General features: G+C 68.2%; 55 protein-coding genes (2 of these 55 only partly in view). 27 read left to right on the top strand and 28 right to left on the bottom strand.

Annotated features, from left to right (window positions below):
• A protein-coding gene (locus A9310_RS02035) for an alpha/beta fold hydrolase (RefSeq protein WP_065629300.1) crosses the window boundary here: on the bottom strand, positions 1–186 show its beginning. Its footprint begins 645 nt before the window's first position; 186 of the gene's 831 nt are visible here — the first part of the coding sequence; the start codon lies at positions 184–186; the stop codon falls past the left edge of the window.
• 111 nt (positions 187–297) lie between these two features.
• Here A9310_RS02035 and A9310_RS02030 point away from each other — a divergent pair, with 111 nt between their 5' ends.
• The 3 genes from A9310_RS02030 (at position 298) to A9310_RS02020 (ending at position 2,925) form a co-directional block, all read left to right on the top strand.
• Positions 298–606 (top strand): antibiotic biosynthesis monooxygenase, encoded by a 309-nt coding sequence (locus A9310_RS02030; RefSeq protein ID WP_035717146.1) that lies wholly within the window; start codon positions 298–300, stop codon positions 604–606.
• A 54-nt stretch (positions 607–660) separates the two neighbouring features.
• On the top strand, positions 661–1,296 hold the full coding sequence (locus A9310_RS02025) for an LON peptidase substrate-binding domain-containing protein (protein WP_065629167.1): 636 nt from the start codon (positions 661–663) through the stop codon (positions 1,294–1,296).
• A gap of 129 nt (positions 1,297–1,425) precedes the next feature.
• A complete protein-coding gene (locus A9310_RS02020) occupies positions 1,426–2,925 on the top strand; it encodes an aldehyde dehydrogenase (RefSeq protein ID WP_065629166.1) in 1,500 nt (499 codons plus the stop codon).
• Positions 2,926–3,119: 194 nt separating this feature from the next.
• Here A9310_RS02020 and cydC read toward each other — a convergent pair whose 3' ends face one another.
• The 5 genes from cydC to A9310_RS01995 form a co-directional block, all read right to left on the bottom strand.
• Positions 3,120–4,832 carry a thiol reductant ABC exporter subunit CydC gene (gene cydC, locus A9310_RS02015; protein ID WP_065629165.1) on the bottom strand — a complete coding sequence of 571 codons (1,713 nt, stop codon included), beginning with the start codon at positions 4,830–4,832 and terminating at the stop codon, positions 3,120–3,122.
• Positions 4,822–6,543 (bottom strand): thiol reductant ABC exporter subunit CydD, encoded by a 1,722-nt coding sequence (gene cydD / locus A9310_RS02010; RefSeq protein WP_065629164.1) that lies wholly within the window; start codon positions 6,541–6,543, stop codon positions 4,822–4,824. Before cydD ends, cydC begins: the two co-directional genes overlap by 11 nt.
• A complete protein-coding gene (gene cydB, locus A9310_RS02005) occupies positions 6,540–7,622 on the bottom strand; it encodes a cytochrome d ubiquinol oxidase subunit II (RefSeq protein WP_065629163.1) in 1,083 nt (360 codons plus the stop codon). The genes cydD and cydB overlap by 4 nt, the downstream gene beginning before the upstream one ends.
• 12 nt (positions 7,623–7,634) lie before the next feature.
• On the bottom strand, positions 7,635–9,218 hold the full coding sequence (locus A9310_RS02000; protein ID WP_065629162.1) for a cytochrome ubiquinol oxidase subunit I: 1,584 nt from the start codon (positions 9,216–9,218) through the stop codon (positions 7,635–7,637).
• A 226-nt stretch (positions 9,219–9,444) separates the two neighbouring features.
• On the bottom strand, positions 9,445–10,314 hold the full coding sequence (locus tag A9310_RS01995) for an aminodeoxychorismate lyase (protein ID WP_065629161.1): 870 nt from the start codon (positions 10,312–10,314) through the stop codon (positions 9,445–9,447).
• Between the two features lie 58 nt (positions 10,315–10,372).
• On the opposite strand from A9310_RS01995, the gene A9310_RS01990 reads away from it, so the two are divergent.
• From A9310_RS01990 to A9310_RS24940, 3 genes are all read left to right on the top strand, one after another.
• Positions 10,373–11,557 (top strand): folate-binding protein YgfZ, encoded by a 1,185-nt coding sequence (locus A9310_RS01990; protein ID WP_065629160.1) that lies wholly within the window; start codon positions 10,373–10,375, stop codon positions 11,555–11,557.
• On the top strand, positions 11,554–12,231 hold the full coding sequence (locus tag A9310_RS01985) for an MOSC domain-containing protein (RefSeq protein ID WP_254661149.1): 678 nt from the start codon (positions 11,554–11,556) through the stop codon (positions 12,229–12,231). Before A9310_RS01990 ends, A9310_RS01985 begins: the two co-directional genes overlap by 4 nt.
• Positions 12,232–12,325: 94 nt before the next feature.
• Positions 12,326–12,505 (top strand): DUF3073 domain-containing protein, encoded by a 180-nt coding sequence (locus A9310_RS24940; RefSeq protein WP_010842099.1) that lies wholly within the window; start codon positions 12,326–12,328, stop codon positions 12,503–12,505.
• A 275-nt stretch (positions 12,506–12,780) separates the two neighbouring features.
• Here A9310_RS24940 and purM read toward each other — a convergent pair whose 3' ends face one another.
• The 3 genes from purM to A9310_RS01970 all read right to left on the bottom strand — a co-directional run bounded on the left by purM (position 12,781) and on the right by A9310_RS01970 (position 16,155).
• Positions 12,781–13,887, bottom strand: a complete 1,107-nt coding sequence (purM, locus tag A9310_RS01980) for a phosphoribosylformylglycinamidine cyclo-ligase (protein WP_065629158.1) — start codon at positions 13,885–13,887, stop codon at positions 12,781–12,783.
• Between the two features lie 97 nt (positions 13,888–13,984).
• Positions 13,985–15,595 (bottom strand): amidophosphoribosyltransferase, encoded by a 1,611-nt coding sequence (gene purF, locus A9310_RS01975; protein ID WP_065629157.1) that lies wholly within the window; start codon positions 15,593–15,595, stop codon positions 13,985–13,987.
• A gap of 152 nt (positions 15,596–15,747) precedes the next feature.
• Entirely contained in the window at positions 15,748–16,155 is a 408-nt protein-coding gene (locus tag A9310_RS01970; RefSeq protein WP_065629156.1) for a sterol carrier family protein, read from the bottom strand.
• A gap of 55 nt (positions 16,156–16,210) precedes the next feature.
• Between A9310_RS01970 and A9310_RS01965 the strand changes: the two genes are divergently transcribed.
• The 4 genes from A9310_RS01965 (at position 16,211) to A9310_RS01955 (ending at position 20,285) form a co-directional block, all read left to right on the top strand.
• Entirely contained in the window at positions 16,211–17,719 is a 1,509-nt protein-coding gene (locus A9310_RS01965) for a glutamate--cysteine ligase (RefSeq protein WP_065629155.1), read from the top strand.
• 65 nt (positions 17,720–17,784) lie between these two features.
• Positions 17,785–17,907, top strand: coding sequence for a type B 50S ribosomal protein L36 (ykgO, locus tag A9310_RS24935; RefSeq protein WP_033205406.1), 123 nt, complete (start codon positions 17,785–17,787; stop codon positions 17,905–17,907).
• Positions 17,908–17,959: 52 nt separating this feature from the next.
• Positions 17,960–18,391 carry a nitroreductase family protein gene (locus A9310_RS01960; protein WP_083207223.1) on the top strand — a complete coding sequence of 144 codons (432 nt, stop codon included), beginning with the start codon at positions 17,960–17,962 and terminating at the stop codon, positions 18,389–18,391.
• 190 nt (positions 18,392–18,581) lie between these two features.
• Complete coding sequence (locus A9310_RS01955) at positions 18,582–20,285, top strand: HNH endonuclease signature motif containing protein (RefSeq protein WP_065629299.1); 1,704 nt, start codon at positions 18,582–18,584, stop codon at positions 20,283–20,285.
• Positions 20,286–20,368: 83 nt separating this feature from the next.
• Here the strand turns inward: A9310_RS01955 and A9310_RS01950 are convergent, their stop codons facing one another.
• A complete protein-coding gene (locus tag A9310_RS01950; RefSeq protein WP_065629154.1) occupies positions 20,369–21,448 on the bottom strand; it encodes a diacylglycerol kinase in 1,080 nt (359 codons plus the stop codon).
• 140 nt (positions 21,449–21,588) lie between these two features.
• Between A9310_RS01950 and A9310_RS01945 the strand changes: the two genes are divergently transcribed.
• Positions 21,589–22,455 (top strand): glycerophosphodiester phosphodiesterase family protein, encoded by an 867-nt coding sequence (locus A9310_RS01945; RefSeq protein WP_065629298.1) that lies wholly within the window; start codon positions 21,589–21,591, stop codon positions 22,453–22,455.
• Here A9310_RS01945 and A9310_RS01940 read toward each other — a convergent pair.
• The 3 genes from A9310_RS01940 to purL all read right to left on the bottom strand — a co-directional run bounded on the left by A9310_RS01940 (position 22,441) and on the right by purL (position 25,698).
• Positions 22,441–22,797 (bottom strand): DUF2752 domain-containing protein, encoded by a 357-nt coding sequence (locus tag A9310_RS01940; RefSeq protein ID WP_065629297.1) that lies wholly within the window; start codon positions 22,795–22,797, stop codon positions 22,441–22,443. The two genes, A9310_RS01945 and A9310_RS01940, sit on opposite strands and share 15 nt — an antisense overlap.
• A gap of 88 nt (positions 22,798–22,885) precedes the next feature.
• Entirely contained in the window at positions 22,886–23,257 is a 372-nt protein-coding gene (locus tag A9310_RS01935) for a CD225/dispanin family protein (RefSeq protein WP_065629153.1), read from the bottom strand.
• 146 nt (positions 23,258–23,403) lie between these two features.
• A complete protein-coding gene (purL, locus tag A9310_RS01930) occupies positions 23,404–25,698 on the bottom strand; it encodes a phosphoribosylformylglycinamidine synthase subunit PurL (protein ID WP_175401056.1) in 2,295 nt (764 codons plus the stop codon).
• Between the two features lie 200 nt (positions 25,699–25,898).
• Between purL and eccA the strand changes: the two genes are divergently transcribed.
• The 3 genes from eccA to A9310_RS01915 all read left to right on the top strand — a co-directional run bounded on the left by eccA (position 25,899) and on the right by A9310_RS01915 (position 28,718).
• Positions 25,899–27,680: a type VII secretion AAA-ATPase EccA gene (gene eccA, locus A9310_RS01925; protein ID WP_065629151.1), complete on the top strand. Its 1,782-nt coding sequence runs from the start codon at positions 25,899–25,901 to the stop codon at positions 27,678–27,680.
• Between the two features lie 64 nt (positions 27,681–27,744).
• Positions 27,745–28,164: a hypothetical protein gene (locus A9310_RS01920; RefSeq protein WP_065629150.1), complete on the top strand. Its 420-nt coding sequence runs from the start codon at positions 27,745–27,747 to the stop codon at positions 28,162–28,164.
• Positions 28,165–28,178: 14 nt separating this feature from the next.
• The gene (locus A9310_RS01915) at positions 28,179–28,718 is read left to right on the top strand and encodes a hypothetical protein (protein ID WP_065629149.1); all 540 of its coding nucleotides are present in this window, start codon (positions 28,179–28,181) and stop codon (positions 28,716–28,718) included.
• Positions 28,719–28,730: 12 nt separating this feature from the next.
• On the opposite strand, the gene A9310_RS01910 is transcribed toward A9310_RS01915, so the two are convergent.
• From A9310_RS01910 to cysD, 3 genes are all read right to left on the bottom strand, one after another.
• Complete coding sequence (locus A9310_RS01910; RefSeq protein WP_065629296.1) at positions 28,731–29,510, bottom strand: 3'(2'),5'-bisphosphate nucleotidase CysQ; 780 nt, start codon at positions 29,508–29,510, stop codon at positions 28,731–28,733.
• A gap of 70 nt (positions 29,511–29,580) precedes the next feature.
• The gene (gene cysC, locus A9310_RS01905; RefSeq protein ID WP_065629148.1) at positions 29,581–31,443 is read right to left on the bottom strand and encodes an adenylyl-sulfate kinase; all 1,863 of its coding nucleotides are present in this window, start codon (positions 31,441–31,443) and stop codon (positions 29,581–29,583) included.
• Entirely contained in the window at positions 31,443–32,405 is a 963-nt protein-coding gene (gene cysD / locus A9310_RS01900) for a sulfate adenylyltransferase subunit CysD (RefSeq protein WP_171011707.1), read from the bottom strand. Before cysD ends, cysC begins: the two co-directional genes overlap by 1 nt.
• A 62-nt stretch (positions 32,406–32,467) precedes the next feature.
• Here cysD and A9310_RS01895 point away from each other — a divergent pair, with 62 nt between their 5' ends.
• The 6 genes from A9310_RS01895 to A9310_RS01870 all read left to right on the top strand — a co-directional run bounded on the left by A9310_RS01895 (position 32,468) and on the right by A9310_RS01870 (position 38,791).
• On the top strand, positions 32,468–33,397 hold the full coding sequence (locus A9310_RS01895; RefSeq protein ID WP_065629147.1) for an IclR family transcriptional regulator: 930 nt from the start codon (positions 32,468–32,470) through the stop codon (positions 33,395–33,397).
• 121 nt (positions 33,398–33,518) lie between these two features.
• Positions 33,519–33,992, top strand: coding sequence for a hypothetical protein (locus A9310_RS01890; RefSeq protein WP_058252577.1), 474 nt, complete (start codon positions 33,519–33,521; stop codon positions 33,990–33,992).
• Positions 33,993–34,622: 630 nt separating this feature from the next.
• A complete protein-coding gene (locus A9310_RS01885) occupies positions 34,623–35,546 on the top strand; it encodes an enoyl-CoA hydratase (RefSeq protein WP_065629146.1) in 924 nt (307 codons plus the stop codon).
• A 1-nt stretch (position 35,547) separates the two neighbouring features.
• The gene (locus A9310_RS01880) at positions 35,548–36,714 is read left to right on the top strand and encodes an acyl-CoA dehydrogenase family protein (RefSeq protein ID WP_065629145.1); all 1,167 of its coding nucleotides are present in this window, start codon (positions 35,548–35,550) and stop codon (positions 36,712–36,714) included.
• 5 nt (positions 36,715–36,719) lie between these two features.
• Complete coding sequence (locus A9310_RS01875) at positions 36,720–37,688, top strand: acyl-CoA dehydrogenase family protein (RefSeq protein ID WP_065629295.1); 969 nt, start codon at positions 36,720–36,722, stop codon at positions 37,686–37,688.
• Entirely contained in the window at positions 37,685–38,791 is a 1,107-nt protein-coding gene (locus tag A9310_RS01870; RefSeq protein WP_065629144.1) for an acyl-CoA dehydrogenase family protein, read from the top strand. Before A9310_RS01875 ends, A9310_RS01870 begins: the two co-directional genes overlap by 4 nt.
• 6 nt (positions 38,792–38,797) lie before the next feature.
• On the opposite strand, the gene A9310_RS01865 is transcribed toward A9310_RS01870, so the two are convergent.
• The 7 genes from A9310_RS01865 to hsaA all read right to left on the bottom strand — a co-directional run bounded on the left by A9310_RS01865 (position 38,798) and on the right by hsaA (position 45,586).
• Positions 38,798–39,427, bottom strand: coding sequence for a TMEM175 family protein (locus A9310_RS01865; protein ID WP_065629143.1), 630 nt, complete (start codon positions 39,425–39,427; stop codon positions 38,798–38,800).
• A 38-nt stretch (positions 39,428–39,465) separates the two neighbouring features.
• Positions 39,466–40,608: a sulfotransferase gene (locus A9310_RS01860; RefSeq protein WP_058251164.1), complete on the bottom strand. Its 1,143-nt coding sequence runs from the start codon at positions 40,606–40,608 to the stop codon at positions 39,466–39,468.
• Entirely contained in the window at positions 40,601–41,392 is a 792-nt protein-coding gene (locus A9310_RS01855) for an SDR family oxidoreductase (RefSeq protein WP_065629142.1), read from the bottom strand. The genes A9310_RS01860 and A9310_RS01855 overlap by 8 nt, the downstream gene beginning before the upstream one ends.
• Positions 41,389–42,633, bottom strand: coding sequence for a hypothetical protein (locus tag A9310_RS01850; RefSeq protein ID WP_065629141.1), 1,245 nt, complete (start codon positions 42,631–42,633; stop codon positions 41,389–41,391). Before A9310_RS01850 ends, A9310_RS01855 begins: the two co-directional genes overlap by 4 nt.
• A complete protein-coding gene (gene hsaB / locus A9310_RS01845; RefSeq protein ID WP_065629294.1) occupies positions 42,630–43,229 on the bottom strand; it encodes a 3-hydroxy-9,10-secoandrosta-1,3,5(10)-triene-9,17-dione monooxygenase reductase subunit in 600 nt (199 codons plus the stop codon). The genes A9310_RS01850 and hsaB overlap by 4 nt, the downstream gene beginning before the upstream one ends.
• A 16-nt stretch (positions 43,230–43,245) precedes the next feature.
• On the bottom strand, positions 43,246–44,157 hold the full coding sequence (hsaC, locus tag A9310_RS01840; protein ID WP_058251167.1) for an iron-dependent extradiol dioxygenase HsaC: 912 nt from the start codon (positions 44,155–44,157) through the stop codon (positions 43,246–43,248).
• 244 nt (positions 44,158–44,401) lie between these two features.
• Entirely contained in the window at positions 44,402–45,586 is a 1,185-nt protein-coding gene (gene hsaA / locus A9310_RS01835) for a 3-hydroxy-9,10-secoandrosta-1,3,5(10)-triene-9,17-dione monooxygenase oxygenase subunit (RefSeq protein ID WP_065629140.1), read from the bottom strand.
• 225 nt (positions 45,587–45,811) lie between these two features.
• Here hsaA and A9310_RS01830 point away from each other — a divergent pair, with 225 nt between their 5' ends.
• The 3 genes from A9310_RS01830 (at position 45,812) to A9310_RS01820 (ending at position 48,125) form a co-directional block, all read left to right on the top strand.
• The gene (locus tag A9310_RS01830; protein WP_065629139.1) at positions 45,812–47,050 is read left to right on the top strand and encodes a Rieske 2Fe-2S domain-containing protein; all 1,239 of its coding nucleotides are present in this window, start codon (positions 45,812–45,814) and stop codon (positions 47,048–47,050) included.
• 25 nt (positions 47,051–47,075) lie between these two features.
• The gene (locus A9310_RS01825; RefSeq protein ID WP_065629138.1) at positions 47,076–47,474 is read left to right on the top strand and encodes a hypothetical protein; all 399 of its coding nucleotides are present in this window, start codon (positions 47,076–47,078) and stop codon (positions 47,472–47,474) included.
• Between the two features lie 123 nt (positions 47,475–47,597).
• Positions 47,598–48,125, top strand: a complete 528-nt coding sequence (locus A9310_RS01820) for a C40 family peptidase (RefSeq protein WP_058251171.1) — start codon at positions 47,598–47,600, stop codon at positions 48,123–48,125.
• On the opposite strand, the gene A9310_RS01815 is transcribed toward A9310_RS01820, so the two are convergent.
• On the bottom strand, positions 48,100–48,669 hold the full coding sequence (locus A9310_RS01815; RefSeq protein WP_065629137.1) for a hypothetical protein: 570 nt from the start codon (positions 48,667–48,669) through the stop codon (positions 48,100–48,102). The two genes, A9310_RS01820 and A9310_RS01815, sit on opposite strands and share 26 nt — an antisense overlap.
• Positions 48,670–48,822: 153 nt before the next feature.
• Here A9310_RS01815 and A9310_RS01810 point away from each other — a divergent pair, with 153 nt between their 5' ends.
• Positions 48,823–49,617, top strand: coding sequence for a VOC family protein (locus tag A9310_RS01810; protein WP_004023121.1), 795 nt, complete (start codon positions 48,823–48,825; stop codon positions 49,615–49,617).
• Between the two features lie 400 nt (positions 49,618–50,017).
• On the opposite strand, the gene A9310_RS01805 is transcribed toward A9310_RS01810, so the two are convergent.
• Positions 50,018–51,166 (bottom strand): TDT family transporter, encoded by a 1,149-nt coding sequence (locus tag A9310_RS01805; protein WP_083207222.1) that lies wholly within the window; start codon positions 51,164–51,166, stop codon positions 50,018–50,020.
• A gap of 102 nt (positions 51,167–51,268) precedes the next feature.
• Between A9310_RS01805 and A9310_RS01800 the strand changes: the two genes are divergently transcribed.
• Positions 51,269–52,186 (top strand): LysR family transcriptional regulator, encoded by a 918-nt coding sequence (locus A9310_RS01800; protein ID WP_083207221.1) that lies wholly within the window; start codon positions 51,269–51,271, stop codon positions 52,184–52,186.
• A gap of 35 nt (positions 52,187–52,221) precedes the next feature.
• Here A9310_RS01800 and dmpG read toward each other — a convergent pair whose 3' ends face one another.
• From dmpG to A9310_RS01785, 3 genes are all read right to left on the bottom strand, one after another.
• Positions 52,222–53,316 (bottom strand): 4-hydroxy-2-oxovalerate aldolase, encoded by a 1,095-nt coding sequence (gene dmpG / locus A9310_RS01795; protein WP_058251174.1) that lies wholly within the window; start codon positions 53,314–53,316, stop codon positions 52,222–52,224.
• A complete protein-coding gene (locus A9310_RS01790) occupies positions 53,313–54,218 on the bottom strand; it encodes an acetaldehyde dehydrogenase (acetylating) (RefSeq protein ID WP_065629136.1) in 906 nt (301 codons plus the stop codon). Before A9310_RS01790 ends, dmpG begins: the two co-directional genes overlap by 4 nt.
• A gap of 62 nt (positions 54,219–54,280) precedes the next feature.
• Positions 54,281–55,069 carry a 2-keto-4-pentenoate hydratase gene (locus A9310_RS01785; protein WP_058251404.1) on the bottom strand — a complete coding sequence of 263 codons (789 nt, stop codon included), beginning with the start codon at positions 55,067–55,069 and terminating at the stop codon, positions 54,281–54,283.
• A gap of 144 nt (positions 55,070–55,213) precedes the next feature.
• Here A9310_RS01785 and A9310_RS01780 point away from each other — a divergent pair, with 144 nt between their 5' ends.
• Positions 55,214–56,026, top strand: coding sequence for an enoyl-CoA hydratase/isomerase family protein (locus A9310_RS01780; RefSeq protein WP_058251176.1), 813 nt, complete (start codon positions 55,214–55,216; stop codon positions 56,024–56,026).
• Positions 56,026–56,323 carry the start of an acyl-CoA dehydrogenase family protein gene (locus A9310_RS01775; protein WP_065629291.1) on the top strand. The gene runs 833 nt beyond the window's last position, so only the first 298 of its 1,131 coding nucleotides appear in the window; the start codon lies at positions 56,026–56,028; its stop codon lies beyond the right edge, outside the window. The genes A9310_RS01780 and A9310_RS01775 overlap by 1 nt, the downstream gene beginning before the upstream one ends.

Genomic DNA, 56,323 nt, shown 5'->3' with positions numbered 1-56,323 from the left:
GCCGTACCGGCGCAGCCACGGGACCTGGCGGCGCCATGTCCGTCCGCGGCCCATCAGGCCGTGCAGCAACACGATGGGCGGCGCCGCGCGCTCGACTGTGGCCGACGATCCGTTCGCGTCGTCCGCGACTTCGGGACCACCGTGGTCGCGAAGTCCGGTCTCCTGCGGAACCTCACCGTCGAACATGCCAGAACTGTAGTCGCAGAACCGCAGTGCCACCGACGACCGGCACGGGGCCCGACCGCCGTGTCGTCGTTCCCCAGACGACCGGCCCCGCGCAGCGCCTATGGTGGACGCATGTCTGTTGTGAAGATCAATGCCATCTCCGTCCCCGAGGGCGCGGGCCCCGAACTGGAGAAGCGGTTCGCCAATCGCGCCCACTCGGTCGACGGGTCCAAGGGGTTCCTCGGATTCCAGCTGCTGCGTCCGGTCAAGGGCGACGACCGCTACTTCGTCGTCACCGAGTGGGAGTCCGAAGAGGACTTCCAGGCCTGGTCGGCGGGACCGGCCCGCGAGGCGCACTCCGGTGAGCGCGCGAAGCCGGTCGCCTCGGGTGCGGATCTGCTCGAGTTCGAGGTCGTGCTCGACGCGCGACCCAAGTCCTGAGACGAGCACGCCCTGACCTCTGAACCGGCGGCGGGCGAAACGCTCGTCGCGCCCATGTTCCCGCTCGGCACCGCCCTGGTGCCGAGCGCGGAACTGCCGTTGCGCATCTTCGAGCCACGCTATCGGCAGATGCTGGACGACCATGCCGACACCTCGACCGACCCGCCCACGGTCAGATTCGGCGTGGTACTCATCGAGCGCGGTTCCGAGGTCGGCGGCGGCGAATCACGCTGCCGGGTCGGCACCTTGGCACACGCCGAGATCACCGGCCGGCTGCCGGGCGGCCGCGCGGCGCTGACCGCAATCGGCCGTCGCCGGTTCCGGGTCGAGGAGTGGCTGCCCGACGATCCATATCCCCGCGCCCGCATCACGGTGTTGCCCGAACGGACCCCGAGCCGCTCCGATCTGGCCCGTCTGCGCGACCTCGCCGAACGACACCGCGAGCTGATCCGGCGAAAGTTCCGCGCCGCCGGCGAGGACCCCGAGCCGATCATCGCCGCCTTCGCGCTCATCGACTCCGATCCCCGGGCCGCAGACCTCTCGCCCATCCACCGGTGGGCGGCGCAGACGGCGGGACAACCGCATGACCAGCAACGACTCCTCGAGGCCGAGGACCCGTCCGACCAGATCGAGATCCTCCACGACGTGCTGCAGGGGATGGAGGCCCGGGTGGCCTTCGGCAGTTCCTGACGACCACCCCTGGCATCAGAGTTAGAACGTGTTCTAGTATTGCGTGTGCCGTAGTTCACACCTGTCCATCGGCGGCTGTCGGCCGCCCTCGCCCGGGCAGGGCCCCGTCCTCTGAGGAGCACACGCGTAATGACCGAGACCGTGGAGTCCCAACCCGCCACCCTCATCGGCGGGGGCGATCAACCCCAGTTGCTCATCGGCGGCCGATGGGCCGATCCCCATTCCACCGAGACCCTCGAGGTCCACTCCCCCGCCACCGGTGAGCGCGTCGGTTCGGTACCGCTCGCCGATGCCACCGACGTCGACGCCGCGGTCCGCGCGGCGCGCGCGGCCTTCGACTCCGGGGTCTGGAGTTCGACGCCGCCCGCACAGCGCGCCGACATCATCGCGAAGGTCGCTGATCTGATCGACGAGCGGGGCGACGAGATCACCGCGCTCGTATCCGCCGAGATGGGCGCGCCGCCGAGCGCGGTCAGCACCCTCCAACAGCTCCCCGGCACCGGTGTCCTGCGCGCCTACGCCAACGCGGCCCGTGACTATCAGTGGGAGGAATACCGCACCGGCCTGTTCGGCACCACCAGGATCACCCGCGAACCGGTGGGCGTCGTCGGCGCGATCTGTGCCTGGAACGTCCCGCTGTTCATCACCTGCAACAAGATGGGTGCCGCGCTGGCCGCAGGCTGCTCGGTGGTGCTCAAACCCGCACCCGAGACCCCCATGACCGGCAACTACGTCGCGCAGCTGTTCATCGAGGCGGGCGTTCCCGCCGAGGCGATCTCGGTGGTCACCGGTGGCACCGAGACCGGGCAGGCGCTCGTCGCGCATCCCGACGTCGACAAGATCACCTTCACCGGTTCGACCGCGGCCGGCAAGGCGATCGGCGCGGCCTGCGCCCAGACCCTCAAGCGGTGTTCGCTCGAGCTGGGCGGCAAGTCGGCCGCCATCGTCCTCGACGACGTCGACCTCGCCGCGAACGCCTTCATGCTGACGTTCCTCGGCCTGTTCAACACGGGCCAGGCATGCGTCGCGCAGACGCGAATCCTGGTGCCGCGCAGCCGACAGGACGAGATCGTGGCCGCGATGGTCGAGGCCGCGAAGGCGATGAAGGTCGGGCTGCCGTCCGATCCGGAGGCCCAGCTCGGACCGCTGATCACCGAGAACCAGCGGAACAAGGTCGAGGAGTATGTCGAACTCGGCAAGAAGGCCGGCGCCACCGCGGTTCTCGAGAGCGAGCGGCCCGCCGGACTCGACTCCGGCTACTTCCTCACCCCCACGATCTTCACCGGCGTCACCAACGACATGGCCATCGCGCAGGAGGAGATCTTCGGGCCGGTGCTGTCGGTGATCGCCTACGACGACGTCGACGAGGCCATCGCCATCGCCAACGACTCGAGCTACGGACTCGCCGGCACGGTGTGGACGAACGACGTCGAGCGCGGTATCGAGATCTCCACCAAGATCCGCACCGGAACCTTCGGGATCAACTGGTACGCCATCGATCCCGAGTCACCGTTCGGCGGTTACAAGAACTCGGGCATCGGCCGTGAGAACGGCCGAGAAGGTCTCGAGTCCTTCCTCGAGCACAAGTCGACGATGCTGCCGATGGGCTACGAGGTGTCCACGGGTTAGACCTCCCGCCTCTCACAGGGGGGAACCGGGGCCGGACGACGCGTACGTCCGGCCCCGGTTCTTGTTTCGTGCCCGCCCACAGGCAGAGAGCCGCTGACTATTGCTCCCTGAGGTGCGAGGAGCGATAGCGACGAGCCACGAAGGGCCTGGTGAGGCACGCTGCGGAGCCCTTCGTGGCTCGCTTCGCTCGCACCTCAGGGAGCAGAAAGGGGCCCGCCCGCCAACTCGAGGACCGCTGCCGCACCGGTGTCGACCGGCGGCTGGTGGGTGACCACGACGACGATGCGGTCGGGCCCGAACAGGTCCCGCTCGATCCCCAGGAGGCGCCGCAACAGCTCGTCGGAGTCCGCCTCGTCGAGATGCTCGGTCGGTTCGTCGAGCAGGACGACCGGCGCGGGATGCAGCAGTGCGCGGGCGAGCAGCAGTCGCCGCCGCTGCCCGCCGCTCATCGCATCGGCCCCACCGGTGAGGACGGTGTCCAGACCGTCGGGAAGTGCTGCGGCCCAGCGGTGCAACCCGGCTGCCGCCAGCGCGGCATCGATCTCCTCGTCGGTGATGTCACCGCGGGCGACGCGCAGGTTCTCGCGGACCGACGTCGAGAAGATGTGTGCCTCCTCGGCAAAATAGCATCCCGCCGAACGTAACCCGACGATCGAACCGTCGCCGACATCGACCGCCTCGACGTCCCCGGCCATCGGCGGCAACAAACCTGCGAGGGTGAGGAGCAGCGTCGACTTCCCCGCCCCGCTCGGGCCGGTGACCACCAGACGCGAACCAGGTCGCAGGTCGAGATCCACGCCCGCCGCGGGACCGAGGATCTCCCGACCTCGGTGTCCCCAGCGCAACCCCGTGGTCCTCAGGCGCACCGGAGACCGATACACCTCGGCGTCGGCCACATCGACCGTTCCGTCGGCGTGCGCCCCGTCGACCAGCGCCATGAGCCGGGCGGCACTCTGTCGGCTCCGCTCGATCTGCAGCCCGGCCTCGGTGAGCGGCGCGGTGGATTCGAAGGCCGACAGCGGCAGCAGGACGAGCACACCGAGGATCATCGGCGTCAGTCCAGCCCCCGAACTCACCCCGGCGAGCGAACCCGAAGTCGCCGAGGCCAATTCGACGGCGATGACGCATGCCGCGATCAGCGACGCACCCAATGCCAGCGGGGTCGCCGCCGCGGCGGATGCCTGCCACCGGATACCCCGGTCCGTGGCGTCGAGATGCCGCCGGTCGGCGGATGCGGACGCGGCCAGCACGTCGCGACGCCGACGCGCGACGACGAGTTCGGGCGCGTGCCACAGCGCCGTCGTGGCGGCCTCCGTCGCCTCGGACGCGGCCTGCGCGCCGTCGCGGATCGACCGGGCACCACCGCGTGCGGCCAGCCACGGCGCCACACCGCCGCTGACGGCCAGCGCGAGTGCGAGCACCACGGCCGCGGGCACCGAGACCAGCGCCATCACCACTACTGCCGCAAGCGATGTCGTGGCACCGATGCCGATCGGGATGAGGCCGCGGATGAGGGCGTTGCCGATCTCGTCGACGTCGTCACCGGTCCGGTTGAGCAGTTCACTCCGCCGCAACGTGACCGAGTAACCCGGTGCGCCCGACGCCAACGCCGTGTACACGCGCTGCCGCGCGGTGGCCATGGCCTGCAGGGCGAGATCGTGGGTCGCCAGCCGTTCCAGATAGCGGAACACTCCGCGCGAGATACCCAGCGCCCGGACCGCGGTGATCGCGACCGACAGGTACAGCACCGGCGGCATCTGCCACGCACGGGTGATGAGCCAGGCCGACAGCGCCGCCAGGAAGAGGGCCGAGAGCGAGCCGCCGACACCGAGCGCGAGCGCGGTGAGCGCGGGACGCCGGCGCAGGCCGAGGAAGCCCAGTGCCCGGATCAACGGATCACCGCGCATGGTCCACCTCCTCGGCCGTGCCCGCGGCTGCTGTGCCGGTGGCCGCCGGGAAGTCCACCACCCGGTCCGCGTACTCGCGGGCGACTCCCCGGTGCGCCACCACGACGACGGTGTCCCCGGCCCGAGCGCGATCGCGGAGTGCGGCGAACACGTCGCGCTCGGACGCCTCGTCGAGGTGGGCGGTCGGTTCGTCGAGCAGCAGCAGCGGCGCCGGCGAGGCGAGGACTCGGGTCAGGGCGAGGCGTTGCCGTTGTCCCGCGGAGAGCCCGACCCCGCCGGTTCCCAGCACCGTGCCGAACCGGCCCGGCAGTCCACCCAGGACTGCGGCGAAGCCTGTTGCCGCGGACACCGATTCGAAGGCGTCGCGGTCCAGCGCGCCGAACAGCTCCAGGTTCTCGGCGACCGTGCCCGGCACGATCACCGGTTGCTGGGGCAGCCAGGCGATCTGTTCGTGCAGCGCCGCCGGATCGGCCTGACCGACCGGGGTGGACCCGATCAGCACCGATCCCGCGTCCGGAGCGAGCAGGCCCATCATCGCCGCCAGCATCGTCGACTTGCCCGACCCGTTCGGTCCGGCGAACACGGTCAGCGCCCCGGGTTCGATCGTCGTGCGGAGGCGCTCCGGTGCCCATCCGTCGCGCCCGTGGATGCCGACGTCGAGCACGGTGATCGGTTCGCCTGCGACGCTGACCCCGCGATTCCCGGTGGCGGACGGCGCGGCCGCGTCAGAAGGCCGTGTGATGAGCTCGAAGACCTGCTCGGCTGCGGTGAGGCCGCCGGTGGAATTGTGGAACTGCATGCCGACCCGACGCAGCGGCAGGTAGGCCTCCGGCGCCAGGATCAACGCGAAAACGCCCGCGTACAAGGACATCTCGCCATAGACGAGACGGAGACCGATCCCCACGGCGACCAGTGCGACGCAGAGCGTGGCCAGTAACTCGAGGACGGCGCCCGACAGGAACGCGACCCGCAGCGAACTCATCGTGCTGCGGCGGTGGGCTTCACCGAGTTCACCGACCCGAACCGCCGGGGCGCCGGCCCGGTTCAGTGCGCGCAACGTCGGCAATCCGGCGATGAGGTCGAGGAGCTGGGCACTCAGCCGGCTCATCGTCGCCAGCTTGCGTGTGGTGCGATCGCGCGTCATCAGTCCGACGAGCACCATGAACAGCGGGATGAGGGGCAGGGTGACGAGGATGATGAGCGCCGACGGCCAGTCGGCGAACGCGATGACCACCGTGACCGTCGGCGTCAGAACCGCCGCGGCCACCAGGGCCGGTAGGTAGCCCGACAGATACGGCCCAAGGGCGTCCAGCCCGCGCAGGAGGACAGTGCTCGCGTGTTCGCGGATCGCCGTCAGCGATCGCGGCGACGTGCGGGCCGGATCGGTGAGGACATCGAGGGCCTCGGCACGCATCTCCGCGATCGCACGCTCGGCGGCGCGGTGCGCGTATCGGTCGTGTCCGTATGCCATCGCGGCCCGGGCCGCCAGTGCTGCGGCCAACACGGTCAGGTGAACGCCCTGCGCGGCGAACGACCGCGCCCCGGGCGACACGATCAGTTCGGAGACGATCGACGCCACCATCGCGGCCACCACGATGATCGCGACCACCTCGGCCACCGCGAACGCCGCGGTGACCCCGACATACCGCCGCGTCGTCGGCGAATACCGCAGCAGCCGGGGGTCGAGCGGAGGCCGGGCGGTGCGTCTCACTTGCTCGGGATTCGCAACGACGGAAGTCCGGCCGGGTCCGGGATGTGCGCGACCGACAGTCGCTTTCGGAACACCCAATAGGTCCAGGCCTGGTAGCCCATCACCACCGGGGTGATGAGCACGGCCGCCCACGTCATGATCGTGAGGGTGTAATCGCTCGACGACGTGTTCTCGATGGTGAGGTTCCACTGCGGATTCAGGGTCGACGGAATCGTGTTCGGGAAGAGCACGGCGAACAGCGTGGCGACCGTGCCGGCGATCGCGATGCAGGTGAACATGAATGCGTAACCCTCGCGGCGGATCTGGGTGGCGGCCACCATGCCCACCGCGGCGACGGCGGCGATGAGCACCGGAATCCAGGTCCACGAGCTGCCGTAGGCGAACTGGGTCCACAGCAGGAACACGGCGGCCACGATCAGTGTCGGCCAGGCCAGCCGGGCAGCGTAGCGAGCCGAATCCTCCTGCAGCACACCGGAGGTCTTCAGCGAGATGAACACCGCCCCGTGGGTGAGGAACGCGAGCAGGGTCGTGGCGCCGCCGAGCAGGGCATACGGGTTGAGGAGGTTGAAGAACCCACCCGTGTACTGGGCGTCAGCGTCGATCGGGAGCCCGCGCACGATGTTGGCGAACGCCACACCCCACAGGATCGCCGGAATCCACGAACCCAGCCCGATTCCGACGTCGCACCACACGCGCCAGCGGGGGTTGTTGATCTTGCCCCGCCACTCGATCGCGCAGACCCGCACGATGAGCCCGATGAGGATGAGGAACAGCGGTAGGTAGAACGCACTGAACATGGTTGCGTACCAACCGCCGAAGGCCGCGAACAACGCCGCACCCGCGGTGATGAGCCAGACCTCGTTGCCGTCCCAGACCGGGCCGATGGTGTTGAGGAGCGCGCGGCGCCGTTTGTCGGGGTCGGCTTCGGGATCGTCGGCGGCGACCTTGTCGTCGCCGCCGGTGTGACTCGAACCGAGGATCGGCATCAGCATGCCGACACCGAAATCGAAGCCCTCCAGTACGAAATACCCGACGAACAGGAACGCGATGACCAGGAACCAGATTTCTTCGAGACTCATGAGCACGCTCCTCTAGTACGCGAACGAGAGCTGTTTGGGTTCATCGGAATCGGACTCGTCGTCGTCGGTGTGGCCCGGCGGTCGCGCATCGTGTGCGGCCGGGCCCTCGATGACATAGCGCCGCTGCAGCATGAACCACACGATGCCGAGGGCACCGTAGAGCAGCGTGAAACCGATCAGCGTGACGAGCACGGTGCTTGCCGAATGGTTGGACACACCGTTCTGCACCAGCATGCTGATCCGGAGCGGGTCGAGGTCGTCCTCCCAGTTGGGCGCCACGACCCACGGCTGGCGTCCCATCTCGGTGAAGATCCAGCCGGAACTGTTGGCCAGGAACGGCGTCGGGATCATCAACAGGGCGATGAAGCCGAAGCGTCTGGATTCGACCACCCGCTTACGGCGCGTGAACCACAGTCCGCCCAAGGCCACGACCACCGAGCCGAGCGCCCAGGTGATCATCGCCCGGAAGCCCCAGTAGGTCACGAAGAGGTTGGGTGCGAAGTTCTGGTTCGCCGGCACGTTCGGCTGTCCGGCGAAGGCCCGGGTGTACTGCTCCTGTAGTTCCTCGACGCCCTGCAGAGTCGAATCGAAGTCGTGATTCGCGAGGAACGACAGCATCTTCGGGATCTCGATGACGTGTTCGATGTTCTCGCAGTTGTTCTGGCGGCCGATCGACAGAACCGAGAAACCCGGACCCGTCTCGGTCTCGCACAGCGACTCCGCGGACGCCATCTTCATCGGCTGCTGTTTGAACATGATCTGCGCCTGGAGGTCCCCGGTGATGAACAGCGCGACACCGGAGACGATGGTGATCCACAACGCGAGTCTCGTGACCGGCCGCCAGAGGTCGCGGGCGTCCTTCTCGAGGTCCTCGGGTGTGGCGTCGACGTGGCTCGGCGAGGTGCTGTCCGGGATCTCGGACAGGTCACCGGTGTCGGCGGCCTCGCGGATCTTCTTGGCCCGCCATGAGTTCCGCGCCATCCACCAGATGCCGATGGCCGCGACGAAGGTACCGGCGGTGAGGAAGGCGCCGGCGATGACGTGCGGGAAGGCCGCCAGGGTCGTGTTGTTGGTGAGCACCGCGACGAAGTCGTTCATGGCAGGCCGGCCGCGTTCGTCATCCCATGTGACGCCGACGGGGTGCTGCATCCACGAGTTCGCGGCGATGATGAAATACGCCGACGCGTTCACACCGATGGCGGCCAACCAGATACAGGCCAGGTGCACGCGGCGCGGCAGGCGGTCCCAGCCGAAGATCCAGAGCCCGATGAACGTCGATTCGAGGAAGAAGGCGACGAGACCCTCCAGGGCCAGTGGCGCGCCGAAGACATCGGCGACGAACCGGCTGTACTCGCTCCAGTTCATGCCGAACTGGAACTCCTGGACGATGCCGGTCGCGACACCGAGCGCGAAGTTGATCAGGAAGAGCTTGCCGAAGAACTTCGTGGCGCGCAGCCACTGCTCGTTGCCGGTGACATGCCACACCGTCTGCATCACCGCGATCATCGGCGCGAGGCCGATCGTCAACGGCACCAGGATGAAGTGGTAGACGGTCGTGATCCCGAATTGCCATCTGGAGACGTCCAGAGCGTCCATATCGCCTCGAATCGAGTTGCCGGCCCCCGGGCTGCGGGGGCAAGGTCGAAACCTGCCGGGTACCTACTACTAGCGGTAGTAGTAGGTCGTAGGCGCGACGTTACGCCTGGTCACCGGGCCCTTACAAGCGCCAAAGGTCCCGCCGACCAGTTCGAAGCGGTGTCTTCCCTCTCACCCACGCGGGTGTGTGCCCCAGGCGGACGAGATCAGGTGGGGGTGACCGGGATCAATTGTCGTCCACCGAGATGGCCCGGTCGACCAGATCGGTGAACTTCGCGGCGTCCGCGGCGAGCGGCATCACGTACCGGTTGAGATGGGTGACCCGCGCCGCGAGGGTCACGCTGCTCACCAGCCAGACCGAGTCGGCCGCCACCAGATCCTCGGGCCGTAGGACGTCGGTCTTGGTCGTCCAACCCTCCTGTTCCGCGACATCGAAAACCGCACGCACGGTGGTCGACTCGAGAATCCCGATCTCGGTCGGCGGTGTGACCAGGGTGTCGGAGTACACGGCGACGACCGTGGCTCGGGGCCCTTCGAGGACGGCGCCCTCGCTGCTGACGAAGATCACGTCGTCGAAGCCCTCGGCCGACGCGTGGCGCAGGGCCGCCATGTTCGTGGCGTAGCTGAGGGTCTTCGCGCCGAGGAGCTGCCAGGGCGCCGTGGCGGCGAGGTCGATCGAGAAGCCGCGAGCGAGGGTGACCACCCGGACACCGTCCGCACGCGCCGCCGACACCCGGTCGGGCACCGCGTCGACGGTGACGTACGCGGTCGGCGCCGAACCGTGCTCGCGTCCGCGGGAGTAGACGAGCCGCAGCAGTGCCTCACCCGACGACCCGTGCTTCTCCGTCCACGCCTGCGTCGCGGTCTCGATCACCGCCCGCCACTCGTCGAGATCGGGCTTGTCGAGTTCCATCGCGGCCGCACTCCGGGCCAGTCGCTCGAGATGCAGTCGGACGCATCGCGCCCGGCCGCCGCGCACGAGAAGCGTCTCGAAGATGCCGTCACCGCGCACCGCGGCCAGGTCGTCGGCGTGGAGGAAGGGAGCGTCGGCATCGTGTCGGGTGCCGTCGAGGGAGACAAGGATCGAATCCGCCATGGATAGAAGGTTGTCATGCGTCGCAGCCCCGCGCCGAATCGACCCGTAGAATCGACGCGTGAGCCGCTCACCCATCCTGACCAGGCATTCCGAGGGCGGGGCGGTGCCCGGCCCCGGCGACCTCCTCTCCGCCGACACCGCGTGGCACTACGGCGACCCCCTCGGCGAACAACGAGCCGCACAACGTGGCGTGATCATCGTCGACAGGTCCGACCGCGCCGTTCTCGAGATCGCCGGCGCCGAACGCCTGACCTGGCTGCACACCATCAGCAGCCAGCACATCGCCACCCTCGCCGACCGGTCGAGCGCCGAAGACCTCTCTCTCGACCTCAACGGTCGTGTCGAAGAGCATTTCGTCCTCACCGACATCGACGGCGTGGCGTGGATCGACACCGAGGGTTCCCGCGGCGGACCGCTGCTCGACTTCCTGACCAAGATGGTGTTCTGGGCCAAGGCCGAACCCGCCGCGCGTGCGGACATGAAGGTCCTGACGCTGATCGGGCCCGGGGCCCTCGACGGTCCGGTCGCTGATCTCCTGGAGATCGGCGCGGACGCCGTCGTGTACCAGGCGGGCGGGTTGCCCGAGTCGCACCACGAGGACGAACCGCTCGGCTTCTGGCGGCGCATGCCCCCGCTCGGCGAGGACCGGGACCTGCCGGTCGTCGACCTCGTGGTGCCCGAGTACGTGCTGACCCGCTGGTGGGACACGCTGTCCGAGGCCGGCGCGCGAATGGCCGGCAGCTGGGCTTTCGAAGCCCTGCGCGTGGCCGCCCGCCGACCCCGGCTCGGCGCCGACACCGACGAACGCACGATCCCGCACGAGGTCGACTGGATCGGCGGTCCGGACGAGTTCGGCGCGGTCCACCTGGACAAGGGTTGCTACCGCGGCCAGGAGACCGTCGCCCGCGTACACAACCTCGGCAAGTCGCCTCGACGGCTGGTCCTGCTGCATCTGGACGGGAGCGTCGACGAGCGACCCGTCCCCGGCGACCCGGTCACCGCCGGCGGACGAACCGTCGGCCGGGTGGGCACGGTCGTCGACCACCATGAGTGGGGTCCCATCGCGCTGGCACTCGTCAAGCGCAACGTCGGCGCCGACGTGGAGTTGTCGGTCGGGGCCGAGTCCGCCGTCAGCGCGCGGATCGATCCGGATTCGATCCGCGACGACGATCGGGTCCAGGCGGGACGCGCGGCCGTGGAACGACTCCGCAGCGGTTCGGCGGCGCCGGGACGCAACGGTTGAGCACGGGTGTGGTGCTGGCCGTGTGCGCGGCCGGCGACGACGTGATCCTAGAGGGCATCGGCCCCTCCGCCATCGACAAGCGGCCCCGCAGAGGGCGCCTCGACGTCGACGAACTCGGTCTCGTCGACGACCACGTGGGTAACAAGCGACACCACGGCGGCGTCGATCAGGCGGTGTACGCCTACGCCGATCCCGAGGCGCGCCGATGGGCCGACGAGCTCGGACGTGAGCTTCCTTACGGATGGTTCGGGGAGAACCTGCGCATCGACGGGATGGCGGTCACCGATGCGGTCGTCGGGGAGCGATGGGAAGTCGGCACCGACGGGCTGGTCCTCGAGGTGACCATCCCTCGCGTCCCCTGCAAGACCTTCGCGGTGTGGGCGGGCGAGCCACGGTGGATGAAGCGGTTCCTGGCGCAGGCAGATTTCGGCACCTACCTGCGCGTTGTCCGCAACGGCACGGTGGCGCAGGGCGATCGGATCACCGTCGTCCACCGCCCCGGTCACGGTGTGCGATCACGTGATCTGCTCGCCGGCGGTGACGTCGAGGCGATCCGGTCGTTGCTCGCGCAGGACGATCTACCCGCGAAGGTCCGCCGCGAGGCGACCAAGATGGTGAACAAGTCGGAAAGACGCGTCGGCGCGGCAACACAGGGTGGACAACACAAATCCTAGAGGCGCGCTAGACTGGTCCCCACGACAGAATTACTTCAAGAGAACGGGGCCGCCAATTGTTTGGCCGCCCCGTCATTGTGCGAGGGGGTCCCATATGGGCCGCGGCCGGGCAAAGGCAAAGCAGACGAAGGTTGCACGTCAGCTGAAGTACTCCACTCCGAACACCGACCTGGAAAGCTTGCAGCGTGAGCTCTCCGGACAGGGCGATCCGGTTGTAGAACGACCGGATCCGGTGGACGACTGGGTGGACGAAGAGGAGTGGCGACGCGCTTGACGCGCACACTCTTCGGGTGTTGATCTCTCGACGCCCGGGATCACCCCACATTTTCTCCGCATGAGCGGACCCGCGGCGACGCGGGACCATGTTTTCGCACGCACCACCCGTTTCTGATGGGTGGTGCGTGCTCATGCGCACGTTCCGGGGTGATCCCGTTCTGAACAGACACCGACGCCCGCCGAGGGAATCCCCTCCGGCGGGCGTCGGTGTTGTGTGTGCGGCTGCTCCCCCGCTCCGATGTCTCTGCGAGAGTTGCGGATTCAACGATCGCGCTAGAAGCGCGGGTGCTCGCCGAGCAGGGTCACGCGAGAGTCGTTGTCCGAGCGGTCACTCGCGCGCTTGACGGTGCCGAGGACCCAGTTGTCGACGTGCCGTGCCGTCAGCACGGCCTGCGCGCGGTCGGTGTCCTCCGGCGCGACGACCGCCACCATGCCGACGCCCATGTTGAAGGTGCGTTCCATCTCGAGCTGTTCGACACGGCCGCGCTGACCGATGAGCGCGAAGATCGGGGCCGGCGTCCACGTGTTGCGCTCGAGCTCGGCCACGAGCCCGTTCGGGATCACGCGCGCGAGGTTCTCGGCGAGGCCGCCGCCGGTGATGTGCGCGAATGTACGCACGTCAGCCTCGGCGATCAGGGCCAGGCAGTCGCGGGCATAGATCCGGGTCGGCTCGAGCAGCTCCTCGCCCAGGGTGCGACCGAACTCCTCGACATGACCGAACAGGTCCATGTGACCCCACTCGAGCAGCACCTTGCGGGCGAGCGAATACCCGTTGGAGTGCAATCCCGACGACCCCATGCCGATGACGACGTCGCCGGCGCGGACGCGGTCCGGGGTGAGCACGTTGTCGGCCTCGACGACACCGACCGCGGTGGCGGACATGTCGTAGTGGTTGTCCTGCATCAGGCCGGGGTGTTCGGCGGTCTCGCCGCCGAGCAGGGCGCAACCGGCTTCGACACAACCGTCGGCGATGCCGGCGACGATCTGGGCCACCGTTTCGGGGACCACCTTGCCGACCGCGATGTAGTCCTGCAGGAAAAGCGGCTCGGCGCCGCAGACGACCAGGTCGTCGACACACATTGCGACGAGATCGCGGCCGACGGTGTCGTGCTTGTCGATGGCCTGCGCAACGGCGAGCTTGGTGCCGACGCCGTCGCTGGCAGCGGCCAGGACCGGCTCCCGATAGTTGCCCTTGAGTGCGAACAGACCGGAGAAACCGCCGATCCCGCCGAGAACCTCCGGACGAGACGCACGCTTGGCATGGGGCGCGATGAGTTCCACAGCCCGCTCACCGGCGTCGATGTCGACCCCGGCCGCCGCATACGACGCCGGTGTCGAGCTCCCGGCCGTCTCGTCGGCAGCAGCATCCCGCTCCGTCATCACCGCAGCACTCCCGTTCCAGAAAATCTCGGTCGAACGTTGTTTCCGGCGTGTTCGCCGACGGGTCATACGGTACCGGAGGGCCTACGGCACGAAATCAGGGCCGCATGACCGCGCTGACGTTGTCGTTCGGCTGGGTCAGCGGGTCCACCGAGCGGTCGCCGGCCGCGCTCGCCAGCATCTGTTCGAGGACCGCCTTGCCCATCGAGGTTTCCTTGGGCAGCTCGATCGGGTACTTGCCGTCGAAGCACGCAGCGCACAGGCTCGACGCGGCCTGCCCGGTGGAGTTGATCATCTCGTCGATGCTGATGTACCCCAGCGAATCGGCACCGATGGCCTGCCGGACCCCCTCGACCATTCCGGCCTCGGACTCCATGCCGTTGGCGATCAGTTCCGCCGGGGACGCGAAGTCGATCCCGTAGAAGCACGGCCACCGGACCGGGCTCGACGCGATGCGGACGTGCACCTCGGCGGCACCGGCCTCGCGCAGCATCCGGATGAGCGCGCGCTGGGTGTTGCCGCGCACGATCGAGTCGTCGACGACGACGAGCCGTTTGCCGCGGATCACCTCGCGTAACGGATTGAGCTTCAGGCGGATACCGAGCTGGCGGATCGTCTGCGACGGCTGGATGAAGGTACGGCCGACGTAGGCGTTCTTCATCAGTCCCTGGCCGTACGGAATCCCGGATTCCTGGGCGAACCCGACGGCCGCCGGCACGCCCGACTCCGGTACCGGGATGACCAGGTCACCGTCGGCGGGGTGTTCTTTGGCGAGTCGGCGACCGATCTCGACGCGGGTCGAATGCACCGAACGACCGTGGATGACCGAGTCGGGACGGGCGAGATAGACGTATTCGAAGACGCAGCCGCTGGGGGTCGGCTCGGCGAAGCGCGTGCTGCGCACGCCGTCGGCGTCGATGGCCAGGAGCTCGCCCGGCTCGATGTCGCGGACGAACGACGCACCCACGATGTCGAGGGCGGCGGTCTCCGAGGCGACGACCCAGCCGCGGTCGAGGCGGCCGAGTGACAGCGGGCGCACACCGTGCGGATCGCGCGCGGCGTAGAGCGTGTGCTCATCCATGAAGGTCAGGCAGAACGCGCCCTTGAGGGTGGGCAGCAGTTCCATCGCGGCCTGCTCGATCGAGCTGTCCGCGGCGCCGTGCGCGAGGAGCGCACCGACGACATCGGAGTCCGACGTCGCCGCCGAACTCTTGATCCCCTGCTCGCGTGCACGCGCCGCGAGGTCCGCGGTGTTGACCAGGTTGCCGTTGTGGCCCAGGGCGACGCCGGTCCCGGCGTCGGTGGTGCGGAAGATCGGCTGCGAGTTCTCCCAGGTCGTCGAGCCGGTGGTGGAGTACCGGCAGTGGCCGATCGCCACATGCCCGCTCATCGCACCCAGGGTCTGCTCGTCGAAGACCTGGCTGACGAGTCCGAGGTCCTTGAACACGACCACCTGGCTGCCGTCGCCGACGGCGATGCCCGCGGCTTCCTGGCCGCGGTGCTGCAGGGCGTAGAGGCCGTAGTAACTCAGCTTGGCGACGTCCTCGCCGGGCGCCCAGACACCGAAGACACCGCATTCCTCACGCGGTTCGTTCTCGAGATCGTCCAGCGGGGCCGGATTGATCGCACCCGAGCCGCGTGCGGAGCATCCGCCCGCCGGCGTCGTGGCAGCGAGCAGGTTCATGTGGGCGATCGAATGATCAGGCATCGACTAGCTCCCTGGGGCTGCGAATCGGTCCGTCGAGTGGGCTGGGAGACATGCGTGAGTTTACGGGTCGGTCGGCTCCCGATGCGAATCTGCCAGCGGTGTCGACCGGCGGGTCATTCCCGACGCCCCGGGTCGAGTGATGCATCACACTCCTACTCCCGGTCGCCCGGCGGGCCGATCGGGATGAGCGGCAACAGGTCGGCGATGAGTGCCGCGCGATGCCCGGACGCATCCACCAGGCCCGCGGCGAGGGCGTCGTCGTAGGTGAGGACACCGGTGACGAGGAGCAGCCAGGTCCGCGGCGCCATCTCGACGACGTTCGGCGGCGTTCCGCGGGTGTGACGGGGACCTTCGATGCACTGGACCGCGACGAACGGGGGCACCCGGACCTCGACCGAGTTCCCGGGGGCGAGCTGCTCGAGTGTCCGGGCCGATCGACGGACGGCGTCGGCGAGGGCGGCGCGTCCCGGGGTCGGCACGGTCGGGTCGACGAGCCAGTCCGAGACGGCCAGCACCGCGGCCCGGACCTCGGCGGGGTCCACTCGCCTGCGTGGTGGCACCCGGCCATCTTCGCAAGAGGGTTCGCGCCGATGCGGATCGGGCAGTATTGACCGCATGGGAGCCGAGGTGTCCAAACAGCAGTTCACCGGCGAGGACCGGGTTCGTTTCCGGCGTCAGGTGGGTCGCGGCACGGAAGCGATCGCGCGGATGCTCGCCGACGGGCTGTTCACCGATCAGGGCCGTCCGCCGAAGCCGTTGCTCGGCATGGAGGTCGAACTGAACCTCGTCGACGAGGCCATGCAGCCCGCGATGGCGAACGCCGCCGTCCTCGAGGCGATCGCCGATCCGGACTATCAGACCGAACTCGGCCAGTTCAACATCGAGATCAACGTCTCGCCGCGACCGTTCACGACCGACGACACGATCTCGCTCGAGCAGGCGTTGCGGACGTCGCTCAACCGGGCCGAGCAGCGGGCCGCACAGACGTCGAGCCACCTGGTCATGATCGGCATGTTGCCGACACTGAAGTCCGAACACTTCGCGCATCACTGGATCTCGGCGAACCCGCGCTACGACCTGCTGAACGAGCAGATCTTCGCCGCCCGCGGTGAGGATCTCGAGATCGACATCACCGGCGTGCCGCTGACCGATGGACACCACACCGAGCACCTGCGCACCTCGACCGATTCGATCCTGCCCGAAGCGGCCTGCACCTCACTACAGCTGCACCTGCGGGTGGCGCCGGAAGACTTCGCCTCGCACTGGAATGCGGCACAGGCCATCGCCGGGGTGCAGGTCGCCCTGGCCGGGAACTCGCCCTTCCTCGCCGAGACCGCGTTGTGGCACGAGAGCCGCATCCCGGTCTTCGAACAGGCCACCGACACCCGGCCGCTGGAGCTGAAGAACCAGGGTGTCCGGCCGCGAGTGTGGTTCGGAGAGCGGTGGATCAACACGATCTTCGACCTCTTCGAGGAGAACACGCGCTATTTCCCCGCACTCCTCCCCGTCTGCACCGACACCGACCCGCTCGCCGAGCTCGACGACGGACGCATCCCCACCCTCGACGAACTGCGTCTGCACAACGGGACCGTCTACCGCTGGAACCGTCCGGTCTACGACATCCACGAGGGACAGGCCCACCTGCGCGTCGAGAACCGCGTGCTGCCCGCCGGTCCCACGGTCGTCGACACGATGGCCAACGCCGCGTTCTACTACGGCGTCGTCCGGGGCCTCGTCGAATCCGACCGGCCGCTGTGGTCGCGGATGTCGTTCAACGCCGCCGCCGAGAACCTGCAGTCCGGCGCCCGCACCGGCATGGAGTCGCAGCTCTACTGGCCCGACGTCGGCTGGGTGCGACCCGACGAACTCGTCATGCGCCGGCTGCTCGTGCTCGCCGAGGACGGTTTGCAGCGGTTCGGCGTCTCCAACAAGGCCCGCAAGCGCTACCTGTCGGTCATCGAGGGCCGCTGCATCTCCCGCCAGACGGGATCGGTCTGGCAACGCCAGGCGGTCGCGGCCCGCGAACGCACGGGCGAGAGCCGGACACAGGCGCTGCACGGGATGCTCCGCGACTACGTGACCCAGATGCACGAGGGCGAGCCGGTGCACACCTGGGAGGTCTGACACCCGCCTCGGCGCTCGTCGACGGACCTGCTTTAATGGAAACAATTTCCATTAAGGAGGCTCCGTTGAAGGTCCGTGCATCCATCCGGTCGTTGAAGAACCAACCCGGTTCACAAGTGGTCAAGCGCAAGGGGCGCATCTACGTGATCAACAAGGGCAACCCCAGATTCAAGGCACGCCAGGGCTGACCGCCGTCGGGCGTCGGCCCCGCCCGCGGGCACCGGCAACCTCGAATCCACGATCGTCGGTTTCGTCAACACCGCGCTCGCCGCCCAGAACGCAGCCGTCGCCGCCGAATCCCTGGGATTCGGAACGGTGTTCGTCGGGTCGATCCGCAACCACCCCCTGGCGGTGGCCGACGAAATCGGCCTACCCGACCATGCGGTCGCGACCTTCGGTCTGGCGATCGGACGACCCGATCCGACCGAGCCCGCGGGTATCAAACCCCGCCTGCCCCAAGCGGCGGTTCTCCACCACGAGACCTACGACGCCGAGTCTGCGGACTCCCACGTCGAGGCCTACGACGAGGTCCTGTCCGGTTACAACCGTCGGTATGGTCTCGAGGGAGACTGGAGCACAAAGGTTCTCGCTCGTCTCGCCGATGCCGAGTCGTTACACGGCCGGGAGCGACTGCGTGCGCAGCTCGAGGCACGCGGGCTGCCGTCGTGGTGACCGTGTTCGCTTGACCCAACCGACAACCCTCATCGCCCCGTCGAATCCTACCGGTCGCCACCGACAAGCTCCCGCAACACAATGAATCCGATTCACATTGCCGGGCAATTGTTTTCGTGGCCAGTCCCGCCGAAATCGTGTACACTCGAACGTACATTCGCAGCAACGGTTCTCGGGGGAGGTGACCGTCATTCCCAGCACCGCACCACTCGCCGACCACGGCGCACCCGTGTCCCGCGCGGCCGAACTCGTCGCCGAACTACACGCGAACCTCGACGAACTACAGACCGTCGACTTGTCGTCGTGCACCGACGAAGAACTGATCGACGTCGCCGCGGAGACCGAACGCGCCATCGCACGTCTGACCGTCGCCGGTGACCGGCAGATCGATCAGGTCGAGGCCCGCGACCTGCCCCGAAAAGCCGGGTGCCGAACACTCATGCAATTCATGACCCACCGGCTACGAGTCTCGAACCCGATGCGGCGTCGCAAGCAAATGGACGCCACCGCCCACCGCACCAGCCTCGGCGGCGAGGTCCTTCCACCCGAATACCCCTGCCTCGCCGAAGCGTTCGCACAAGGCGCGGTCGGCACCGCGCACGTGCAGGCCACCCTCGACGTCCTCGACCGCATCCCCGGCACCATCGACCACGACATCAAGGTCGCCGCCGAGCGACAGATGGCCGAGATCGCCGAAGCCCACACCCCCGCCGAGATCACCCAACTCGGCGCGCGGCTGCTCGCCCACCTCGACCCCGACGGCACACTGACCGACGACACCGACCAGAAACGACGCCGCGGCCTGTGGATCGGCCGACAACGCGCCGACGGCACCGCCAAAATCTCCGGCACCCTGACCCCCGCACTCGCCGCCCGGCTCACCATGATGTTCGCCGTGTGGGGCAAACCCGGACTCAACAACCCCGACGACCCCCACTCGCCCCAAGGCCCGGCCGGCACCGCCGACCCCGACGCCCTGACCGCCGCAGCCGACCGCGACGGACGCACTCTCGCCCAGACGAATCACGACGCGCTCGACGCCGCACTGGCCGCCGGCTTCGCCGACGGAACACTGGGCACCTCGCACCGAGGCCTGCCCGTCCAACTGATCATCAAAGCCGACCTCAACGACCTCATCCGCGAAGCCGGACTCGCCACCACCGCCACCGGCACCCTGCTACCCATCCGGGACTTGATCGCGATGGCCGGTGACGTCCAGCCGTGGTTGGCCATCTTCAAAGACGCCACCACCGTCCCCCTGCACTTCGGACGGGGCAAACGCCTCGCCACCCGCGAACAACGCCTGGTCTCCTTCGCCCGTCCCGACGGGGAAGTGTGTTCGGCACCCGGGTGCGATCAACCCGCCACACACATCGAGCTTCATCACGCCGAACGAGACTGGGCCAAGGGCGGACTCACCGACATCGACGACCTCGCACCCGCCTGCCCACGTCACAACCGCATGGTCGGCGACCAAACCGGCCAATACACCACCCGCATCGCCCGATCCGGACCCGACGAAGGCCGCTGCCTCTGGCGATTGAACGCCGAACCCGGCGCACCACCCAACCCCGAACACCTCAACCGCCGACCCGACATACCCCGGCGGTTCGCACAACACCTGAACACCGTGCGCAACGAGATCCACGGACCTGCCACCAGGCCCGGCGATGAGTCGCGCCCAACCCTTCGTGACGCGCCCTCCGCAAGCTCCGGGCGCTCCTCAGGGAGCAGCGGGCGCCCCGACGCCGTCGGCTACGGCGACCGCGGCCGGCGCCTCGAACTCGCCTACCGACAACTCGTCCATCCGCGAACACCGCCGGAGCACCTCACCACCCCACCGCTGACCCCGGTCGAAGCAGCACTCGCGCGCATACTCACCGATCACGCGTGATCGCAGCGCTGCTCGCCAACTCAGCGCCGACGGTGAGTCGACGGCGGCCGCACAGATAGGCCGTGTTGGTTCCGGCGCATCGGCTACTTCTGCGCGAACAACCCCCGACCCGTCACGAGCGGGAGGTCGAGCGCGGTGACCAGGCCGGGTTTCGCATCGACCACCGCCGCAACGGAATTGACCAGTCGCATCGCGGTGACGATCATCCCGGACACGTTGTGGTCGCCGTTCTCACCGTGGTGCCCGAACTCGACCGTCATCTCCGGTTCGCCGGAGATGGCGATGCGGTAGCAGCCGTCGCCCTCGTTCGGGGTCGGCCAGTCCGGGCACTGGTCGGGGTGGGTGCGCGTGTAATGCTCCAGCACAATGCGATCCACGCCGTCGACCTGACCGGCGACCTCGAAGCGGACCGCGGCCATCGTGCCCTTGGGGATCTCGACGGACACCGTCGAGTAGTCGCGGTCGGCCTCGACCCGCTCGACGCGTTCCACGAGCGGCTCGTCGAGCACGAGGTCGAGTCCGGCGGCGATCTGTCGCACGACACTCCCCCACCCCATCGACAGGATGCCCGGTGCGAACAGCAGCGGTGTGGCGTCCAGGGGCTGCCCGAAGCCGAACAGGTCTCGCATGACGACCGGCTGGTAGTAGGTCGAGTAGTCGGCGATCTCCTGGCAGCGGATCTCGTCGATGCGCTGGGAAAGACTCGTCATCGCCAGCGGCAGTGCGTCATTCGCGAAACCCGGGTCGATGCCGTTGACGTGGAGGCTCGCGCCACCCGCCGCACCCGCGGCGGCGATCCGGTCCAGCAGCGAATCGGGCAGGATGCCATGGGGGAACTGCAGGACCACCGGCCCGCTCGAGACCACGTTGATCCCGTTCTCCACGAAGAAGATCAGATCCTCGATCGACTCCATGACGCGGTCGTCGGTCATCGCGGTGTGCACGATGCAGTCGGGTTTCAGGGCGATCAGCGCGTCGCGGTCGCCGGTCGCCGCGACACCCAGCTCACGGTCGAGCCCGGCGAGTTCGCCGGCATCCTTGCCGACCTTGGCGGGGTCGGACACCCACACACCCACGAGTTCGAGGTCGGGCCGGGCGTCGATCCCGGCGATGGCATGTCGTCCGACGGTTCCGGTCGACCACTCGACCACGCGCAATGTCATGCGATCCAAACTAGAACACGTTCCAACTTCGCCGTGCGGATTCGGCGAGATGCGCCTCGCTAGAGTCGGGAGCTGTGACCGCCACGTCGCCCCCGGACCCCGCCGCCCCGATCCACATCGACCACGACGGCCATCGGACGATGCTCAAGTGGCACCGGGGCCGGCGGCGCGCCGACGACACGGCGTTCACCGCGACCCGGATCGTCGAGGGCATGCGGCTCGGCGCGAGTGTCGAGATCGATCTGGTGATCCACGCCGAGCGCGGTTTCGCCGTCCTGCACGACCGCACAGTCGACCACGCCACCACCGGCACCGGCGCGGTGTCCGCGCTCCCGGCGTCGTATCTGCGGGAACTGTCCCTGCGGGACAACCGTGGCCGGCCCGTCGACGAGCACGTCCTCCTGCTCGAGGACCTGACCGAACTCTTCGACGGCGTCGACATCGCCCCCACCGCGTCCCTCCAGCTCGACTTCAAGGAGGACGACGCCGCGCTCGATCCCCAGGCCGTGGCGGTGTTCGCCCGCAGTGTCGCATCCCACGCTCGGCACTACATCTTGTCGTGCGGCGACGCCGCGGCGGTCGACACGTTGACCTCGGCCGCACCGGGCATCCGGATCGGTTACGACCCTTGCCATCACGGTGCCGCCGACGCGGCGATCCGCTCCGGGGACTTCGACCGCTTCGTCGACCGCGCGGTGGCGGCATCGCCGAAGGCCGAGATGGTGTACCTGGAGAACCGGCTGATACTGGCGGCCGACCACCGCGGCCACGACCTGATCGGCGCGTTCCACGAGCGCGGTCGGCTCGTCGACGGGTACACGGTGACGCGGGTCGGGCCTCGCGTCATCCCGGACATCAGGCGACTGCTGGAGTTACGGGTCGACCAGATCACGACCGATGATCCCGAGGCCCTGGCGACGCTCGACCTCGACGCCTCCGCACGCGATCCCGGTTCGCGGCTGGTGCGCTGGATCCGCGGCAGCACCCGACGCTCAGACGTGCAGTGACCAGAACGGTTCGACGGGGATGTTGCGGACGACGAACCAGGCAAGTACGACCACCAGCACGACGACGCCGGAGAAGCGGAGGTGCTGCCAGCTGCGAACCCGGCGGCCGGTCCACAGTCGCAGGCAGTAGGCGCCGAAGGCGAAGAGCAGCAACCCCATTGCGAGCACCCCGACGGCGTTGTAGTGCAGCGCCGCCGAGACATCGCCGTGCAGCAGCGAGTAGATCGCCCGTAGCGACCCGCACCCCGGACACGTCACCCCGAAGATCAGCTTGGTCGGACAGACCGGCAGGGCACCGCCCGGTGTCGTCGGATCGGCGAACCACACGGCCCCGCAGACCATCCCGGTCCCGGCGACGACCGTCGCCGGACCGAGGTAGCGATGCTTCGAAAGGGCCGACACCCGTCCGAGGACGGCCCTCTCGAAACGCTCAGTAAGTGGACGTCGACGCTGAAGCACCGAGGATCAGCGCGAACAGGACGAAGTAGACGATGACGATCAGGACCCAGATGATGACGGCGGAGATGGCACTCCACATCGCCCACTTCTTGGCCTCGTCGGCCGCCTTCTGCGCACCGGCGTAGTCGCCCGCGGCCCACAGCTTGCTGACCGAGGTCGACTTCACGATCGACACGATCCCGAGCGGTAGACAGCAGAGCACCGTGGACAGGATCGCCCACACGAGGTTGTTGTCCGGTTCCGGGCCGGCCGGGTTCCCGCCCGGGAACCCGCCGTACGGCTGCTGTCCGTAGCCACCCGCGCCGTAGTTCGGCGGCTGGTTCGGATCATTGGGGTAGCTCATCTGCGCCCTTTCGACTCGGTCAGAGAACTCCAGGAGCGTAACCGTTCGTCACCGGGCGCGACATGCCTGGAAACGATATTGATTCCATTGACATACAACGGAATCCTCGCAGGCCGGACCGTTGCGTGATGCAACTAGGCCGTGCTCTAGACCGTGTCGCCGAACAACCCCGGAAGGGTGCCCTCGTGCGCCTCACGGAGTTCGGCGAGGGGCACCGAGAAGTAGTCCTGGACCTCGACGGCGTCGCTGCCCTGGTCGACCACACCGATGCGTGTCCACGGCATCGAACGGGCGTCGAGCATGGCGGTGAACCGCGATTCCTCGGTGCGCGGGACCGCGACGAGCACGCGCCCGGCCGACTCGGAGAACAGCCAGACGAACGGGTCGGCGTCCTCGGGCAGCAGGACGCGGCACCCGGTCTCGCCGGCCAGGGCCGCCTCGACGACGGTCTGGATGAGGCCGCCCTCGCTGAGATCGTGTGCCGCGGAGATCAATCCGTCGCGGGACGATGCGGACAGGATCTCGGCGAGCAGGCGTTCGCGTTCGAGGTCGACCTGCGGCGGGACGCCACCGAGGTGGTCGTGACTGACCTGGGCCCAGATCGAGCCGTCGAATTCGTCGCGGGTCTCACCGAGCAGGATGAGTGTCTCGCCGGGTTCGGTGCCGATGCCGGTCGGGATGCGGCGGTGCACGTCGTCGATGACGCCGAGGACGCCGACGACCGGGGTCGGCAGGATGGCCGTCGCGCCCGTCTGGTTGTAGAAGCTCACGTTGCCGCCGGTGACCGGGATGCCGAGCTGGGCGCAGCCGTCGGCGAGTCCTCGGACCGCTTGCTGGAACTGCCACATCACCGCCGGGTCCTCCGGGGAACCGAAGTTGAGGCAGTTGGTCACGGCCTTCGGCGTCGCCCCGGACACCGCGACGTTGCGGTAGGCCTCGGCGAGCGCGAGCTGTGCGCCGCGGTAGGGATCGAGGAAGGTGTAGCGGCCCGACGCGTCGGTCGCCAGTGCGATGCCGCGCCCGGACTCCTCGTCGATGCGGATCATCCCCGAGTCGGCGTGCTCGGCCAGGACGGTGTTGCCGCGCACGTAGCGGTCGTACTGGTCGGTGATGAATTTGCGGCTGCACAGCGCGGGCGAGGCGAGCATGGCCAGCAGCGTCTCGCGCAGCTGGTCGGGTGTGCTCGGGCGCTGCAGCGGTTCGGTCGTCGATGCGATGACCGTGTCCTGCCAGTCGGGCCGGGCGACGGGACGCTCGTAGACCGGACCGTCGTGGGCGACGGTGCGCGGCGGCACGTCGACGACGGTCTCGCCGTGCCAGGTGATGACCAGCTGATCGCCGTCGGTGACCTCGCCGATGACGGTCGCGAGCACATCCCACTTGCGGCAGACCTCGAGGAATTTCTCGACGTTGTCCGGGGTCACGACGGCACACATGCGTTCCTGCGACTCGCTGGAGAGCACCTCCGCCGGGGTCATGCCCTCGGCGCGCATCGGCACCTTCTCCAGGTCGATGTGCATGCCGCCGTCACCGGCTGCGGCGAGTTCGCTCGTGGCACAGGACAGTCCGGCACCGCCGAGATCCTGGATGCCCACGACGAGTCCGGCGTGGTAGAGCTCGAGGCAGCACTCGATGAGCACCTTCTCGGTGAAGGGGTCGCCCACCTGCACGCTCGGCAGCTTCTTGCGATTCGGACCCGAGCCCTCGGAATCGTCGAAGGTCTCCGAGGCCAGGACCGAGACACCGCCGATGCCGTCGAGACCGGTGCGCGCACCGAACAGGATGATCTTGTTGCCTGCGCCCGAGGCGAAGGCCAGGTGCAGGTCCTCGGTGCGCAGCACGCCCGCGCACAGCGCGTTGACGAGCGGGTTGCCCGCATAACTGGCGTCGAAGACGGTCTCACCGCCGACATTTGGCAGGCCGAGGGAGTTGCCGTAGCCGCCCACGCCGCGCACCACACCGTCGACGACGCGCCGGGTGTCCGGGGCGTCGGCCGGGCCGAAGCGCAGCTGATCCATGACCGCGATCGGGCGCGCGCCCATGGCCATGATGTCGCGCACGATGCCACCGACGCCGGTGGCGGCGCCCTGATACGGCTCGACATAGCTCGGGTGGTTGTGCGATTCGACCTTGAAGGTCACCGCCCATCCGTCGCCGATGTCGACGACGCCGGCGTTCTCGCCGATGCCGGCCAGCATGCTTGCGCGCATCTCGTCGGTGGTGGTCTCACCGAAGTAGCGCAGGTGCACTTTCGACGACTTGTAGCTGCAGTGCTCGGACCACATGACCGAGTACATGGCGAGCTCCGCGTCGGTGGGCCGGCGACCCAGGATCTCGCGGATGCGCGCGTACTCGTCGTCCTTGAGACCGAGTTCGCGGAAGGGTTGCGGATGGTCCGGGGTCTGGGCAGCGGCTGAGACGGTATCCACCTGGGCACTCACCCGGACAAGTCTAGGCGTGCGCGGGCGGTTGCGGCCGCCGGGGCGCCTCGGGTGCGCGCCCTGGGAGATCTGCGACGGATGTCACGCCGGTCTAGCGATACTCTGTCTCCGGCGACCGCCCCCCGGGGTGTGTCGTCGTGGTACCCGGGGAGAACGGTTCGGGGTCGGTGTGCGCCGATGGGACGACACAGGGGGAAACGATGGCCGATGTCCGCAAGGCGAGGGCACTCTTCGAACTCGGCGTCCTGTCCCTGAACATCCCGGTCGAAGGTCAGGAACCGGTCGACAATCCCGCTCAGGCCGCCAAGGCCTTCACCCGTGCGACCGAATGGGACCCGGCCCTGGGCGACGCCTGGATCGGCCGGCTGGCCTGCGGCGACAGCAGCAACGAGGTCCTCCTGGGCCTCTATCGTGCCCGCGGGTCGATCGGCGCGGAGCAGCGCCGGCTCGGGCTCCCGCCCGGCACGATCGCGGGGCGCTGGTACACCGGGATGCTGATCGACTTCCCGGCGTCGAATGCCGTCGAGGCGACCGCGGCCTACGCGGCCAGTCTGGTCCGCGGCGCGGACTTCGCCGGTGCGGAAGAGGTCCTCGACGAGGTACCACCGGCGCACCGCGTGCCGATCGTGGATTTCGTCCGCGCGTTCCTGCACTTCGCCACCCAGCGCTGGCCCGACGTCCTGACCTCGCTGACCAGGTCCGACCGGTGGAACGACCCGTACATGCAGGCCGTCGCCGACTTCATGGCCGGGACGTCGTGCGTGCATCTCGGCATGTACGGCGAGGGCATGCGGCGCCTGCAGAACGCGGTCGACGGCCCGATCCCGTCCTGTTCGACGCAGGCGATCTTCGTCTACGGCCTCGCGCTGCGCGAGCAGGGCCACGAGGAGAAGGCGAAGTCGATGTTCGAGCAGGCCTACGCCCGTGACCCGTCGCTGACCGGCGCGGCCGACGCCATCCGGTCGCCCTCCTACCGGATGCCCCCCACGACGCCCGAGCAGATCGCCGAGCGCACCGACCGGTGGGACCCGAAGTCGGTGCCCGATCGCGCCGAGTCCCTGGTGTCGACCTCCGGGGRCCCCGCCGAACAGAATTCGCTGGTGACCGAGGCGCAACGGGAACTGGCCGAACAGATCGGGCTCGAGTCGGTCAAGCAGCAGGTGGCCAAACTGCAGTCCACCGCGACCCTGGCGAAGGTCCGCGCCGACCGCGGGCTGTCGACGTCGGCCCGCAGCCTGCACCTGGCATTCACCGGACCGCCCGGCACGGGCAAGACGACCGTGGCCCGCATCGTCGCCAAGATCTACTGCGGCCTCGGCTTCATCAAGTCCGACAAGGTCGTCGAGGCCACCCGCCGCGACATGGTCGGTGAACACCTCGGCAGCACCGCCATCAAGACCGCGGCCCTCATCGACTCCGCGATGGACGGCGTCCTGTTCATCGACGAGGCGTACACGCTCATCCAGCAGGGGCTGTCCGGCGGCGACGCGTTCGGTCGCGAAGCCGTCGACACCCTGCTGGCCCGGATGGAGGACGATCGTGACCGGCTGGTCGTGATCATCGCCGGCTACGACGCCGAGATCGATCGGTTCCTCGCTTCCAACGACGGACTGGCGTCGCGCTTCGCGCGCCGGGTGCGGTTCGACTCCTACACTCCCGACGAGCTCGCCCGCATCGCCGATTTCATTGCGCGCAAGCGTGATTCGTCGTTGACGCGGGAGGCGATGCTCGAGATCGAGCAGGCGTGCACTCCCCTCTACCACGACGTCCGCGAGCATCAGGGCACCGCGCGGCGCGCCACCGATCTCGCCGGCAACGGCCGCTTCATCCGCAACATCATCGAGGCGGCCGAGGAGGAGCGCGAGTTCCGGCTCAGCACCGCCGGCGACTTCGACTCACTCAGCCAGGACGACCTGATGCGCATCGAGACCACGGATGTCCGGGCCGCCCTCTCGGGCGTGCTCTCCGGCCTCATGCGCTGACCGCGCCCCATCCCATCCCGCACCACCGGGTCACCACCCGGACCGCTTCCCGAGGAGTTCCGTGATGTCTGTTCCCGCCCGCCGATCCCGCCCCGCCGAGCTGGCCGCGGGCCTGTCGATGGCCGCGATGATGATGCTGGCGATCGGTGCGTGTTCGTCCGACGACGCCGAGCCTGCGCCTTCACCCGAGAGCGCGGTCTCCACGAGCGCCGCCGAGACGAGCAGCCCCGCCACATCCGCGGACACCAGCCGGGCCAGTGCGTCACCGTCGCGCGGCTCCGAGGCCGGCTCTGACACCGGGTCCGGTTCGACCATGACGTGCACGGAGTTCCGCGAACTCGACGACGCCCGGCGGGCGGCGGTCCTGACCGATCTGGACGTGACCGACAATGTCCAGCAGGTGGCCACCGTGGCGGCGACGGTCTGCCTGACGCGGCCCGACGACACCATCGCCGCTGTCGTCGCCGAACTCCTCCCGCGCTGATAGTTTCACCAGCTATGAGCAACAGTCCGTGGGCCCTGCTGCACGGGCCGCTGTTCAGTCGGGACAACCCGCTCGAACGCAAGCACGCCGCGCCGCGCATCAGTGCCTACATCTACGGCAACATCCTGATCCTGGCCGTGCTCATCCCGTTGCACGTCGAGGACGACTTCGTCGGTATCGCGATCCTCGCGGGCACCGCCGCGTCGACCTTCATCGCGCACGTCTTCGCCGAGGGCGTCGCCCGGCGCGTGTCGGACGGCAAGGTCGAGCCGACGCGATCAGAGGTACTCGGTCATCTCCGCGACTCGGTGCCGATCCTGACCTCGGCGCTTCTACCTTGCGCGATCCTGTTGCTCGGCCTGATCGGCTGGATCGAGCCCCGTACCGCCCAGTTGATCGCAGAGATCGTGATCCTTCTGCGCATCGGCGGCACGGTCTTCGTCATCGACCGGCTCAACAACGAACGGCCCAGCCGGGCAACGCTGTTCAGCTCCGGAGCGGTCACGGTGGTGGCGACCGTGATCGTCGCGATCAAGGTCGTGGTCACGCACTGAGGCGCTCGGACGTCAGCCGCCGGCACCCTCTGTGGTGACCGTGAGGATCGCCTCGGTGAACTCGGGCCGGCAGATGACGAGGTCGGGCAGGTAGGTGTCCTCGTTGTTGTAGACGAGGGGCGAACCGTCGATCCGCCCGCACCACAGACCCTTCGCCTTCGTGACGGCGACGGGTGCGGCCGAATCCCACTCGTATTGGCCGCCCGCATGGACGTAGGCGTCGGCCTCGCCGCGCACCACCGCCATCGCCTTGGCCCCGGCGGACCCCATGGGCAGCACCTCGCCGGCCATCGCCGCGGCCACCTCGTCGGCGAAGGCCGGTGGGCGCGAACTGCTCACGACGACGCGCGGGACGCCGGTCCGGGGCCGGGAGGCGAGGCCTTCCACGGGCTCGACGGTGGAACCGTCGTCGAGGTAGGTCACCCCGAGGGCCGGCAAGGCGACCGCACCGGCGATCAGCCCGTCGTCCGCCGACCACAGCGCGACGTGCACGGCCCAGTCGCTGCGGCCCCCGCCGGGTTCGTAGGTGCCGTACTCACGCGTGCCGTCGACCGGATCGATGATCCACACGCGCGACGCCGACAGTCGCGACTTGTCGTCGGCCGACTCCTCCGACAGCACGGCGTCGTCCGGACGCTCCTGTGCGAGACGCCCGAGGATGAACTCGTCGGAGCGGCGGTCGCCCTCCTGACCGAGCTCTTTGCCCCTCAATCCGCTGGAGCGTCGAATGTCGAGCAGGAGTTCACCTGCGGCGGTGGCCAGTTCACCGGCCAGGGCACGATCGTCGGTCACGGGGTTCCTCTCGGTCGGCATACCGGTGGCAGGACGCGGCGCTTCGCGCCGGACGGCTACGAGGCTGCGCTCACAGACCCAGGTTACGCAGGACCAGGTCGGCGACCTCGGACGGCGGGCCGTCGTCGGGGGTGATGTGCAGATCCGGGTCGGACGGACGCTCGTAGGGCGAGTCGATGCCGGTGAACTGACTGATCTCCCCCCGCCGCGCACGGTCGTACAGCCCCTTCGGGTCGCGTCGTTCGCATTCGGCGAGCGGGGTGTCGACGAAGATCTCGTAGAACGGCAGCCCGCGCTCGGCGTGGATCTCCCGGGCCCGCTGCCGTTCCTCGGCGAACGGGCTGATGAGCGAGACGATCGCCACCGATCCCGAGTCGGCGAACAGCGCGGCCACCTCGCTGGTCCGGCGGATGTTCTCCCGGCGGTCGTCGTCGGAGAAGCCCAGATCCGAGTTCAGGCCGTGCCGCAGGTTGTCCCCGTCCATCAGGTACGCCGGACGCCCCTCGGCGACGAAGCGCCGCTCGAGTTCGACCGCCAGCGACGACTTCCCGGAGCCGGACAGACCGGTCAGCCAGATCGTCGCGCCGCGGTGCGCACGGTGCTCGCGCCCGACCTTCGTCGCCTGCCACACGACATGACTGTCGTGACTCACCGGCGCCGTGATCATCCCCGCGCCGACGGTCCGGTTGGTGGCCTCGTCGATCAGGATGAAGCTGCCCGTGTCGCGGTTGCGCCGGTACGAGTCGAAGGTCACCGGCTCCTGGGTGTGCAGGGTGACGCGTCCGATCTCGTTGAGCGACAATCCCTCCGCGTCCTCGTCGCGGTGCAGCGAGTTGACGTCGAGGCGATAGTTGAGGCCGTTGACCTGCGCGCGGGTCAACCGGGTTCCGCAGAGCAGCTGATACCGGTTGCCCGGTCGCAGTTCGGCGTCGTCGGCGAACCAGCACACCATCGCGTCCAGGTCGCGTCCCACGTACGGCCGGTTGTTGGGGCGGGCCAGCATGTCGCCGCGCACGATGTCGATCTCGTCGGCGAGTTCGACGGACACGGCCATCGACGCGAAGGCCTCGTCGATCGGCTGGCCACCGGGCGCCCAGATCTCGGTGATGGTGGTGCTGAAACCGCTGGGGAGGACGACGATCTCGTCGCCCTTGGCGAGCACACCGCCGGCAACGGTGCCCGCGTAGGCGCGGTGGTCGGCGCCGTCGCTGCGCTGCGGCCGGATCACGTACTGGACGGGCAGACGGGTGTCGATCAGGTTGCGGTCGGAGGCGATGTAGACGTGCTCGAGGTGATTCAGCAGCGGACGCCCCTCGTACCACGGCATCGCCGCGGACTGTTCGACGACGTTGTCGCCCCGCAGCGCCGACATCGGGATGAACGTCAGGTCGACGACGTTGAGCTTGGTCGCGAAATCGACGAAGTCGGCGCAGATCTCGTCGAAACGCTCCTGCGACCAGTCGACGAGGTCCATCTTGTTCACGCAGACCGTCAGGTGCGGGATGCCGAGCAACGACGACAGGAACGCGTGCCGCCGCGTCTGCTCGAGCACGCCCTTGCGCGCGTCGATCAGGATCATCGCGAGATCGGCGGTCGAGGCACCGGTCACCATGTTGCGTGTGTACTGCACGTGGCCCGGCGTGTCGGCGATGATGAACTTTCGCCTGGGCGTGGCGAAGTACCGATAGGCGACGTCGATGGTGATGCCCTGCTCGCGTTCGGCACGCAGCCCGTCGGTCAGCAGGGCGAGGTTCGCGTACTCGTCACCGCGCTCGGCGCTGGTGCGCTCGATCGATTCGAGCTGGTCGGTGAAGATCGCCTTCGAGYCGTAGAGCAGCCGGCCGATGAGTGTCGACTTGCCGTCGTCCACCGAGCCCGCGGTCGCCAGACGCAGCATCTCCGTCGCGCCGCCGACGGCGTTGAGGTCGCCCATCAGAAGTAGCCTTCCTTCTTGCGGTCTTCCATCCCCGACTCGGAGATCCGGTCGTCGGCGCGCGTGGCTCCCCGCTCGGTCAACCGGGTGACCTCGATCTCCTCGATCACCTTCATCACGTCGTCCGCGCCGGACAGCACACAACCGGTGCACGTGGCGTCGCCGACGGTCCGGAACCGCACGGTCTCGGTCCGCACCTCCTCACCCGGGAGCTCCTGCAGGAAGCGGGTTTTCGCGAGCAGCATGCCGTCGCGCGGGATCACCTCGCGCTGGTGCGCGTAGTAGATCTCCGGCAGATCGATGTCCTCGGCGGCGATGTACTGCCAGATGTCGAGCTCGGTCCAGTTCGACAGCGGGAACACCCGGATGTGCTCCCCCTTGGCGTGACGCCCGTTGTAGAGGCGCCACAGCTCGGGTCGCTGCTCGCGCGGATTCCACGCGCCGAACTCGTCACGGAAGCTGAACACGCGCTCCTTCGCCCGCGCCTTCTCCTCGTCGCGCCGGGCCCCGCCGAACACGGCGTCGAAACGGTTCTCGGTGATCCCGCGCAACAGCGCCGCGGTCTGCAGCCGGTTGCGGCTGGCACCCGGGCCGGTCTGCTCGACGACCCGCCCGGCATCGATGTCGTCCTGCACCGAGCTGACGAGAAGGCGAACCCCGGTCTCGGCGACCACGCGATCGCGGTACTCGATCACCTCGTCGAAGTTGTGCCCGGTGTCGACGTGCATGAGCGGGAACGGGATCGGCGCCGGCCAGAACGCCTTCCGCGCCAGATGGAACATCACCACGGAGTCCTTGCCGCCGGAGAACAGCAGAACCGGACGTTCGAAGGTCGCGGCGACCTCGCGGAAGATGTGCACCGATTCGGCCTCGAGCGCCGCGAGATGCGAGAGCTCATAACCGTGGTGACGACGACGCCGGTCCTCGGTGTCGTCGGGACGACGTCCGTCGTCGGCGTCGATGGTGATGGCCACCGGAGCAACCCCCTTGACATGTCGAATATTCGACACTATGTGTTGACAATGTGACACAAACCGTAGGTGACTTCTCCGACGCGCGTCAACCGGCACGTGCGGCGTCGCCACCGACCGCCCGGGTCGTCCGCATCGTCGAACTCCTCGCCGACGCCGAACAACCGGCGCTGACGCTGGCCGAGATCGTGCGTCAGACCTCGATGTCGCGCGCCACCGCGCACGCCGTAGTCTCCGAACTCGTCGACTGCGGATGGCTGATCCGGGACCCGTCGGCCGGCACCTTCGGCGTCGGACCAGCCTTCGTCGGCCTCGTCCGGAACGCCGACGGCGCGGACCACCTCGTACGGTGGGCGGCGTCGGCGGCGCGCGACCTGTGCGAACGGTTCGACGTCCCCTGTTTCGTCGCCCGACGGACCTCGGCCGACGCGGTGACCCTGGCGTCGCACGCCTTTCCGCCCCACCTGGCACCGGAGACCGCGCAGCATCCCTGGTTGCGCAACGGCAGCCGCATCCGGCTCCGCCCGCCGATCTGTCGGGAGTTCATCGCCTTCGACCCGGACGACGCCCGGTCGAACTGGATCGGCCAGGCCGCCGAGTCCACCCGCACCCGGCTGGGCATGGTGCTCGACGTCGTCGCCGAACGCGGCTACTCGATCGAGCGCATGACCGACGACCACGTGGCGATGATCGAAGCCCTGAGCTCCCTCGACACCATGTCGGACACCCTGCGCGCGCGGGTCGGCGACCTGCTCACCGAGCTGTCGGTCATCGATTACCTGCCCGAGGAGATCGACGCCTGCGCGGCCGACGGCACGGGGGTACCCGTGGTCACCATCGGCGCCCCCGTCTTCGACTCCGCCCGTCGGGTGGTCGCGGCCATCGTCGTCTGCCCGAACACCACCCTCGACGTGGACGAAGTGCGCCGACTCGGCGAGGCCACGCGTGCTGCCGCCGACGGGATCTCGAGTCATCTCAGCTGAGGGGCGGGTCGACCGAACGAATGAACACTGCGCCCGGAAATACCCACGAAACGGACTTCCTGCGGAAAACTGGCCGGTGATCACGACACGTCACCGTCGCCACCAGCAAGGGAGTCGAGATATGCCCAGCACCAAGACGATCACCCGGTTGGCCGCCGCCGCCATCGCTCTGACCTCGGCTGCCGGGCTCGGCGTCGCGGCCACCGGCGACGCGAACGCGGTGTCCCGCGAGTATCCGCTGTCGACCTGCGTGGGCCTGAGCCCGAACGTCGTCGACGTCCCGTTCCTGGCGCGACGCACGATCGTGAGCACGTATGCCGGCAACGCCTACATCGCCGCCGACTTCACCAGCTACTTTCCCGGCGGCTACCAGTCTTCGGCCCGTCTGGACTGGCACAACCTGGCCACCGGCAAGCGCGGCTCCAAGGTCAGCAACGTCCGCGTGAACCCGCCCTACCAGGGCGTCCACTACTTCGTGATCCCCGTCAACCAGATCGGCAAGGGCCGGGTGAACGTGACCTTCAGCGCGGTCAACCGGAACGCGCTCTGGAGCGTGCCGTCCACGAGCTGCAGCGGGAGCATCGTCATCCCCTGAGCCGGACCGCCACCGATGACTTCCGGGGGCACCCAACCGCCCCCTAATCCGAAAGAAGCGACCCCATTGCTCCCTGAGGTGTGAGGAGCGATAGCGACGAGCCACGAAGGGCCTGGTGAGACAGGTTGCGGAGCCCTTCGTGGCTCGCTTCGCTCGCACCTCAGGGAGCAGAGATGTGGACGCTTAAGAGTGTTCTTTCGTAGTCCACGCAAGACCTGCAACGCTGCAGGCCGACACAACGGCGCCACTTCGACGGAACTTGCGCTGCCCCGACATGTGACCGGCAGACAACGCTCGAGAGCGTTCTGTTCATGCTCCCTGAGGTGCGAGTGAAGCGAGCCACGAAGGGCCATGTTCGATGCTCGCCCGCCCTTCGTGGCTCGTCGCTTGCGCTCCTCACACCTCAGGGAGCAGGGGTTATGGTGTTCTTTAGGGCTAAACAGCAGAGGAAACATCGAATGGTGATCGTCGCCAACATGTTTCGCGAGTTCGCCGAGATGATGCCGACGACAGCCGCCTCCTCGACGGCCGGATCCAGGAGCTCACCTATCGCCCCACACCGCACTTCTGACCCCGGCGATCACCCACACCGACTACCAACCAAGCACTTGCTAGGTTAGTCTCGGGGACATGAGTGACGCCGTCATCCCACCTCCGCTCGGACCCGACGATCTGGGCCCGGATACCTCACCGGTCGCCTACGAGACCGGCGGCCCCGACGGCGCGGTGGCCTATGTGACGCTGAACCGCCCGGAGTACCGCAACGCGCAGAACTCGGTGATGACCTATTCGCTCGACGCCGCGTTCCGCAAGGCCGTCGACGACGCTTCGGTGAAGGTGATCGTGCTGCGGGCGAACGGCAAGCACTTCTCGGCCGGACACGACATCGGCACCCCCGAACGCGACTTCGACACCTACTACGAGAACGCGGCCGTCCTGCACTGGGACCACACCGACAAGACCGGTGCCGACCAGCGTCTCGCCCGCGAGATGGAGGTGTACATGGGGATGTGCCGCCGCTGGCGCGACATCCCCAAACCCCTCATCGCCCAGGTCCATGGCGCGTGCATCGCCGGCGGTCTCATGCTCGCCTGGATCTGCGACTTCATCGTCGCCTCCGATGACGCGTTCTTCTCGGACCCGGTCGCCCGCATGGGCATCCCCGGCGTCGAGTACTTCGCCCACGCCTTCGTGCTCGGCCCGCGCCGGGCGAAGGAGATCCTCTTCACCGGTGAACGTTTCACCGCGACGCAGGCGGCCGACTGGGGCATGGTCAACCACGTCGTTCCCCGGGACGCCCTCGAGACCAAGGTCAACGAGATCGCCGAGAAGGCCGTCGCCATGCCGATGCAGGGGCTCTTCCTGAGCAAGAAGGCCGTCAACATCTGCGAAGACCAGATGGGACTGCGCAACTCGATGGATTCGGTGTTCGGCTGGCACCACTTCGCGCACGCGGCGAACTCCGAGGCGGGTGGCGACTCCCTCGGCGGGATGGACGCGAAGTCGATGAAGGCGTCGGCGTCGACCGGCGCCGCCGCGGGATCGGGGAGCTGACATGGACCTGCTGTTCGACGACGCCGCCGACGCCTTCCGCGCCGAGGTCCGCGCCTGGCTGGCCGATCATGTTCCGCGCGAACCGCTTCCGTCGATGGACACCGCCGAGGGATTCGAGGCGCACCGCGAATGGGAGCGGACGATGGCCGCCGACCGGATGTCGGTCGTCAGCTGGCCGGAGGAATACGGCGGCCGCGATGCCCCGCTGCTGCACTGGGTCATCTTCGAGGAGGAGTACTACCGTTCGGGTGCTCCCGGACGCGTGAGCCAGAACGGCATCTTCCTGCTCGCACCCACCCTGTTCGAGCACGCGAGTCCTGCTCAGCTGGAACGCATCCTGCCGCGGATGGCCAACGCCGACGACATCTGGGGTCAGGCGTGGAGCGAACCCGAGGCCGGCAGCGACCTCGCCTCGCTGCGGTCGACCGCCGTTCGCACCGACGGCGGCTGGCTGCTCAACGGTCAGAAGACCTGGAGTTCGCGGTCGAGTTTCGCCGACCGGGCCTTCGGCCTGTTCCGCACCGACAAACAGGCACAGCGCCACAAGGGTCTCACCTACTTCATGTTCGACCTGCGCAGCGAGGGCGTGACCGTCCGGCCGATCGCACAGCTCCACGGCGAGGCCGGGTTCGCAGAGCTGTTCTTGGAGAACGTCTTCGTCCCCGACGATCCGTCGAATCCGGGCGAGTCGGGTGTCATCGGCGAGGTGGACAACGGGTGGCGGGTCGCGATGAGCACCGCCGCCAACGAACGCGGGCTGTCGCTGCGCGCACCCGGCCGGTTCCTGGCCACCACCGACCGCCTCGTCGAACTGTGGCGGTCGAACCGGGACGACGTCCCGTCGACGGCGAACACCGATGCGCGCGTGGCGGATGCGTGGATCGGGTCGCGAGCCTACGAGCTGTCCACGTATCAGACGGTGAGTCGTCTCGCGGCCGGTGGTTCGCTCGGCATGGAGTCGTCGATCAACAAGGTGTTCTGGTCGCAGTGGGACATCGCCGCCCACGAGACCGCCCTCGACCTGCAGGGCCCGGCCGCCGAGCTCGACGACCGGTGGACCGACGGCTACCTCTTCTCGTTGTCCGGGCCGATCTACGCGGGCACCAACGAGATCCAACGCAATGTCATCGCCGAGCGCCTGCTCGGTCTTCCCCGTGGAGATCGGTGATCATCATGGACTTCCGACTCTCCGACATCCACACGGACCTCGCCTCGACGGTGGACGCCATGCTGGGCAAGGCCGACATGCCGACCGCCACGCGGGCCTGGGCGGCCGGTGACCGCGCGGCCGTCGCCAAGGTCTACTCACAGCTGGCCGACGCGGGCATCAGCGGACTCCTGATCGACGAGTCACACGGTGGCAGCAGCGCCGGGGCCGTCGAGATGGTCGTCGCCGTCGAGCAACTCGGACGCCACTGTGCCCCGGGCCCGATCGTCGAGAGCGTCGCCGTGCTGCCGATCCTGCTGCACGACGCCGACGTGTCGGGCCCGCTCAGCGACCTCGCCGAGGGGCGGCTGGCGACCTGCGCGATCGGACCGCTCCAGCCGTTGGCCGCCGACACCGCCGCCGCCGATGTCTACCTCGTCCAGGACGGAGTGCTCTCGCGGGCCACCGTGCAGAGCACCGAGCCCTCGGTCGACAGCACCCGGACGTTGTCGCGGGTCACCGCCGGCGACGTCCTGGCCACCGGGGTCGATGCGTCCGACGCCGCGGACGCAGGTGCACTGGCCACGGCCGCGCAGCTGCTCGGCCTGGGTCAGGCGATGCTGTCCATCGCCTCGGAATACGCGCAGTCGCGCAAGCAGTTCGGCCGACCGATCGGGTCGTTCCAGTCCGTCAAACATCATCTCGCCGACGTGGCGATCGCCATCGAGATGGCCCGCCCCCTCGTTCACGCAGCCGCCCTCGGCGTCGACGGCCAGGTGCCGGAGGGCACCGACGTCTCGCGCGACATCTCGGCGGCGAAGGTCGCGGCCGCCGAGGCCGCCGACCTGTCGGCCCGCCGCTCGCTGCAGGTGATGGGGGCGATCGGGTATACCGCCGAGCACGACATCTCGCTGTACATCACCAAGACCCGGGCGCTGCTCAACGCCTGGGGCTCCCCTGCCGTACACCGCCAACGCATCCTGGAGACGCTGTGACCGTCAGTACCGGCATCGAAAGCCCGGCCATCGGCGCGGAGGAACGGGAGGCACTCGTCGAGGCGGTGCGGGATCTCCTGCGTCGCCGGGGCGATTCGACCACGGTCCGCGCGGCCATGTGCGCTCCCGGGCGCATCGACTCGACCCTGTGGCAGACGCTGTGCACCGAGATCGGGGTCGCCGCGCTTGCTGTCCCCGAGCGATTCGGCGGTGCCGGGGCGTCATGGATGGAGTCGGCCGCGGTGCTCGAAGAACTGGGCGCCGCACTGAGTCCCGTCCCCGCGCTCGGCTCCGCACTCGCCACCGGCACGATCCTGCTCGCGGGTGACGACGACGCGTCGTCGCGACTTCTGCCCGCCCTGGCCGCCGGCGAGCGGACCGCGGCGGTGTGCTGGGCCGGTGAACGCGGCTGGCAGACCCCCGGTGTGCGTGCCGACGCCGGACTCCTCACCGGGACAGCCCACTTCGTCGTCGACGGCGAGTCGGCCGACGTGCTCCTCGTGCTCGCGGCCGGCCCCGGGACACACCTGACCCTGCACGAGGTGGCCGCCGATGCGGACGGCGTCTCGGTGTCGCCGATGCCCGTCCTCGACCCGACCCGGGCGCTGTCCTCGGTGCGCTTCGACGAGGTGGCGTCCGCGGCGATCCCCGCGCCGGACGATCTCGCGTCCCGGCTCCGTGCGCTCGCCTGGGCCCTGCTGTCCGCCGAGCAGGTCGGGGGCGCGCAGCGAGCGCTCGACCTCACGGTCGATTACACCAAGTCCCGCAAGCAGTTCGGGCGCACCATCGGCTCGTTCCAGGCCCTCAAGCATCGGATGGCCGACATGTACGTGCTGGTCGAGACGGCGCGGTCGATCTCCCGCGCCGCCGTGGCCGCCCTCGCCGCCGACGACCCGGACGCCGACGACCTGGCGCTGGCCGCCCACGTGTACTGCTCCGATGCCTATCGTCGTGTCGCGGGCGAGGCCATCCAGCTGCACGGCGGCATCGGCATCACCTGGGAGCACGACATCCAGCTCTACTTCAAACGCGCACAGGCCACGTCGCAGATGTTCGGAGCCCCACACACCGCGGTGACCGAAGCGGCCCGCGCACTGCGCTGACCGACCTCAGTGCCGCCGCGGCCGCCACCGGGCGAGCAGCCGCTCGACCGGGTCGGTCAGCAGCAGTAGGAACAGCGGCAGATTTCCGCTGCGCGGGAACACGATCGCGACGACCAGCGCGACCGCGAGGATGACGAACGTGGCGACTCCGCTCGACGAGGCAACCCATCGGTCGGTCGCGTCGTCGTCGGCGAGCAGTTCCCGGTGCCGACGGCCCCATTCGGCGATCCCGATGAGCGAGCCCACCGAGACGGCCAGCACACCGATGTAGAGGATGTTGGCCTGTTCGATGTGGGCGCCGTCGATGAGGGCCGTCGCGAAGGGCAGCGCCACGATCGTGAGCAACCAGATGAAGTGGAGGTTGATCAGCGTGCGGTCGTAGGCGCGGAAGTACTCCATCGTCTGATGGTGCTGGCGCCACAGGATCCAGATGACGCCGAAACTGATGATGAAGCTGACCAGTTCGATCGAGTTGTCGGACACCACGTCCGCGACCGACGAATCCTCGCGCAGGTCGTTCGCGATGTCGACGAGCGGGAGCACCAGCAGGGTCAGCGCGATCGCGACCACCGCGTCGGCGAATGCGATGAGCCGGCTCAGTCCCTCTGCCGACTGTCGGTTCTCCGGTTCTGCCATGCGAAGCACTGTAGAACGACCGACGGGCGGCCGGTGGGTCAGACGGCGAAGGCCGCCTCGACCGTTGCCTCGTCGAGTCCGTAATCGGCGAGCTGGTACCGGTGCTGCGGTTTGCGCGCACCCGACCGGCTCTCCTCGTCGAGCGCGGTCACCGCCGCACGCGCGTCCTCCGACATCGGGGTGTCCAGCGCCGCGTACACCCGCTCGACGGTGCCCATCGGGTCGTTGCGCAGATCGGTGAAGTCGATGTCGAGGAACTGGGCCGGGTCGTACCGCTTCCGTGCGGTGGAGAACTCACGGAGTCCGCGCGACCACAGCTCGAGCTGGTCCTGGCCCACCTGCTCGCCGGTGAACGTCGTCGACCATCCCGGGGTGGCGTGTTCGGCCAAGCTGCACATCGACGCGATGAGAGTGCTGGGCGGCCGGTGCGTCTGGATCACCAGGGCATCCGGGTACGCCGCCATGAGCGCGTCGAGCGCGAACAGATGGCTGGGGTTCTTGAGCACCCACCGCTTGCCGGGGTCGTTGAGCCCGATCAGCTGCAGGTTCTTGCGGTGTCGGAGATACGCCGGCGTCCAGTCCTGTTGGGCGAGCCACCTCGAGTAGGTCGGGATGTGCGCGAGGGATTCGTACGAGATCGACATGACGCTCTGGCGGAGCAGCTGCCAGCACTCCTCGACCTCGCCGGCGTCCATGTAGTGCAACCCCATGAACTCGGGATTCTCGACGTGATGTTGCTCGAATCCGGCCTGGATCTGCTGGTAGACGGGGTTGTCGGACCAGGTGTCGCGCGGCGGCCGGGGCTGCGGGAACTCGGCGAGCCACATCTCGACGCCCTGGTGCGCCGGATCGGCGGCCAGGAGTCGGTGCAGCGCAGTCGTTCCCGTGCGCGGCAGGCCGGTCACGAAGATCGGCCGCGTCACCTCGACGTCGGCGTACCCCGGGTTCGCCTTCCACGACGCCTCGCTGAGCAACCGGGCGACCAACGCACCCTTGAGGAAGAAGCGGAACATCTTGCTGCCGATCTCGGTCAGCCCCGCCTCGGAGCGGTAGGAGTCGAGCAGGATGCCCAGCGGCTCCAGGTACTCGGTGTCCCCGAAGTCGTCGAGGCCGGTGGCGCGAGTGGCCGAGGAATGCAGGTCCTCGATCGTGCCGACGTCGGTGCGTGCCGCACTAGTCATGGTATTCACCGCAATTCACGTCCAGGGTGTGCCCGGTGATGGCGCGCGCCATCGGCGAGGCGAGGAACACGACGGCGTCGGCGATCTCGTCCGGCTCCGGCAATCGCTTGAGGTCGGACTTCGACGCCGTCTGCTCGTAGACGTCGTCGGGTGAGATCCCGTATTTCTTGGCGACCTCGCCGAAGTACCACTTCAGCTGGTCGTCCCAGATGTAACCCGGTGCGACCGAGTTGATGCGAATCCCCTTGTCGCCGAGTTCGGAGGCCAGCGACTGCGACATCGCCAGCAGCGCCGACTTCGCGATCTTGTAACTGCCGTAACGGGGTTCGGAGTGCCGGATGACCATCGAGTTGATGTTCACGATCGAGCCGTCGGCCTCGGCCAGCGCGTCGGTGAACGCGCGGATGACCCGCAGTGTGCCCAGCACGGTGACGTCTATGCTGCTCGCGATCTGATCGAAGTCGGTGCGGGACAACGGCTTCATCGACGGGAGCGCGAAGGCGTTGTTGACCAGCACATCGGCCCGGCCGAACTCGTCAACGGTGGTGGCGACCAGATTGTCGACGGCGGCGTCGTCGGTGATGTCGGCCGGGACGACGAGACTGGTCCCGCCGGCGGCGTCGATCTCGGCGGCGACCTCCTTCAGCCTTGATTCCGTACGGGCGGCGAGGACGACCCGTGCGCCCTCCGCGGCGGCGCGCAGGCAGATCGACCGCCCGAGTCCCGGACCGACACCCGAGACCACGACGACCTTGTCGGCGAGCAGACCCCCCTGTGCGCTCATCCCAGCATCCTTTCGGCGAACCCGCGCTGACGTGCCGTGATCCGCTCCGCCCAGCCGTCGGCGTCGATCCTGTTGTGCTCGAGGTGCGGCAGATGGTCGGCGACTTCGTCGAAAGCGACGACCTGTGCGGTCGGGCCCAGGTCCGGGCCGATCGGCGAATCACTGCGTTGCCACCGGAACTGCAGGATGCCCGTCGACCGGCCGGTCGTCTCGATCCAGTTCGCGACGCCCGGGTCGCGGTGGGACACCACCATGCGGATCATGCCGTCCGGATCCACCTGCGCCTGAGCGGAGTTCAGGCTGGTCTGGTGGTTGACGTAGTCCAGCGAGATGTACCACATGCTGCCGAGCTGGAATCCCTGGTACGGGGCGTCGGACCGCGGAATGGTGATCACCATCGCCTCGTCGGGCCCCAACCGGAAGTGTCCGACGGAGGAGAACTGCGTGCTGAGGCCGCCGGGGGTCTGCCGCGGTTCGGTGAACGTGTTGACCGGCTCGTCGAGGTAGAACCACCTCGGGAAATTGAACCAGGTGTTGATGCGAGCCGTCAGCATCTTGCCGGCCGTCGCGTACCGGCGGGACACCCGGGCCAGGTCCGGCTCCGGCGGCGCGGTCCCGATGGTGTCGACCCGTTCGATGGTGATCGACCCCTTGCGTTCGGACCAGTCGGAGTAGACCTCGCGCACCGCGAGCATCGACGCGCCCTCCCCGAGCGGGAAGTAGTCGTCCGGCGCATCGGGGATGGGTGGGCCGAAGGTCAGTTCGAACGACCCGTCGTCGGCGATCGTCAGCCGCCGGTCGTCGAACGCATCCTCGCCGCCCGGTACCGACGAGGCCGTGTAGTCACCACGCAGGACCTGGAAGCTGAGATCGGTTGTGGTACCGCGCCGCCCGCGTACCCGGTAGGTCCCGGTGGGTTCGACGTCTGCGTGATAGTAGAGCGTGTCCGGATTGTCCAGGCCCATCTTGGTCGACGGCCCGGTGGACGTCACGAAGTTCGGGTGGGAGATGGACCGGGCGCGCACCAGCTGGACGATGGCGGCGATACTCCCCGCGAGGTAGTCGTAGCCTTCGGCGAGATCTTGGTCGGTCTCGGCGAAATCGGCCGATGCGACCAGCTTCTCGGCCTCCGCGATCGCGTCGAGGAGGGGCTGCGTGACCAGCGGTGCGCCACTCGTTGTTTCGGTTGACGATGTCTCGGTCGTCGCTGTCTCGGTGCTCGTCGCGTCGTCGACGGTCATAGCCAGGTGTCCCCGCCCGTCCATGTGAGGAAGTTTTCCAACTCTGCCTGTGCGGGCGTGACCCGCGGGTGTTCGGTCGACAGGTAGCCGCCACGGTAGAACAGCAACGGCTTGTCCTGCAGCACTTCTCCGAGAGTCAGTGCGCGGCCGATGACGATGTGATGGTCGCCGCCGTCGGTGACGGTCTCCACGTCGCATTCGACCCAGGTCAGGCTGTGCCGGATGACGGGGAGGCCGGCCGGTGACGGGTCCCAGGTGACGTTCGCGAACTTGTCGTCGCCGGGGGCGCCGAAGGCGGCGCTGACGTCCTGCTGGTGGTTCGACAGGACGTTCACACAGAACTTGCCCGTCTTCTCGATGACCTTCCAGCTCCGGGAGGTCTTCATCGGGCAGAAGAGGACCAGCGGCGGATCGAGCGACAACGCGGCGAACGACTGGCACGCGAACCCGACCGGCTTGCCCGCGTCGTCGAGGGTCGTGATGACGGTGACCCCGGTACAGAACTGGCCCATCGCCGTTCGGAACTGACGGGAGTCGAAGTCGGCGGACCCGTACGGCGAACGCGTGGACTGCTGGGCCGTGGCGCCGGAGGGCATCTCGGACAAGGGCATCTCAGCCCTTGAACCCGACGCTGAAGTCATGCCCCCACAGACTCACTGCAGTGCTCTCCCGGGCGATCCACTCGTCGTCCTTCACCGTGCGCCCCTCACAACCGAATTCGATGTCGAAGCCGCCCGGCGTCTTCATGTAGAAGGACAGCATGAGGTCGTTGACGTGTCGGCCGAGCGTCGCCGACATCGGCACCTTCTTGCGCAGCGCGCGGTCGAGGCACAGGCCGACGTCGTCGGCGTTCTCCACCTCCACCATCAGGTGGACGATGCCGGTGCTGTTCGGGATCGGCAGGAAGGCCAGCGAATGGTGCCGGGGGTTGCAACCGAGGAAGCGCAGCCACGGCACCTCGTCGCCCTCTTCGCGGCCGACGACCTGCGGCGGGAGGCGCATCGAGTCACGGAGCTTGAATCCCAGGACGTCCCGGTAGAATTCGAGCGCTGCCTTGTCGTCGGAGCAGGTGAGCACCACGTGGCCCAGACCCTGCTCCTCGGTGACGAAGCGATGCCCGTACGGGCTGACGACGCGCCGGTGCTCCAGCGCGGCGCCGTGGAAGACCTCCAGGGTGTTGTCCGCCGGGTCGTCGAAGACGATCATCTCGGCGACCCGACGGTCGGCGACCTCCTCGTCCTTGCCCTCGCGGAAGACCACACCCGCACGCGACAGCCGATCCCGGACATCCTGCAACTCAGCGGCATTCGCGACCTCCCAGCCCGCGCAGGCGAGCCGGTCGTGCTCGGACGGCACGATGACCAGACGGGCCGGGAAATCGTCCATCCGGAGATACAGGGCACCGTCGGTGAGACCAGAGCCCTCGATCATGCCGAGGACCTTGAGGCCGTAGGTGCGCCACGCCTCGATGTCGGTGGCCTCGATCCTCATGTACCCCAACGAGCGAATCGGACTGTCACTCATCTGCTACTCCTCTTTGTGCTCTTGCCGACGGTGCTGGCCGGACCCTTCGTGACGCCCTCCGCAAGCTCCGGGCTCCTCAGGGAGCGGAGAGGGGTGCCCTCCGCAAGCTCCGGGCTTGCGAGCCTCTTCCCTGCTCCCTGAGGTGCGAGGAGCGCAAGCGACGAGCCACGAAGGGCCTGGTGAGGCACGTTGCGAGAATTTGTCCCTGCTCCCTGAGGAGCGAGCTTGCGAGCGTCACGAAGGGTCACACCATCGTGTCGCCGATGGGAATCCCGAACTCGCCGTTGCCGAATGCGACGTAGGCGCGCTCCGGGTCGTTCGCGGCGTGCACGCGGCCGGCGTGGGCGTCGCGCCAGAAGCGCTGGATCGGTGTCCCGTTCTCCAGGGCGTGGGCGCCCGAGTTCTCGAAGAGTCGGTCGATCGCGGCGATCGCACGTCCGGTCGCACGCACCTGGTCGCGTCGAGCGGACAGGCGCAGTTCCATCGGGACCTCCTCGCCGGCGAGGATGAGGTCGTACTCGGCCTGCAGGTTGCCCGACAGCTGGCGCCACGCGGCGTCGATGTCACTGGCGGCCTCGGCGATCCGGACCTTGGCGAACGGATCCTCCTTGGCCTTCTCGCCCGCGTAGGCGGCCCGGACCCGCTTGCCCTGGTGCTCGACGTGGGCGCGGTAGGCGCCGTAGGCCATGCCGACGATCGGCGTCGCGATGGTGCTGGGATGAATGGTGCCCCATGGCATCTTGTAGACCGGCGCGGTGTTGCGCTCCAGGCCCGGGCTCTGCCCCATCGACATCGTGCGCATGCTGAGCATGCGGTGCCGGGGCACGAACACGTCCTTGACCTCGATGGTGTTGGACCCGGTGCCGCGCAGACCGACGACGTTCCACACGTCCTTGATCGTGTAGTCCTCACGCGGGATCAGGAAGCTGACGAAGTCGACGGGCTTGCCGTTCTTGATGACCGGACCCCCGACAAAGACCCAGTCAGCAGTCTCGCAACCCGACGACCACGCCCACGAACCGTTGACCTTGTAGCCGCCGTCGACGACCTCACCCATGCCCATCGGCGCGTACGACGACGAGATCCGGACATTGGTGTCCGAACCCCACACGTCTTCCTGCGCCTGCTGGTCGAAGAGGGCGAGGTGCCAGTTGTGGACGCCGATGATGCCCGACACCCAGCCGGTGGACCCGCAGGCCGACGCGATCCGGCGGACCGCTTCGTAGAAGGTGACCGGGTCGACCTGGTAGCCACCCCACTGCTCGGGCTGCAACAGCCGGAAGAAGCCGGCGGTCTCGAGGCTCGAGACGGTCTCGTCGGGGATTCGACGCAGATCCTCGGTCGACTGCGCACGCTGCTCGAGTTCCGGGAGCAGGACGTTGATCTTCTCCAGGACCTGCTCGGCGGCTTCGCTCCGTTGTGCTGGCATCTCGCCTGCTCCTACTCGTCTCTCCTCGGCCGGACGAGCCGGCCGCTGTACCCATCGAGTTCGAGATTAGAACACGTTCTCATTTCTGTCGAGGACTCGGACTTTATGCCCATGTACAGGCCCGATCGGCGTTCGGGACGACGATCGGGCTGACAAATCTGAAACGTGTTCTAGTATTGGGTACAGTACTTCGACGCGACACCAGCCACAGACAGGAGAGGGCACATGTCTTCAGGACCCGAGACGATGACCCCGAGCAGCCCCGGCGCGCCGAGCGCAGCAATCGCCTCCGACGGGGCCGATGTGGGTATCCGGGAGATCGACACGGGTGCGCCGCCCACCCGGTTCGCGCGCGGCTGGCACTGCCTCGGCCTGCACGAGGAGTTCGACGACGGCAAGCCCCACTCCGTCACGATCTTCGGCACCAAGCTGGTGGTCTGGGTCGACACCAAGGGCGAGGTGAACGTGCTCGACGCGTTCTGCCGGCACATGGGCGGTGACCTCTCCCAGGGCAAGCTCTCGGGCGACAACGTGGCGTGCCCGTTCCACGGCTGGCTGTGGAAGGGCAACGGACGCTGCGCCGGCGTGCCCTACGCCAAGCGCAACCCGAAGCTCGCCAAGACCCGTTCGTGGCCGTCGATGGTCCGCAACGGCCAGATCTTCGTCTACAACGATCCCGAGGGCAATCCGCCCCCGGAGGAGTGCATCATCCCCGAACTCGAGGAATTCGGGTCCGACGAGTGGACGCCCTGGACCTGGAACCGCATCGTGATCGAGGGGTCCAACTGTCGCGAGATCATCGACAACGTCGTCGACATGGCGCACTTCTACTACGTGCATTTCGCTCTTCCGGATTACTTCAAGAACGTCTTCGAGGGTGAGATCGCCGCGCAGTACATGAATTCGCACGGCCGGCCCGACGTCACCCTCGGCACCAATTACGGCGACAGCCGCCTCGAATCGATCGCGGCGTATTACGGCCCGTCCTACATGCTGAACCCGATGATCCAGTACTACGGCGGCTACGCGGTCGAGACCATCCTCACCAACTGCCACTACCCGATCGACGAGAACTCCTTCGTCCTGATGTACGGCGTGATGGCCAAGGTCCCGGACGGCCTGACCGCCGAACAGGCGTCGAAGATGGCCACCAAGATCAGCGCCGGCGTCGAGGTGGGCTTCCTGCAGGACGTCGAGATCTGGAAGAACAAGACCCGGATCGACAACCCGCTCCTCGTCGAGGAGGACGGCCCGGTGTACCAGCTCCGCCGCTGGTACGACCAGTTCTACGTCGACAAGGCCGACGTCACCGACGAGATGACCGGCCGGTTCGAGTACGAGATCGACACCTCCAAGGCCCTTGAGAGCTGGAACGAGGAGATCCAGGAGAACCTGCGCCGCCAGGAGGCCGAGAAGGCTGCGGAATCCACGGCGTCGGAAACCACGGAGAAGGCCGAGGTCTGACGTGACCCGGGCGGCAGGGGTTCGGATGGCAGGGGCTCCCGGGGGTTCCGACCGTTGGGCGAAGGCGCCCGACTTCCAGAACGATCCGGACCGGCTCGCCCGGGTTCACGAGGCCACCCGCCGCGACCGCGAGCACTACCTGCAGGGTGGGATGCGCGAGATCGAGTGCCGGGCATGCCACGCCTGTGTGCTGGTGAAGAAGACCAGTTCGTTCCACACCAGCGTGCAGTGGAACGCCGACGCCCGGGACCGCTGCCTCGGCCTCGAGCAGATGCGCGCCGGCGGCGACGACGGGAACGGCCCGCTGCTGCCCGGAGCGATGATGCCGACGTGCGCCCGGCTGTCGGCCAGCATCGACCACGGGGTCACCGAGGGCATCATCCCGGCCGAGTCGCCCGCCACCGATCCCGACGGCTACTGGTGATCGGTTAACCGGAACTGCAGCACCATTAGATAACACAAGGCTCAGGCATCACACCGGTCACACGTTCGTCACTCCTGGGGAACGATCGACGACACGCCGTCCCGCCTCGGCCAAGCTGTCGTCATGTCCGTTTCGATGACGCGCGCCAGGCGCGTGACCTGCACCATCGCACTCACTGCCGCGTTGTCGGTCGGCGTTCCCCTTGCCGGCTCCCCACTCCTCGACACCGGTCACGCCGCGGCCGCGGGATCGTCGGATTCCTCCGGGTCGGTCCCGATCTATCTGCCGATCCCGACCACCGTCGGCCTCAACGCGCTCGGGGCGGCGATCACCCAGATCGGCAAGCCGTACAAGTGGGCCGGCGTCGGCCCGCATTCGTGGGACTGCTCCGGGCTGGTGCGGTGGGCGTTCTACACGACCGGCGTCCAGCTCCCCCGGACCAGCCAGCAGCAGGCGAAGGTCGGACACGCGATACCGTTTCGCGCCCTGGCACCGGGCGACATCATCATCTTCGGTCGCGACGCCGGGCACGTCGGCATCTACGCGGGCGCCGGTCGGGTGTTCAACGCCTACGGCCCCAACGGCGTCCCCATCGGCTTCACGAAGTTGAAGGACATGGGCTACATCAAGACGATTCGTCGGTTCGGTTGATCTCGGCTCGGTCGGCGGCAGCCGCACGGGGCCACACGGTGCTCAGCACCCATAAACCGACGACGACCAGGAGCAGGATCGCGACCACGACGGTCCCGATCAGTCCGTAACCCGCCTGCATGTCGGGGAGGTCGGCGTCGAGCGCCTCGGACACGCGGTCGGAGAACAGATGCGCGGCGGGGTCGCTCAGCGTGCGGAGGCCGACGACGAGCACGATGACCGACGCCAGCCCGATCAGGCCGATGGCGGACGGGCGCAGGCGTGGGCGCCACCAGCCGAGGGCGGCGACCACCGCGATCACGGCACCGAGCACCACCACGCTCAGGCCCGGGCGGCCGGTGTTGTCCTCGAAGAAGAACGCGACATCGTCGTCGCTGGCGCCCAGGATCGTGACGCGTCCCAGCCCGGTGATCGACGGCTCCACGCCCTCATCGGTACTGCCCCACTGCACCTGTGCCAGGAGCACCAGCAGCAGACCACCCGCCAGCATCGTCGGCCACGCGAGGCCGCGGAGTCGTTCGACCGTCCCTGCATGCTTGGTCATCCGATCAGGGTGCCATGAGCCGACGTCGGTGGATATGAGTCGGACTATCCGCAACGCCGTCCGAGACCGATGAGTTTGCGCGACCCTGTCAGTCAGAAGTTCCGACGGGCAGTCGTCCACCAGTTCACGCGGAGCAAGAAAGAGGACCCAGCAATGGCCGAGTATGCAGCCCCCTCCGGGGCACCGATCTGGTTCGACCTGATGAGCAGTGACACCGCGAAGGCCGAGGAGTTCTACGGCGCGATCTTCGGCTGGGAGGCCGAGGCCCCCGACGAGGAGATGGGCGGTTATCGCAACTTCCACAAGAACGGCAAGCGGGTGGCCGGGCTGAGCCCGGTGATGGAAGGCGCCGGGCCGCCCGACATCTGGACGGTGTACCTCCACACCGAGGATGCCGACGCCACGGTGAAGGCCGTCGAGTCGGCCGGGGGCTCGATCATGGTGCCGCCGATGGCCATCGGCGAGGAGGGCACGATGTTGATGGCCTTCGACACCGCGGGGGCGGCGATCGGGTTCTGGCAACCGAAGAATCACAAGGGGTACACCGAGTTCGGCGAGCACGGCACGCCCTACTGGTTCGAGTGTCAGAGCATGGACTACGCCAAGTCCGTCGAGTTCTACCGGACCGTGCTCGGCGCGCGCATCGAGGAGGTCGGCACCGGTGGCGACCCGGACGCCGTCGGCCCCGACAGCTACGGCCAGATCTTCTACGGTGAGGCGTCGTACGCGGGGATCATGGACTCGGTCAAGCTCTTCCCGGCCGGGGTGCCGTCGTTCTGGCAGGTCTACATCACCGTCGACGATGTCGCTGCCACGGTGAAGCAGGCCGAGTCGCTGGGCGCGGAGATCCTCATGGCCGGCGAGGACACCCCGTACGGGACGCTGGCCGCGATCAAGGATCCGATGGGCGCCCTGATCTGTCTGGGACATCCGCCCGCCGGCATGTGACGCGCAGCCGCGGTAGGGCTCGGTGCGCACCGAGTCCTACCGCGCAGGTCATCGGCGGCGTCAAACGTTCATCCCGCCGCAACGCGATGGCCGACGGCACCCTGTAGCGTCCGACTTCCACAGACACGATTCACCGTCATATCGCGTGGAACTCGTCGGCGTAGAACAGGATTCGCATGTCGGCACACGATTCGGCCGTCCCTCCCGCCTCCGTGCAGAGCTACCTCGACGAGGTCCCCACCTGGCGAGACGGCACACCCGCCCGCGCACACTCCGCAACCCGCTACTGCCGGGATCTCGTAACCCCGCCCTTCCGACAAACCCACCCGTTTTCCGTAAACCCACCCGGTCCGAGCGTGGTGGGTTTACGGAAAAGGGGTGGGTTTGCGGATGCGGCTCCTCACCGCACCCCGGGTGCCCGGAGGAGTTCGCCGGTGACGACCCCGCGAATCGTGCGGACCGCCACGCCGCTCCATGCCAGGACGAGGACCGTGAACCCGGCGACGGCCACGACCTCGAAGACCGTCCCACCGACGGTGAGGGCCAGCGCACTCGAACCCGTGACGTAGGTGCCGAGGGGGAAGGTGAACGCCCACCAGGTCATCGCGAACGGCATTCCCAACCTCAGGGTCCGCGCGGTGAGCCGTGTTGCGACGGCGATCCACAGGGTTGCCGCCACCCAGACGGTGAGGCCATAACCGACCGTAAACGAATGCAAGGTCTCAGCCATGGGCGCGTCGACGACATGGGGTGCGACGTGGGCCAGCAGGCACGCCGCGGTGACCGATTGGCCGAGCGGTCCGAGGACGATCCACCAGGTGGGGACCATGTGCGCGGCGCCGACGTCGCCGGTGCGCAGCCGCGACGCCAGCACCCACAGAATGGGGAGCGAGGCGAGTGCGGCCAGCACGAACATCGCGCAGCCGATCCCCATCACCACATGCGACGCCCAACCAGCGGACAACTGCGGGGTGAGCACCGCGGCCGCCGACGCCGAGACCATCGGGGGGACGACGGGCATCAGCCAGCCGCCGAACGCGTCGCCGACCGACGAGCGGCCGACGATTAGATGCCGATACGGGATGACCACCGCGGTGACGACCCCGCCGATCGTGCCGACGACCCAGCACACGAGGTCGATCCCCAGCGCCAGATCCCGGCCGATCACCGTCGCTCCGACGACCATCGTGCTGGTCCCGACCGTCATGATCGCCATCGGCACCGCACCGTAGAAGTGGGCGACGACGGGGTGGGCGTGATGACCGCGGGCGACCTCCGGGTCGCGGACCCAGTGCCGGACCGTGGCGACCAGCACGACGCCGAACACCGCGCAGGCCAACAGCCAGAAAACGGTTGCCACCTCCGCTAGACCCGTGGGCTGCCAGGGCAGGCTGTGCGCGGCGATCGCGATGATCCCCGTGCCCATCACCGCGGCGAACCAGTTGGGCGGCACGTAGGAGGCGCGACGCCGCCCCACCGCGCGGGCTGTTGCGGTCCCGAGGTCCGGTGCTGCGAGTCCGGCGGAGGCAGTGGTCGTGGTCATGTCCATCACGTTCCCGCGAATCCAACGACGCCGGTAGGACCCGAATCGTTGGCAGGGCACAACCGCCGTTTGTATCCGGGGTACCACCGCCGCTTGTACCCTCGAGCGATGGTGCTGAGTCCGCGGATGCCCGACCTCGCGTCGCTGGAGACCCTGCAGGCGGTGGTCGGGACGGGGAGCCTCAACGCCGCCGCGGCCCAGCTCGGCGTCACCCAACAGGCGGTGTCGGCGCGCGTCCGCGCGATGGAGACGCAGCTCGGCGTCGCCCTGCTGACGCGCACGCCGCGCGGTTCGGTGCCGACCCAGTCCGGACGACTCGTCGCCGAATGGGCCGACCGCCTGCTGACCCTGGCCGGCGAATTCGACGCCGGGCTGGCCGCATTACGCCTCGAACGACGTGATCAGCTGCGCCTGGCCGCCAGCCTCACCGTCGCCGAGCACCTCCTGCCCCGCTGGCTCGTCTCGTTCGCCGCACAGCATCAGCCCGCCCCCAAGGTGTCGTTCACCGCGACCAACTCCGATCACGTGTACGACCTCGTCCGTGCCGGCGACGTCGAACTCGGCTTCGTGGAAGGGTCCCGCGTCCAGACCGGTCTGCGCAGCCGGACCGTCGCGCGCGACGAGCTGATTCTCGTCGTACCGCCGGGTCATCCGTGGACGCGGTTGCGGCGGCCCGTCACGGCCGCCGATCTCGCGCGCACTCCATTGGTGACCCGTGAGGAGGGCTCGGGCACCCGGGAGTTCCTCGAGCGCGCCCTGGCCAGGACCCTCGGCCCCGGACGCGAGGCCGCGCCACCCGTCCTGGAACTGTCCACGACGGCGTCGGTGCGGGCAGCGGTGATCGCCGGCGCCGGCCCGGCGGTACTCAGTGACCTCTCGGTGGCCGACGACCTCGGCCACCGGCTCGCCCACGTCCCGGTCGCCGACCTCGATCTCGCCCGGCCGCTCCGCGCCGTGTGGCTCTCGGGCCCACAACCGACCGCCGGCGCCGCGCGCGACTTCCTCGCGCACATCAGCCGGAGCTGAGCGGCAACCGGCGACGGCCCCCGCCGGATTTCTGCTCAGACCCCGGCGTTCGCGTCCTGCTTCTTCTTGAGCTCGAGCGCGATGTCGATGAGCTGGTCCTCCTGGCCGCCGACCAGTTTGCGGCTGCCCGCCTCGAGGAGGATCTCCGCCGCCGAGACGCCGTAGCGTTCGGCGTGGCCCTCGGCGTGCTTGAGGAACGAGCTGTAGCAACCGGCGTACCCCATCATCATCGCCGAGCGGTCGACAAGGCACTCCGACGGCATCGCCGGTCGGACGACATCCTGTGCGGCATCGGCGATCTTCATGAAGTCGACGCCGGTGGTGATGCCGAGCTTGTCACACACACCCACAAATGCCTCGGTGGGTGTGTTGCCCGCACCCGCCCCGAAACGGCGGATCGAACCGTCGATCTGTTGGGCGCCCGCGCGGATCGCGTTGACCGAGTTGGCAACCGCGATGTCGAGGTTCTCGTGCCCGTGGAACCCGACCTGTGCGTCGTTGCCGAGTTCGGCCACCAGGGCCTGGACCCGAACGGTCACGTCCTCGAGGACCAGCGCACCGGCGGAGTCGACGACGTACACACACTGACACCCGGCATCGGCCATGATGCGGGCCTGCTTGGCGATGACCTCCGGCGGCTGGCTGTGGCTCATCATCAGGAACCCGACGGTCTCCAGACCGAGATCGCGCGCGAGTCCGAAATGCTGGATCGAGACATCGGCCTCGGTGCAGTGCGTCGCGATGCGGCAGATCTGACCGCCGTTGTCCTGCGACGCCCGGATGTCGTCCTTGGTGCCCAGCCCCGGCAGCATCAGAAAGGCGATCTTCGCGCGCTTTGCTGTTTCTGCGGCAGCCTTGATCAGCTGCTGCTCAGGGGTTTTCGAGAAACCGTAGTTGAACGACGAACCGCCCAGACCGTCACCGTGGGTCACCTCGATGACCGGCACCCCGGCCTCGTCGAGGGCGCCGACGATGGCGCGCACCTCGTCCTCGGTGAACTGGTGGCGTTTGTGGTGACTGCCGTCACGCAGCGACGAGTCCGTGATGCGGATGTCGAGGGTGTCGGAGTACTTGCGCGCGTTCGCCATCAACTTCGGGTCGCGCGGTGTCAGAACCACATTGGTGCTCATGCGGGAACTCCCAACTTCGTCTTCGCGATCTCTTCGCCGACCTTCGTGGCGGCAGCGGTCATGATGTCCAGATTCCCGGCGTACGGCGGGAGGAAGTCCCCTGCACCCTCGACCTCGACGAAGATGGACACTCGGGCGTGTCCGCCGTTGAGGACGCTCGGCGGGTCGAACTGGGGATCCTGCAGCAACCGGTATCCCGGCACGTAGGCCTGGATCTCCTTCTCCCGCCGGTGGATCGACTCGGCGATCGCATCGGTGTCCGCATCCTCGGGGATGGCACAGAAGATGGTGTCGCGCATGATCATCGGCGGGTCCGCCGGATTCAGGATAATGATCGCCTTGCCGCGCTGCGCGCCGCCGATCGTCTCGACACCCGCCGAGGTCGTCGCGGTGAACTCGTMGATGTTCGCGCGGGTGCCCGGCCCGGCCGACACCGAGGCCACCGACGCGACGATCTCGGCATACGGCACCGGCACAATCGAACTCACCGCATGCACCATCGGGATTGTCGCCTGCCCGCCGCACGTGATCATGTTGGTGTTCGGCGCGTCGAGATGCTCGCGAAGATTGGCCGGCGGCACCACCGCGGGGCCAACCGCGGCCGGGGTGAGGTCGACGGCGATGATGCCCGCCTCCTCGTACTTCGGTGCGTACTCGCGGTGCACATAGGCCGAGGTCGCCTCGAAGATCAGATCCGGACGTTCCGACGACGCCAGCAGTTCGTCGGCACCACCACTCATCGTGATGAGGCCATGATCGGCCGCGCGCTTCATGCCCTCGGAGGCGGCATCGATGCCGACCATCCAGCGCGGCTCGATCACCTCGGAGCGCTCCAGCTTGTACATCAGATCGGTGCCGATGTTGCCCGACCCGATGATCGCTGCGGTCAGCTTGGCTGCCACGGGTTCCTCCTCTTACTCGGTGAAAGCTGTTGTTGACTCGGTGAATCGAGGGACACTTCGTGTCAGGTGAAGTCGAGGGTGACGCTGCCCAGACCGGCGAAGTCGGCCACGAAGTGATCGCCCGACGAGATGTCGATGGCCCGCGTCGCGGTGCCCGGCAGGATCACGTCACCTTTGCGCAGGCGCACCCCGAAGCCCTCGACCTTGCGCGCGAGCCAACTCACCGCATTCAGCGGATGCCCCAGCACCGCAGACGAGTTGCCCTTCGCCACGATCTCGCCGTTGCGCGTCAGCGTGGCTTCGATGTCGCCGGTGTCGATCTCGGAGATCGGGACGCGCTGCTGTCCGAGAATCCAGCCACACGACGACGCGTTGTCGGCGATCGTGTCGCACAGGGTGATCTTCCAGTCCTTGATCCGCGAGTCGATCAGCTCGATAGAGGGCACCACCCACGCGACCGCGTCGATCACGTCCTCATTGGTGCAGCCCTCGCCCGGCAGGTCCTCGCCCAAGATGAAACCGACCTCGACCTCGACGCGCGGGAAGCAGAGCTTCTTGGCATCGATCGGGGTGTGCTCGAAGTACTGCATGTCGTCGAGCAGATGGCCGTAGTCGGGTTCGTCGACGCCCATCATCTTCTGCATGGCCTCGGAGGCCAGGCCGACCTTGTGCCCCGCGACCTTCGCGCCGGCGTCGAGCCGCTTGCGGATGTTGATCAGCTGGATCTCGTACGCGTCGACCACATCGAGGTCGGGATGGGCGTCGGTGGGGCGGTCGATGGCGGCCGCCGTCGCCTCCGCCCGCGCCAGATCGGCTGCGATCTGCTCGCGAATCCCCTGCTCAACCGTCATCGTGCCCTCGCCTTCCACATGTGAACGCGTTCTAGTTTAGAACACGTTGCAGTCTGCGGGCAGTCCTCGGTCCGATCGTCGCGCATTCCGAGGCGTGACCGAGATCGGCCATCACGCGCGCACCGGACGACTACGGTTCTCGTCATGAGTTCCGAGTCCCCGAATCCCGTCTCGCCGGACACCGACGACACTGGCGAAGCCGTCCTCACGACCTTCCACGACGGCGTGGGACGGCTGACGCTCAACAACCCACGCCGCAAGAACGCCATCACCCTCGAGATGGCCGCGGCGATCGAGGAGTTCTGCGACCGGGTCACCGCGGACGGCAACATCGGCGCGGTCGTCGTCGACGCAGCCGGTTCGTACTTCTGCAGCGGGGCCGACACGCGGATCCTGGCCGGCGCGTCGGCCGATCCGGCGGCACCGGAATCCGTGGCGCAACTGTCCGCGGTCTACCGCGCGTTCGTCCGGGTCGGGTCCCTGCCGGTCCCCACGGTCGGGGTCGTCGTCGGTGGGGCCGTAGGGGCGGGCCTCAACCTCGCGCTCGCCGTCGACCTGCTCGTCACCACACCCGACGCCGTCCTCGACAGCGGATTCCTCGCCCGCGGCATCCATCCCGGGGGCGGGCACCTCACCCTGCTGAACCGCGCGGTGGGGCGGGCCGACACGATCGCGCTCGCCGCCTGCGGTCAGTCGCTGTCCGGTGCGCAGGCGGTCGAACGTGGCCTGGCGTACGCGGCCGCACCGGTTCCGGACATCCCGGCGATCGTCGCCGATCTGACCGGACCCGCCGCGCGCGACCCCGAACTGACGCGCCGGGTGATGGCCAGTGTCCGACTCGAACTTGGCCCGCCGGCGGTGACCTGGGATTCGGCGATCGAGATCGAGCGTGGCGTGCAGATGTGGTCGATGGCCCGCAAGGGGCAGAACTGGTCGTCGCGCGGTCCCGGCCGGTGATGAGCCGGGACGACGTCCTGCGCGCCCTGCGGTCCGAGGTGCGCGACTTCCTGCGAACCGAACTCGCCGAGGGCGCTTTCCGTCCCGACGTAGACAGCTGGATGACGGGTTTCGATCCCGACTTCAGTCGACGACTCGGCGATCGGGGCTGGCTGGGTATGACCATGCCCGCCGAGTACGGCGGACAGGCGCGCTCGGCGGTCGAGCGTTTCGTGGTCACCGAGGAACTCCTCGCGCACGGCGCACCGGTTGCGGCGCACTGGATCGCAGATCGGCAGATGGCTCCGGGAATCCTCG

The organism is Gordonia sp. UCD-TK1, assembly GCF_001691435.1.
In the GTDB taxonomy this organism is placed as follows: domain Bacteria; phylum Actinomycetota; class Actinomycetes; order Mycobacteriales; family Mycobacteriaceae; genus Gordonia; species Gordonia hongkongensis.
This window is presented reverse-complemented; position numbering and strand designations above follow the sequence as displayed.

What these genes read in the sequence shown, in the direction of transcription:
- purM (WP_065629158.1), bottom strand. Translation starts at nt 13,887, where the DNA reads ATGACGGAGCGGGATGCTGCTGCCGACGAGACGGCCGGGAGCTCGACA.
- A9310_RS01825 (WP_065629138.1), top strand. Translation starts at nt 47,076, where the DNA reads ATGGCAGGGGCTCCCGGGGGTTCCGACCGTTGGGCGAAGGCGCCCGAC.
- A9310_RS01890 (WP_058252577.1), top strand. Translation starts at nt 33,519, where the DNA reads ATGCCCAGCACCAAGACGATCACCCGGTTGGCCGCCGCCGCCATCGCT.
- A9310_RS01945 (WP_065629298.1), top strand. Translation starts at nt 21,589, where the DNA reads ATGCTCAAGTGGCACCGGGGCCGGCGGCGCGCCGACGACACGGCGTTC.
- A9310_RS01950 (WP_065629154.1), bottom strand. Translation starts at nt 21,448, where the DNA reads ATGACATTGCGCGTGGTCGAGTGGTCGACCGGAACCGTCGGACGACAT.
- A9310_RS01800 (WP_083207221.1), top strand. Translation starts at nt 51,269, where the DNA reads ATGGTGCTGAGTCCGCGGATGCCCGACCTCGCGTCGCTGGAGACCCTG.
- A9310_RS02020 (WP_065629166.1), top strand. Translation starts at nt 1,426, where the DNA reads ATGACCGAGACCGTGGAGTCCCAACCCGCCACCCTCATCGGCGGGGGC.
- cydC (WP_065629165.1), bottom strand. Translation starts at nt 4,832, where the DNA reads ATGCGCGGTGATCCGTTGATCCGGGCACTGGGCTTCCTCGGCCTGCGC.
- A9310_RS01965 (WP_065629155.1), top strand. Translation starts at nt 16,211, where the DNA reads ATGGGAGCCGAGGTGTCCAAACAGCAGTTCACCGGCGAGGACCGGGTT.
- A9310_RS01855 (WP_065629142.1), bottom strand. Translation starts at nt 41,392, where the DNA reads ATGAGCGCACAGGGGGGTCTGCTCGCCGACAAGGTCGTCGTGGTCTCG.
- A9310_RS01940 (WP_065629297.1), bottom strand. Translation starts at nt 22,797, where the DNA reads ATGGTCTGCGGGGCCGTGTGGTTCGCCGATCCGACGACACCGGGCGGT.
- A9310_RS01850 (WP_065629141.1), bottom strand. Translation starts at nt 42,633, where the DNA reads ATGACCGTCGACGACGCGACGAGCACCGAGACAGCGACGACCGAGACA.
- A9310_RS01935 (WP_065629153.1), bottom strand. Translation starts at nt 23,257, where the DNA reads ATGAGCTACCCCAATGATCCGAACCAGCCGCCGAACTACGGCGCGGGT.
- cydB (WP_065629163.1), bottom strand. Translation starts at nt 7,622, where the DNA reads ATGAGTCTCGAAGAAATCTGGTTCCTGGTCATCGCGTTCCTGTTCGTC.
- A9310_RS02030 (WP_035717146.1), top strand. Translation starts at nt 298, where the DNA reads ATGTCTGTTGTGAAGATCAATGCCATCTCCGTCCCCGAGGGCGCGGGC.
- hsaB (WP_065629294.1), bottom strand. Translation starts at nt 43,229, where the DNA reads ATGCCCTCCGGCGCCACGGCCCAGCAGTCCACGCGTTCGCCGTACGGG.
- A9310_RS01785 (WP_058251404.1), bottom strand. Translation starts at nt 55,069, where the DNA reads ATGACGGTTGAGCAGGGGATTCGCGAGCAGATCGCAGCCGATCTGGCG.
- A9310_RS01885 (WP_065629146.1), top strand. Translation starts at nt 34,623, where the DNA reads ATGAGTGACGCCGTCATCCCACCTCCGCTCGGACCCGACGATCTGGGC.
- hsaA (WP_065629140.1), bottom strand. Translation starts at nt 45,586, where the DNA reads ATGCCAGCACAACGGAGCGAAGCCGCCGAGCAGGTCCTGGAGAAGATC.
- A9310_RS01820 (WP_058251171.1), top strand. Translation starts at nt 47,598, where the DNA reads ATGTCCGTTTCGATGACGCGCGCCAGGCGCGTGACCTGCACCATCGCA.
- A9310_RS02000 (WP_065629162.1), bottom strand. Translation starts at nt 9,218, where the DNA reads ATGGACGCTCTGGACGTCTCCAGATGGCAATTCGGGATCACGACCGTC.
- A9310_RS01995 (WP_065629161.1), bottom strand. Translation starts at nt 10,314, where the DNA reads ATGGCGGATTCGATCCTTGTCTCCCTCGACGGCACCCGACACGATGCC.
- purF (WP_065629157.1), bottom strand. Translation starts at nt 15,595, where the DNA reads ATGCCTGATCATTCGATCGCCCACATGAACCTGCTCGCTGCCACGACG.
- A9310_RS24940 (WP_010842099.1), top strand. Translation starts at nt 12,326, where the DNA reads ATGGGCCGCGGCCGGGCAAAGGCAAAGCAGACGAAGGTTGCACGTCAG.
- A9310_RS01830 (WP_065629139.1), top strand. Translation starts at nt 45,812, where the DNA reads ATGTCTTCAGGACCCGAGACGATGACCCCGAGCAGCCCCGGCGCGCCG.
- A9310_RS01810 (WP_004023121.1), top strand. Translation starts at nt 48,823, where the DNA reads ATGGCCGAGTATGCAGCCCCCTCCGGGGCACCGATCTGGTTCGACCTG.
- A9310_RS02025 (WP_065629167.1), top strand. Translation starts at nt 661, where the DNA reads ATGTTCCCGCTCGGCACCGCCCTGGTGCCGAGCGCGGAACTGCCGTTG.
- A9310_RS01815 (WP_065629137.1), bottom strand. Translation starts at nt 48,669, where the DNA reads ATGACCAAGCATGCAGGGACGGTCGAACGACTCCGCGGCCTCGCGTGG.
- A9310_RS01865 (WP_065629143.1), bottom strand. Translation starts at nt 39,427, where the DNA reads ATGGCAGAACCGGAGAACCGACAGTCGGCAGAGGGACTGAGCCGGCTC.
- A9310_RS01780 (WP_058251176.1), top strand. Translation starts at nt 55,214, where the DNA reads ATGAGTTCCGAGTCCCCGAATCCCGTCTCGCCGGACACCGACGACACT.
- hsaC (WP_058251167.1), bottom strand. Translation starts at nt 44,157, where the DNA reads ATGAGTGACAGTCCGATTCGCTCGTTGGGGTACATGAGGATCGAGGCC.
- dmpG (WP_058251174.1), bottom strand. Translation starts at nt 53,316, where the DNA reads ATGAGCACCAATGTGGTTCTGACACCGCGCGACCCGAAGTTGATGGCG.
- A9310_RS01920 (WP_065629150.1), top strand. Translation starts at nt 27,745, where the DNA reads ATGTCTGTTCCCGCCCGCCGATCCCGCCCCGCCGAGCTGGCCGCGGGC.
- A9310_RS01805 (WP_083207222.1), bottom strand. Translation starts at nt 51,166, where the DNA reads ATGGACATGACCACGACCACTGCCTCCGCCGGACTCGCAGCACCGGAC.
- A9310_RS01875 (WP_065629295.1), top strand. Translation starts at nt 36,720, where the DNA reads ATGGACTTCCGACTCTCCGACATCCACACGGACCTCGCCTCGACGGTG.
- A9310_RS01860 (WP_058251164.1), bottom strand. Translation starts at nt 40,608, where the DNA reads ATGACTAGTGCGGCACGCACCGACGTCGGCACGATCGAGGACCTGCAT.
- A9310_RS01880 (WP_065629145.1), top strand. Translation starts at nt 35,548, where the DNA reads ATGGACCTGCTGTTCGACGACGCCGCCGACGCCTTCCGCGCCGAGGTC.
- A9310_RS01915 (WP_065629149.1), top strand. Translation starts at nt 28,179, where the DNA reads ATGAGCAACAGTCCGTGGGCCCTGCTGCACGGGCCGCTGTTCAGTCGG.